Source organism: Streptomyces sp. SDr-06 (genome assembly GCF_003324565.1).
Classification (GTDB): domain Bacteria; phylum Actinomycetota; class Actinomycetes; order Streptomycetales; family Streptomycetaceae; genus Streptomyces.
The window spans coordinates 336,169-391,227 of the sequence record NZ_QOLA01000005.1 but is presented as its reverse complement, the minus strand read 5'-3'; the positions used below and the strand labels follow the sequence as shown (position 1 = coordinate 391,227).

The 55,059-nt window shown below is 70.0% G+C and carries 57 protein-coding genes and 4 tRNA genes (2 of these 61 cut by a window edge); 35 read left to right on the top strand and 26 right to left on the bottom strand.

What is annotated here, in order from left to right:
- The 8 genes from nuoK to DT019_RS14840 form a co-directional block, all read left to right on the top strand.
- Positions 1-265: the 3' portion of an NADH-quinone oxidoreductase subunit NuoK gene (gene nuoK / locus DT019_RS14875; protein WP_114037234.1), read on the top strand. The gene continues 110 nt to the left of window position 1, outside the view; 265 of the gene's 375 nt are visible here — the last part of the coding sequence; the start codon falls outside the window, past its left edge; it ends in the stop codon at positions 263-265.
- Entirely contained in the window at positions 262-2,301 is a 2,040-nt protein-coding gene (locus tag DT019_RS14870; protein WP_114037233.1) for an NADH-quinone oxidoreductase subunit L, read from the top strand. Before nuoK ends, DT019_RS14870 begins: the two co-directional genes overlap by 4 nt.
- Before the next feature lie 27 nt (positions 2,302-2,328).
- Positions 2,329-3,879, top strand: coding sequence for a NuoM family protein (locus tag DT019_RS14865; RefSeq protein ID WP_114037281.1), 1,551 nt, complete (start codon positions 2,329-2,331; stop codon positions 3,877-3,879).
- Positions 3,876-5,408, top strand: a complete 1,533-nt coding sequence (locus DT019_RS14860) for an NADH-quinone oxidoreductase subunit N (protein WP_114037232.1) — start codon at positions 3,876-3,878, stop codon at positions 5,406-5,408. Before DT019_RS14865 ends, DT019_RS14860 begins: the two co-directional genes overlap by 4 nt.
- A 191-nt stretch (positions 5,409-5,599) precedes the next feature.
- A complete protein-coding gene (locus tag DT019_RS14855) occupies positions 5,600-6,055 on the top strand; it encodes an MscL family protein (protein WP_114037231.1) in 456 nt (151 codons plus the stop codon).
- A 148-nt stretch (positions 6,056-6,203) separates the two neighbouring features.
- Complete coding sequence (htpX, locus tag DT019_RS14850; protein ID WP_114037230.1) at positions 6,204-7,067, top strand: zinc metalloprotease HtpX; 864 nt, start codon at positions 6,204-6,206, stop codon at positions 7,065-7,067.
- Positions 7,064-7,456, top strand: a complete 393-nt coding sequence (locus tag DT019_RS14845; RefSeq protein ID WP_114037229.1) for a YccF domain-containing protein — start codon at positions 7,064-7,066, stop codon at positions 7,454-7,456. Before htpX ends, DT019_RS14845 begins: the two co-directional genes overlap by 4 nt.
- Before the next feature lie 164 nt (positions 7,457-7,620).
- On the top strand, positions 7,621-7,890 hold the full coding sequence (locus DT019_RS14840) for a GlsB/YeaQ/YmgE family stress response membrane protein (RefSeq protein WP_114037228.1): 270 nt from the start codon (positions 7,621-7,623) through the stop codon (positions 7,888-7,890).
- Here DT019_RS14840 and DT019_RS14835 read toward each other — a convergent pair whose 3' ends face one another.
- The 3 genes from DT019_RS14835 to DT019_RS14825 all read right to left on the bottom strand — a co-directional run bounded on the left by DT019_RS14835 (position 7,891) and on the right by DT019_RS14825 (position 9,672).
- Positions 7,891-8,577 carry an alpha-ketoglutarate-dependent dioxygenase AlkB family protein gene (locus tag DT019_RS14835; protein ID WP_114037227.1) on the bottom strand — a complete coding sequence of 229 codons (687 nt, stop codon included), beginning with the start codon at positions 8,575-8,577 and terminating at the stop codon, positions 7,891-7,893.
- A complete protein-coding gene (locus tag DT019_RS14830) occupies positions 8,574-9,083 on the bottom strand; it encodes a methylated-DNA--[protein]-cysteine S-methyltransferase (RefSeq protein ID WP_114037226.1) in 510 nt (169 codons plus the stop codon). The genes DT019_RS14835 and DT019_RS14830 overlap by 4 nt, the downstream gene beginning before the upstream one ends.
- A gap of 100 nt (positions 9,084-9,183) precedes the next feature.
- Complete coding sequence (locus DT019_RS14825; protein ID WP_100578076.1) at positions 9,184-9,672, bottom strand: YajQ family cyclic di-GMP-binding protein; 489 nt, start codon at positions 9,670-9,672, stop codon at positions 9,184-9,186.
- A gap of 227 nt (positions 9,673-9,899) precedes the next feature.
- Between DT019_RS14825 and DT019_RS14820 the strand changes: the two genes are divergently transcribed.
- Positions 9,900-9,981, top strand: a tRNA-Tyr gene (locus DT019_RS14820).
- A 134-nt stretch (positions 9,982-10,115) separates the two neighbouring features.
- Here DT019_RS14820 and DT019_RS14815 read toward each other — a convergent pair.
- Positions 10,116-10,772, bottom strand: coding sequence for an SDR family oxidoreductase (locus DT019_RS14815; RefSeq protein ID WP_114037225.1), 657 nt, complete (start codon positions 10,770-10,772; stop codon positions 10,116-10,118).
- A gap of 53 nt (positions 10,773-10,825) precedes the next feature.
- Positions 10,826-12,097, bottom strand: coding sequence for an amidohydrolase family protein (locus DT019_RS14810; RefSeq protein WP_114037224.1), 1,272 nt, complete (start codon positions 12,095-12,097; stop codon positions 10,826-10,828).
- Between the two features lie 231 nt (positions 12,098-12,328).
- On the opposite strand from DT019_RS14810, the gene DT019_RS14805 reads away from it, so the two are divergent.
- The 8 genes from DT019_RS14805 to DT019_RS14770 all read left to right on the top strand — a co-directional run bounded on the left by DT019_RS14805 (position 12,329) and on the right by DT019_RS14770 (position 17,825).
- Positions 12,329-12,401, top strand: a tRNA-Thr gene (locus tag DT019_RS14805).
- Between the two features lie 44 nt (positions 12,402-12,445).
- Positions 12,446-12,518: transfer RNA gene (locus tag DT019_RS14800), tRNA-Met, on the top strand.
- Positions 12,519-12,606: 88 nt separating this feature from the next.
- Entirely contained in the window at positions 12,607-12,771 is a 165-nt protein-coding gene (rpmG, locus tag DT019_RS14795; RefSeq protein ID WP_003956487.1) for a 50S ribosomal protein L33, read from the top strand.
- Between the two features lie 169 nt (positions 12,772-12,940).
- Positions 12,941-13,393: a MaoC family dehydratase N-terminal domain-containing protein gene (locus DT019_RS14790; protein WP_114037223.1), complete on the top strand. Its 453-nt coding sequence runs from the start codon at positions 12,941-12,943 to the stop codon at positions 13,391-13,393.
- A gap of 5 nt (positions 13,394-13,398) precedes the next feature.
- On the top strand, positions 13,399-13,833 hold the full coding sequence (locus DT019_RS14785) for a MaoC family dehydratase (protein ID WP_114037280.1): 435 nt from the start codon (positions 13,399-13,401) through the stop codon (positions 13,831-13,833).
- Positions 13,834-13,916: 83 nt separating this feature from the next.
- Positions 13,917-14,474: a TetR/AcrR family transcriptional regulator gene (locus DT019_RS14780; protein WP_114037222.1), complete on the top strand. Its 558-nt coding sequence runs from the start codon at positions 13,917-13,919 to the stop codon at positions 14,472-14,474.
- 71 nt (positions 14,475-14,545) lie between these two features.
- Positions 14,546-15,988: a DHA2 family efflux MFS transporter permease subunit gene (locus DT019_RS14775; RefSeq protein WP_114037221.1), complete on the top strand. Its 1,443-nt coding sequence runs from the start codon at positions 14,546-14,548 to the stop codon at positions 15,986-15,988.
- Between the two features lie 781 nt (positions 15,989-16,769).
- A complete protein-coding gene (locus DT019_RS14770; protein WP_189389529.1) occupies positions 16,770-17,825 on the top strand; it encodes a UDP-N-acetylmuramate dehydrogenase in 1,056 nt (351 codons plus the stop codon).
- A gap of 94 nt (positions 17,826-17,919) precedes the next feature.
- Here the strand turns inward: DT019_RS14770 and DT019_RS14765 are convergent, their stop codons facing one another.
- On the bottom strand, positions 17,920-18,552 hold the full coding sequence (locus DT019_RS14765) for an NAD(P)-dependent oxidoreductase (protein WP_114037220.1): 633 nt from the start codon (positions 18,550-18,552) through the stop codon (positions 17,920-17,922).
- Between the two features lie 88 nt (positions 18,553-18,640).
- On the opposite strand from DT019_RS14765, the gene DT019_RS14760 reads away from it, so the two are divergent.
- The gene (locus tag DT019_RS14760; protein WP_114037219.1) at positions 18,641-19,237 is read left to right on the top strand and encodes a TetR/AcrR family transcriptional regulator; all 597 of its coding nucleotides are present in this window, start codon (positions 18,641-18,643) and stop codon (positions 19,235-19,237) included.
- 319 nt (positions 19,238-19,556) lie between these two features.
- Here DT019_RS14760 and DT019_RS14755 read toward each other — a convergent pair whose 3' ends face one another.
- Together DT019_RS14755 and DT019_RS14750 are read right to left on the bottom strand one after the other, a co-directional pair.
- A complete protein-coding gene (locus DT019_RS14755; protein ID WP_114037218.1) occupies positions 19,557-20,579 on the bottom strand; it encodes an adenosine deaminase in 1,023 nt (340 codons plus the stop codon).
- Between the two features lie 118 nt (positions 20,580-20,697).
- Positions 20,698-21,936: a pyridoxal phosphate-dependent aminotransferase gene (locus DT019_RS14750; RefSeq protein ID WP_114037278.1), complete on the bottom strand. Its 1,239-nt coding sequence runs from the start codon at positions 21,934-21,936 to the stop codon at positions 20,698-20,700.
- Between the two features lie 235 nt (positions 21,937-22,171).
- Between DT019_RS14750 and DT019_RS14745 the strand changes: the two genes are divergently transcribed.
- The 10 genes from DT019_RS14745 (at position 22,172) to DT019_RS14695 (ending at position 35,654) form a co-directional block, all read left to right on the top strand.
- Positions 22,172-22,244: transfer RNA gene (locus DT019_RS14745), tRNA-Trp, on the top strand.
- Positions 22,245-22,350: 106 nt separating this feature from the next.
- Positions 22,351-22,647 carry a preprotein translocase subunit SecE gene (gene secE / locus DT019_RS14740; RefSeq protein ID WP_053731183.1) on the top strand — a complete coding sequence of 99 codons (297 nt, stop codon included), beginning with the start codon at positions 22,351-22,353 and terminating at the stop codon, positions 22,645-22,647.
- Positions 22,648-22,721: 74 nt separating this feature from the next.
- A complete protein-coding gene (gene nusG / locus DT019_RS14735) occupies positions 22,722-23,633 on the top strand; it encodes a transcription termination/antitermination protein NusG (RefSeq protein WP_114037217.1) in 912 nt (303 codons plus the stop codon).
- Between the two features lie 182 nt (positions 23,634-23,815).
- Entirely contained in the window at positions 23,816-24,250 is a 435-nt protein-coding gene (gene rplK, locus DT019_RS14730) for a 50S ribosomal protein L11 (RefSeq protein ID WP_053731185.1), read from the top strand.
- Positions 24,251-24,364: 114 nt separating this feature from the next.
- Positions 24,365-25,087 carry a 50S ribosomal protein L1 gene (gene rplA / locus DT019_RS14725; RefSeq protein WP_189389527.1) on the top strand — a complete coding sequence of 241 codons (723 nt, stop codon included), beginning with the start codon at positions 24,365-24,367 and terminating at the stop codon, positions 25,085-25,087.
- Positions 25,088-25,251: 164 nt separating this feature from the next.
- Positions 25,252-26,196, top strand: a complete 945-nt coding sequence (locus DT019_RS14720; protein WP_189389525.1) for a hypothetical protein — start codon at positions 25,252-25,254, stop codon at positions 26,194-26,196.
- A gap of 340 nt (positions 26,197-26,536) precedes the next feature.
- Positions 26,537-27,067: a 50S ribosomal protein L10 gene (rplJ, locus tag DT019_RS14715; RefSeq protein ID WP_114037214.1), complete on the top strand. Its 531-nt coding sequence runs from the start codon at positions 26,537-26,539 to the stop codon at positions 27,065-27,067.
- Positions 27,068-27,180: 113 nt separating this feature from the next.
- Complete coding sequence (rplL, locus tag DT019_RS14710) at positions 27,181-27,564, top strand: 50S ribosomal protein L7/L12 (RefSeq protein WP_114037213.1); 384 nt, start codon at positions 27,181-27,183, stop codon at positions 27,562-27,564.
- Between the two features lie 609 nt (positions 27,565-28,173).
- Positions 28,174-31,659 (top strand): DNA-directed RNA polymerase subunit beta, encoded by a 3,486-nt coding sequence (rpoB, locus tag DT019_RS14700; protein ID WP_114037212.1) that lies wholly within the window; start codon positions 28,174-28,176, stop codon positions 31,657-31,659.
- Positions 31,660-31,754: 95 nt separating this feature from the next.
- Positions 31,755-35,654, top strand: coding sequence for a DNA-directed RNA polymerase subunit beta' (locus tag DT019_RS14695; protein ID WP_114037211.1), 3,900 nt, complete (start codon positions 31,755-31,757; stop codon positions 35,652-35,654).
- Between the two features lie 61 nt (positions 35,655-35,715).
- Here the strand turns inward: DT019_RS14695 and DT019_RS14690 are convergent, their stop codons facing one another.
- From DT019_RS14690 to DT019_RS14640, 11 genes are all read right to left on the bottom strand, one after another.
- Complete coding sequence (locus DT019_RS14690) at positions 35,716-35,979, bottom strand: hypothetical protein (RefSeq protein ID WP_114037277.1); 264 nt, start codon at positions 35,977-35,979, stop codon at positions 35,716-35,718.
- Positions 35,966-36,208: a hypothetical protein gene (locus tag DT019_RS14685; protein WP_114037210.1), complete on the bottom strand. Its 243-nt coding sequence runs from the start codon at positions 36,206-36,208 to the stop codon at positions 35,966-35,968. The genes DT019_RS14690 and DT019_RS14685 overlap by 14 nt, the downstream gene beginning before the upstream one ends.
- Positions 36,209-36,279: 71 nt before the next feature.
- Positions 36,280-37,206, bottom strand: a complete 927-nt coding sequence (locus DT019_RS14680; protein WP_114037209.1) for a peptidoglycan-binding protein — start codon at positions 37,204-37,206, stop codon at positions 36,280-36,282.
- Positions 37,207-37,282: 76 nt separating this feature from the next.
- A complete protein-coding gene (locus DT019_RS14675; protein ID WP_114037208.1) occupies positions 37,283-38,734 on the bottom strand; it encodes a phage tail protein in 1,452 nt (483 codons plus the stop codon).
- A gap of 48 nt (positions 38,735-38,782) precedes the next feature.
- Positions 38,783-39,496, bottom strand: a complete 714-nt coding sequence (locus DT019_RS14670; RefSeq protein WP_114037207.1) for a hypothetical protein — start codon at positions 39,494-39,496, stop codon at positions 38,783-38,785.
- A complete protein-coding gene (locus DT019_RS14665) occupies positions 39,496-40,614 on the bottom strand; it encodes a hypothetical protein (protein ID WP_114037276.1) in 1,119 nt (372 codons plus the stop codon). Before DT019_RS14665 ends, DT019_RS14670 begins: the two co-directional genes overlap by 1 nt.
- 8 nt (positions 40,615-40,622) lie before the next feature.
- Positions 40,623-41,735: a hypothetical protein gene (locus DT019_RS14660; RefSeq protein WP_114037206.1), complete on the bottom strand. Its 1,113-nt coding sequence runs from the start codon at positions 41,733-41,735 to the stop codon at positions 40,623-40,625.
- 42 nt (positions 41,736-41,777) lie between these two features.
- Entirely contained in the window at positions 41,778-42,833 is a 1,056-nt protein-coding gene (locus tag DT019_RS14655) for a phage distal tail protein (protein ID WP_114037205.1), read from the bottom strand.
- A 25-nt stretch (positions 42,834-42,858) separates the two neighbouring features.
- A complete protein-coding gene (locus DT019_RS14650; protein ID WP_114037204.1) occupies positions 42,859-44,019 on the bottom strand; it encodes a hypothetical protein in 1,161 nt (386 codons plus the stop codon).
- A 39-nt stretch (positions 44,020-44,058) separates the two neighbouring features.
- On the bottom strand, positions 44,059-45,123 hold the full coding sequence (locus DT019_RS14645; protein ID WP_114037203.1) for a phage tail protein: 1,065 nt from the start codon (positions 45,121-45,123) through the stop codon (positions 44,059-44,061).
- Positions 45,124-45,177: 54 nt separating this feature from the next.
- Positions 45,178-45,843, bottom strand: coding sequence for a hypothetical protein (locus DT019_RS14640; RefSeq protein ID WP_114037202.1), 666 nt, complete (start codon positions 45,841-45,843; stop codon positions 45,178-45,180).
- A 113-nt stretch (positions 45,844-45,956) separates the two neighbouring features.
- On the opposite strand from DT019_RS14640, the gene DT019_RS41055 reads away from it, so the two are divergent.
- On the top strand, positions 45,957-46,385 hold the full coding sequence (locus DT019_RS41055; RefSeq protein ID WP_411292709.1) for a DUF3592 domain-containing protein: 429 nt from the start codon (positions 45,957-45,959) through the stop codon (positions 46,383-46,385).
- A gap of 22 nt (positions 46,386-46,407) precedes the next feature.
- On the opposite strand, the gene DT019_RS14630 is transcribed toward DT019_RS41055, so the two are convergent.
- The 4 genes from DT019_RS14630 to DT019_RS14615 all read right to left on the bottom strand — a co-directional run bounded on the left by DT019_RS14630 (position 46,408) and on the right by DT019_RS14615 (position 48,474).
- Complete coding sequence (locus tag DT019_RS14630; RefSeq protein WP_114037200.1) at positions 46,408-46,752, bottom strand: hypothetical protein; 345 nt, start codon at positions 46,750-46,752, stop codon at positions 46,408-46,410.
- A gap of 65 nt (positions 46,753-46,817) precedes the next feature.
- On the bottom strand, positions 46,818-47,108 hold the full coding sequence (locus DT019_RS14625) for a hypothetical protein (protein ID WP_114037199.1): 291 nt from the start codon (positions 47,106-47,108) through the stop codon (positions 46,818-46,820).
- Between the two features lie 282 nt (positions 47,109-47,390).
- Entirely contained in the window at positions 47,391-47,966 is a 576-nt protein-coding gene (locus DT019_RS14620) for a phage tail protein (RefSeq protein ID WP_114037198.1), read from the bottom strand.
- 100 nt (positions 47,967-48,066) lie between these two features.
- Positions 48,067-48,474: a hypothetical protein gene (locus tag DT019_RS14615; protein ID WP_114037197.1), complete on the bottom strand. Its 408-nt coding sequence runs from the start codon at positions 48,472-48,474 to the stop codon at positions 48,067-48,069.
- A gap of 498 nt (positions 48,475-48,972) precedes the next feature.
- On the opposite strand from DT019_RS14615, the gene DT019_RS14610 reads away from it, so the two are divergent.
- Entirely contained in the window at positions 48,973-49,269 is a 297-nt protein-coding gene (locus tag DT019_RS14610; RefSeq protein ID WP_223279494.1) for a hypothetical protein, read from the top strand.
- A gap of 73 nt (positions 49,270-49,342) precedes the next feature.
- Here the strand turns inward: DT019_RS14610 and DT019_RS14605 are convergent, their stop codons facing one another.
- Genes DT019_RS14605 through DT019_RS14595 form a run of 3 tightly spaced genes read right to left on the bottom strand, consistent with a single transcriptional unit; the run spans position 49,343 to position 50,819 of the window.
- Complete coding sequence (locus DT019_RS14605) at positions 49,343-49,585, bottom strand: hypothetical protein (protein ID WP_147267311.1); 243 nt, start codon at positions 49,583-49,585, stop codon at positions 49,343-49,345.
- The gene (locus DT019_RS14600) at positions 49,582-50,295 is read right to left on the bottom strand and encodes a hypothetical protein (protein ID WP_189389523.1); all 714 of its coding nucleotides are present in this window, start codon (positions 50,293-50,295) and stop codon (positions 49,582-49,584) included. The genes DT019_RS14605 and DT019_RS14600 overlap by 4 nt, the downstream gene beginning before the upstream one ends.
- A gap of 17 nt (positions 50,296-50,312) precedes the next feature.
- Entirely contained in the window at positions 50,313-50,819 is a 507-nt protein-coding gene (locus DT019_RS14595; RefSeq protein WP_114037194.1) for a WhiB family transcriptional regulator, read from the bottom strand.
- A gap of 273 nt (positions 50,820-51,092) precedes the next feature.
- Here DT019_RS14595 and DT019_RS14590 point away from each other — a divergent pair, with 273 nt between their 5' ends.
- The 5 genes from DT019_RS14590 to tuf form a co-directional block, all read left to right on the top strand.
- Positions 51,093-51,560 (top strand): helix-turn-helix domain-containing protein, encoded by a 468-nt coding sequence (locus DT019_RS14590; RefSeq protein WP_114037193.1) that lies wholly within the window; start codon positions 51,093-51,095, stop codon positions 51,558-51,560.
- Positions 51,561-51,868: 308 nt separating this feature from the next.
- The gene (gene rpsL, locus DT019_RS14585) at positions 51,869-52,240 is read left to right on the top strand and encodes a 30S ribosomal protein S12 (protein ID WP_003948652.1); all 372 of its coding nucleotides are present in this window, start codon (positions 51,869-51,871) and stop codon (positions 52,238-52,240) included.
- Between the two features lie 2 nt (positions 52,241-52,242).
- Positions 52,243-52,713, top strand: coding sequence for a 30S ribosomal protein S7 (rpsG, locus tag DT019_RS14580; RefSeq protein ID WP_053731192.1), 471 nt, complete (start codon positions 52,243-52,245; stop codon positions 52,711-52,713).
- Between the two features lie 39 nt (positions 52,714-52,752).
- The gene (gene fusA, locus DT019_RS14575) at positions 52,753-54,879 is read left to right on the top strand and encodes an elongation factor G (RefSeq protein ID WP_114037192.1); all 2,127 of its coding nucleotides are present in this window, start codon (positions 52,753-52,755) and stop codon (positions 54,877-54,879) included.
- A gap of 159 nt (positions 54,880-55,038) precedes the next feature.
- Positions 55,039-55,059: the start of an elongation factor Tu gene (tuf, locus tag DT019_RS14570; protein WP_053731194.1), read on the top strand. Its footprint extends 1,173 nt past the window's final position; the window shows 21 of its 1,194 coding nt (coding positions 1-21); the start codon lies at positions 55,039-55,041; its stop codon lies beyond the right edge, outside the window.

The following is a 55,059-nucleotide window of genomic DNA, read 5'->3' as shown; positions in this document are numbered from 1 at the left end:
GCTCAACGCCGTCAACCTCAACCTCGTCGCCTTCGACGTCTGGCTGCGCGACACCCTCCACGCGGGCCAGGCGCTCACCCTGTTCACGATCGCCATCGCCGCCGCCGAGATCGGCATCGGCCTGGCCATCGTGCTCGCCGTGTACCGCAACCGCGGCACCGCGGACATCGACCGGCTCCGCGACACCGCCGAGGATCCGGGCCCCGACCCGGCCGACCCCGAAGACCCCGCAGCCCCGGCACAGAAGGCTGAGGCCGCCGCGTGACCACCACGACCCTCGCCGTCCTCGTCCCCCTCCTCCCGTTCCTGGGCGCCGCGGCCGGACTGCTGCTCGGCCGCCGGGCCCCCGGCTTCGTCCGCCCGCTCGCGGTCCTGCCGACGTTCGCCGCGCTCGTCCTCGCCGTCGTCGTGGCCGTCGACCAGGGCGGCGGCAAGGCCATCGACGCGGCCACCCGCCTCACCCCGACCGGCTCCGTCCCGATCGAACTCGCCCTCCACCTGGACGGGTTCGCGGTCCTCGTCGCCGTCCTGGTCGGCCTGGTCGCCACCTGCGTCCAGCTCTACTCGACGGGCTATCTGCGCGACGACCCGCGCTACACCTCCTACGCCGCGCTCGTCTCCCTCTTCACCTCCGCGATGCTGCTCGTCGTCTACTCCGGCGACCTGATGGTGCTCCTGGTCGGCTGGGAGATCATGGGCATCTGCTCGTACTTCCTGGTCGGCCACTACTGGGAGACCCCCGAGGCGCGTGCCGCCTCCCTGAAGGCCTTCCTGGTCACCAAGCTCGGCGACGTCCCCTTCCTGATCGGTCTGTTCGCGCTCGCCACCGACGCCGGTACGTTCCGGATCACCGGCGTCGTGCAGGCCGCCCTGACCGGCGGCATCGGCCACCCCACCCTCATCGCGCTGCTGCTGATCGCCGGCGTGGCCGGCAAGTCCGCGCAGTTCCCGCTGCACACCTGGCTGCCCGATGCGATGGCCGGCCCGACCCCGGTCTCCGCGCTGATCCACGCCGCGACGATGGTCGCCGCCGGTATCTACTTCGTGGCCCGGCTGCTGCCCGTCTTCGCCGCGTCGGCGGCCGCGATGACCGTGCTCGCCGTGATGGCCGCGCTCACCATGGTCGGCTCGGCGCTCGCCGCGCTCGCCCAGGACGACATCAAGCGCGTGCTCGCCTACTCGACCATCGGACAGCTCGGCTACATGTCGGGCGCGCTGGCCGTCGGCGACCGCGGGGCCGCCGTCTTCCACCTCCTGTCGCACGGCGCCTTCAAGGCGCTCCTCTTCCTCGGCGCCGGCGTGATCATCCACGCCGCCGGCACCAACTCGCTGACCGCCATGTCCCGCATGGGCGGCCTGGCCGGTGGGGCCTCCGCCGCTCGAACGAAGTCGAGAGCTGGGGGGCGCATTCCCGACGCGTACTGGACGATGACCGTCGCCCTGCTCGCGCTCGCCGCGATCCCTCCCTTCGCCGGTTTCTTCTCCAAGGAGGCCGTCCTGTCCGCCGCCGAGCGCACGGCGCTGGGCGAGAGCCACCTCGCCCCGTCCGGCGCAGGCTGGACCGTGCTGATCGCCGGACTCCTCACCGCCCTTCTCACCGCCGCGTACGCCATGCGCCTGTGGCTGCTCGCCTTCCGCGGCAGGGGAGCCGAGGCCCCGGACCACGGCAAGCAGCCCGCCGTCATGAACGCCGTCCTGTGGGTGCTCGCCATCCCCTCGATCGGCTTCGGCCTGACCACCGGCTATCTCGCCGACTGGTTCGACGGACACGCGCTGACCCCCGCCGTCACCACCTCCGTCCTGTCCACGGGCGTCGCCCTGGTGGGCGGTCTTGTCACCTACGCGGCCTGGCGCCACACCTCGGCGCTGGCCGCCCGCACCCCGCTGGGCGCCGTCGCCGCGCACCCCGAGGCGGACGGCGGCCTGGTCGAGCAGGAGGCCATCGCCAGCCACACCCAGGCCTACGGCGACATCGCCTCCGCCCCCGACCCGGCCGACCCCGGCCGCCTCCTGCTCGGCCCGCTGCACCGCCACGCGGCCACCGGATTCCACCTGGACGCCGTCTACCACGCCCTGTTCGTCCGGCCCGTCCTGGCCGCGGCCGGCCTGGTCCGGTTCCTGGACCGCGAGGTCGTCGAGACCTACGTCCGCGGGGCGAGCGCGCTGCCGCGCTGGTTCGGCTGGGCCGTGCGGCGCGCGCAGAACGGCAACGTGCAGAGCTACCTCAGCGCGCTGCTGGCCGGCTCACTCGTCCTGGCGGCCGCCGTGGTCGTCCTTGCCAACGTCACCGCGGGGTCCTGAGCCGTGATCGATATCAGCGAGTCCGTGATGCAGTTCCTTCTGGCGTTCATCGTCGTCGTCCCTCTCATCGGCGCCGTGGCGGCTCTGCTGCCCGCCCCGCCCGGGCTGAGGGGCAGGAGCCCCGAGCAGGCCGTGCTGCGCCACGGCGTGACCGTGACCGGCGTGATCCTGCTCGCCGCGATCGTCCTCGCGCTCGGCTTCGACCACGGCCACCCGTCGACGATGCAGGCCACGACGGACATCCAGTGGATCCCCGCGCTCAACGTCCACCTCCACCTGGGCGTCGACGGCATCTCGCTCCCCCTCCTCGTCCTGACCGCGCTGCTGACCTTCCTCTGCGCGCTGTACTCCTACTTCAAGCTGCCCGCGGGCCCGTCCCCGAAGGCGTTCGTCGCGCTCCTGCTCGTCCTGGAGTCCGGCACCCTCGCCACCTTCGCCGTCCTCGATCTCGTGCTGTTCTTCCTCGCGTTCGAGATGGTCCTCATCCCGATGTACTTCCTGATCGCCCGCTGGGGCGGGGACCAAAGGCAGGCGGCCGCCTGGAAGTTCATCCTCTACACACTGCTCGGCTCGGTCGTCATGCTGCTCGGCCTGCTCCTGATCGGACTCAAGGCGGGCACGTTCGACATGGTGGCACTCGCCACTGACAACGGCCGTGGGCTGACCACGTCCGTGCAGGTCATCGCCGTTCTGGCGATCGGCATCGGGCTCGCGGTCAAGACCCCGATGTTCCCCCTGCACAGCTGGCTCCCGGACGCCCACACCGCCGCCCCGACCGTCGGCTCGGTGCTCCTGGCCGGCGTCCTGCTGAAGATGGGCACGTACGGATTCGTCCGCATCGTGCTGCCGATCGCGCCGCACGGCATGCACACCTTCGCGCCCTACCTGGCCGCCTTCGCCGTCGCCGGGATCATCTACGGGTCGCTGGCCTGCCTCGCGCTCGCCAAGCAGGGCAACAAGGGCGACCTCAAGCGGCTCATCGCGTACTCCTCCGTCGGCCACATGGGCTTCGTGCTGCTCGGCATCGCCTCGATGACCCCCACCGGCGTGAACGGCGCGCTGTTCGCCAACATCGCCCACGGCCTCATCACCGGCCTGCTGTTCTTCCTGGTCGGCGCCCTCAAGGACCGCTACGGCACCGCCGACCTCGACACCCTGGCCGGGGCCACCGGAGCCGCCCTCTACGGCCGGGCCCCGCGCCTCGGCGGGCTGCTCGCCTTCGCCGCCGTCGCCTCGCTCGGACTGCCCGGACTCGCCGGGTTCTGGGGCGAGATGCTCGCGATGTTCGGCGCCTTCGACCCGGCCGCGGGGCTCAGCCGCCCCGCGTACCTCACCTTCGTGGCCATCGCAGCCCTCGGCACCCTGCTCACCGCCGCGTACCTGCTGGTCGTGGTGCGCCGGGTCTGCATGGGCGGCAAGCCGGCCGAGGGCCCCGTGCTCGCCGACGTCCAGGGGTACGAACTCGCCGCCTGGAGCCCGCTCGTCGCGCTCACCGTCCTCGCCGGGCTCTGGCCCGCGGTCCTCCTCGGCCTGACCGACCCGGCCGTCCAGAAGCTCCTCGCAGGAGGCAAGTCGTGACCCCCGACGTCACCACCGCGGCGGCCGGCACCGCAAGCCTGGTCCAGTCCGTCGACTGGGTCGCGATCGCCCCGCCCCTGATCGCCGCGGCGGTCGCCCTGGTCGTGCTGCTCGCCGACCTGTTCCTGCCCCCGGCCCGCAAGCGGGTGCTCGGTTGGGTCACGATCGCGGGCCTGGTCGCGGCGCTCGCCTCCCTGGCGCCGCTGCGCACCGGCAGCCGCTCCACGTTCTGCCTCACCGCCAACCCGGACGCGTGCAGCTACACCGTCGACCAGTTCGCCTTCGTCATCCAGGCCCTGGTGCTCGGCGGCGCCCTGCTGACCGCCCTGCTCTCGGTGCGGGACACCGAGGAGAAGCTGCCCGCGGGCGAGTTCTGGTTCCTGCTCCTCTCCTCGGCGGCCGGTGCGGCCCTGCTGCCCGCCGCCCGCGACCTGGCCACCCTCGTCGTCGCCCTGGAAGTCGCCTCGCTGCCCGCCTTCGCCCTGGTGGGCCTCAGGCGCGGCGACCGGCTGTCCTCCGAGGCGGCCCTGAAATTCTTCCTGTCGTCGGTCACCGCGACCGCCGTGATGCTGCTCGGCGTCAGCTTCGTGTACGCGGCGACGGGCACCCTGCACCTCACGGAGATCGCCACCAGACTGGCCACCGTTCCGGGCCAGTTGGACACCGTCGCCAAGACCGGCGTCGCCCTGACGCTGGTGGGCTTCGCCTTCAAGACGGCCGCCGCACCCTTCCACTTCTGGGTGCCCGACACCTATGTGGGCGCGCCGCTGCCCGTAGCCGCCTACCTCTCCGTGGTCGGCAAGGCGGTCGGCTTCTCCGGACTCATCCTGGTGACCGTCGTGGCCTTCCCCGCTTACGCCGACGTGTGGGGCCCCGCGCTCGCCGTCCTGGCTGCGCTGACCATGACCGTCGGCAACGCGGCCGCGCTGCGCCAGTCCGCCACCCGGGCGTACAGCGCCGTGCGGCTGCTCGCCTGGTCCTCGGTGGGCCAGGCCGGCTACCTCCTGGTGCCGATCGCGGCCGCCGCCTACTCCGGCGACAGCCAGGTCGGCGCCACCGTCGCGTACGCCCTGATGTACGCCGTGGTGAACCTGGGCGCGTTCGCGGTCGCCGCCCTGGTGGCCCGCAGCCGGCCGCTGAACCGCCTCGCCGACTACCGGGCCCTGTACGCCGAGCGTCCGTTCGCCGCGCTCGCCCTCGCCTTCTTCCTGCTGTGCCTGGCCGGACTGCCGCCCGGCATCATCGGCCTGTTCGCCAAGGTCACCGTCTTCTCGGCGGCGGTCGACGCGGGGCTCGGCTGGCTCGCGGTCGTCATGGCGCTCAACGTGGTCGTCGCCCTCTACTACTACCTGCGCTGGACCGCGCTCCTGTTCCGCTCGCCGGAGGCCGCCGATGCCCCCGCCGGAGCGGAGCGGCCCCGGGTCCCCGCCCCGCTCACCGTCGCCATCGCGCTCACCGCGGTCATCGGCGTCGTCCTGTCGGGCGTGCCCCAACTGGTCCTGCACTTCGCTTCGGTGACCCTCTTCTGAGGAAGCGCCCTCTTCCACGGACGCGCCGCGGGCGTGCCCCCCTCGCGGCGGGCCGGGCGTTTTGGCGCGCCCGGTCCGCGGGCACGGTTTGGTCCGAAAGGCCCTGACAGGGCACTGTCGTACGCGCACACCAAGGTGGGCACGGACGTACGACACACCAGACACGGTCATGGCGAACAAGGAGCAGAGCGGTGCTGAGCGGGTTCAAGGACTTCATCCTGCGCGGGAACATAGTCACGATGGCGGTCGGTCTGGCCGTCGGATCCGCGTTCACCGCGGTGGTCACGGGCTTCAGTACCGCGTTCATCACCCCGCTGATCGGCGTGGCCACCCGCTCCACCGGCGACTTCAGCACGGCGACCTTCACCGCCCAGGGCGTGACCTTCCCGTACGGCAAGTTCATCAGCGCGGCCATCGCCTTCGCGATCACGGCGGCGGTGCTCTACTTCCTCGTCGTCGTGCCCATGATGAAGGTCCAGGCCCGGTTCGACCGGGACAAGCCCGTGGACATCAAGGCCGCCCTGCGCGACTGCCCCCGCTGCTACGCCCAGATCCCCGGCATCGCGACGCGCTGCTCGCACTGCACCAGCGAGATCGAGCCCGACCCGAAGGCCCTGGAGATGGCCGGGCTGCCCGCCCCGCGCTGACCGCTTCCCGTACGGCCTAACGCGCCCTCCAGCGCGCACAAGGGAACTAGCGTCCCCCGCCTGGCGTTGACCAGTACGGGAGAGTCCACTGGAACGTGGAAGGACGACCAGCGAAGGGCTCCCCGCCGCACCACTTGGAGGGCGTACCGTGCACCGCCGGCACAACGGGCTGAGGACAGCTGTCCTCCTCGGAGGACTGTCCGCGCTCATCATCGTCTTCGGCAGCTTCTTCGGCCGCGGAGGGCTGATCATCGCGCTGCTGGTGGCGCTGGGCACCAATGCCTACGCGTACTGGAACAGCGACAAGCTGGCGCTTCGGGCCATGCGGGCCCGCCCGGTCAGCGAGTTCGAGGCCCCGGCGCTGTACCGGATGGTCCGCGAGCTCTCGACGCAGGCGCGCCAGCCCATGCCCCGGCTGTACATCTCGCCCACGCAGGCGCCCAACGCCTTCGCGACGGGCCGCAACCCGCGCAACGCGGCCGTGTGCTGCACGGACGGGATCCTGCAGATCCTCGACGAGCGGGAGCTGAGGGGCGTGATCGGCCACGAGCTGAGCCACGTCTACAACCGCGACATCCTGATCTCGTCGGTCGCCGGCGCCCTCGCCTCGGTGATCATGTTCCTGGTCAACTTCGCCTTCCTGATCCCGATCGGCCGCTCCGACGACGACGACGGCCCGGGCATCGTGGGCATGCTGCTGATCATGATCCTGGGGCCGCTCGCGGCCTCGGTCATCCAGTTGGCGATCAGCCGCTCCCGCGAGTACGAGGCCGACGCGTCCGGCGCCCAGCTCACCGGCGACCCGCTGGCCCTGGCGAGCGCGCTGCGCAAGCTCGAGGCGGGCACCCAGCAGCTGCCGCTGCCGCCGGAGCCCCGCATCGAGACCGCGAGCCACATGATGATCGCGAACCCCTTCCGGCCCGGTCAGGGAGTGTCCAAACTGTTCTCGACCCACCCGCCGATGGCGGAACGCATCGCCCGACTCGAACAGATGGCAGGTCGCCGCCCGTGAAGACAATCCTGAACGTCATCTGGCTGATCCTGTGCGGCTTCTGGATGTTCCTCGGCTACCTGCTCGCGGGCCTGCTGCTCTGCGTGACCATCATCGGAATCCCGTTCGGCCTGGCCGCGTTCCGCATCGGTGTGTACGCCCTCTGGCCGTTCGGCTACACCGTGGTCGACCGCACGGGCGCGGGCGCGCCCTCCTGCGTGGGCAACGTCCTGTGGCTGGTGCTGGCCGGCTGGTGGCTGGCGCTCGGCCACATCTTCACCGGCATAGCCCTGTGCGTCACGATCATCGGCATTCCGTTGGGCATCGCCAACTTCAAGCTGATCCCGGTGTCGTTGCTGCCTCTGGGCAAGGAGATCGTCCCCACCGACCAGCCGTTCGCCGCCAGGTGAGCCGCGCGGCGCGGGCCTGACTGTGGCCTGCGCCGCACCCTGACCGCCGGGTGCAACCGTGCGGGTGCCCGGGGCGTCTTCCCGGACGAACCGAATGGTTGCGGGGTTACGCAACACGGCAGATACCCCGCACGGCGTGCACGGACGAAAGGCAGGTTCCCGGCATGGGCATCGTCAGCTGGATCATTCTCGGCCTGCTGGCCGGGGCGATAGCCAAGATCCTGCTCCCCGGCCGCGATCCGGGCGGTCTGATCGGCACCACCCTCATCGGGGTTGCGGGAGCGTTCGTCGGCGGCTGGATATCGGCCCGCTGGCTGGACCGTCCGATCTCCAACCACTTCTACGACGGCGCCACTTGGGCGGCGGCGATCGGCGGCTCGCTCGTCCTGCTGATTATCTACCGCATCCTGTTCGGCAATTCGCGCAGCCGCTGATCAGAGGCGAGGCGGGGGCTGAGCGAGCCCGGTCTCGCGCAGGGTGATGTTGAGCCGCCCGCCGTTGAGGCCGGTGGCCGGATCGCCCGTCCCGGGCAGCACCTTGGGCACACCGTGGTACGCGAACCGGGCCGGCCCGCCGAAGACGAACAGGTCGCCGGAGACCAGCTCCACATCGGTGTAGGGGCGCCCGCGGTGCTCGCTGTTGCCGAACCGGAAGACGCAGCTGTCGCCGATGCTGAGCGAGACCACGGGTGCGCCGGACCGCTCGTCCTTGTCCTGGTGCAGGCCCATCCTGGCCGCGCCGTCGTAGAAGTTGATGAGGGCGGTGTCCGGCCGGTAGCCCTCGGCGGCGGCCACATCGCCGTACGCCGCCGCGACCGCGGAGCGCCCCAACTCGCCCAGCCAATCGGGGAACGGGGCCACGGCGAGCCCGTTCACGTCCGACGCGGTGCGGGTGTACCGGTAGGGCTGCCAGTGCCATCCGACGCACACGGTCTGCACGGACATGACACCGCCGTTGGGCAGCGTGGTGTGCCGGATCGGCACGGGCCCGCGCGCCCACTCCCGGCAGGCGGCCACCAGCTCGCGCTGCCGGTCGAGCGGGAGCCAGCCGGGCACGTGGACGGCGCCCGGCGCGATCTGCGCCCGCGCGGGCCGGGGCAGCCGGAACAGCCCCTCGTTCACGACGCGAGGGCCCCCTCAAGACCGAGCAGCGCCTGCTTGCGCTCAAGACCGCCGGCGTACCCCTTGAGGGAGCCGTCGGAGCCGATCACCCGATGGCAGGGCCGCACCACGAGCAGCGGGTTCCGCCCGATCGCGGTGCCCACCGCCCGCACGTGCACCGAGGTGGCCCCGATCCGCCGGGCGATCTCCCCGTACGAGGTCGTGGTCCCGTAGGCGATGGTGTCCAGCTCGGCCCAGACCCGGCGCTGGAAGGCGGTGCCGGGCGCGTCGGCGGCGTACTCGACGTCGAAACGGGTCAGCTCGCCCGCGAAGTACGCCCGCAGCTGCGCGGCGATCGCCGCGAAGGCCTCGGGCGCCCGCCGCCACCCGTCCAGGACGGCGGCGCCGCCCTTCTGCCCCGGCACGGAGAGCGAGACCAGCGCGGTCCCGCCCGGCGCGGTGGCGGATTCCTCACCCACGAGCAACAGCTCGCCCAGCGGGCTGTCGAGGGTCGCGTAGACGGTCATCGCACTTTCCTTCCCTTGCGTACGACTCCGAGTCTGCGACCCCCGGCCACGGGATGCTGGCGGAAAACGGACACCGCGTCCGGGGTCGGGGCGGGCGGGGTCAGCGGTAGTTCACGAACTGGATGGCGAAGTCGAAGTCCTTGCCCTTGAGCAGGGCCTGGACGGCCTGGAGGTCGTCGCGGCTCTTGGAGGAGACGCGGAGCTCGTCGCCCTGGACCTGCGCCTTGACGCCCTTGGGGCCCTCGTCGCGGATGACCTTCGCGACCTTCTTGGCGTTCTCCTGGGAGATGCCCTCCTCGATGGAGGCGAAGATCTTGTACTCCTTGCCGGACAGCTGCGGCTCGCCCGCGTCCAGCGACTTCAGCGAGATGCCGCGCTTGATCAGCTTGGTCTCGAAGATGTCGAGGATCGCCTTGACCCGCTCCTCGCCGTTCGCCTGCATCAGGATCTTCTCGCCGGACCACGAGATCGAGGCGTCCGTGCCCTTGAAGTCGTAACGCTGCGAGATCTCCTTCGCGGCCTGGTTGAGGGCGTTGTCGACCTCCTGCCGCTCGACCTTCGAGACGATGTCGAAACTGGAGTCGGCCATGTCCTGTGGCTCCTTGGATCGGGTGCGTGTCTGGGTGCGCACCCGCCCTGCGGCCGAGCGCGCGGCGACCCGGCCCCACTGCCGAACCACCGCCCCAAAGCCTAGTCACCCCAGGCCCGGCACAGCGCTGATCAATGGGGTGGCGAAGCACCCCTGGGCATCGGGTATCGTTTACGTCGTTGCCACGGAGCACCGCCGCAAGCGGGAATCCAACGGCGACATCCCATGGCGGTGTGCCCGAGTGGCCAATGGGAACGGACTGTAAATCCGTCGGCTCTGCCTACCCAGGTTCGAATCCTGGCGCCGCCACACTGGGTGAGACCCCCGGTCTTCTGCGACACGCAGAAGACCGGGGGTTTCTTCGTTGCGCGCCTGCCGCGCGCGGCGGTGGACCCGGGTGAGCTGTCTCACGCCGGGTCGGCCGCCGTACGGATGGCGGAGGCTCAGTTGCCCGCCACGCCCTTCACCGCCACCGCGAGCGGTGAGGAGCCGGTGATCAGTTCCAGGGTCAGGCCCGCCGTCGCGGGGGTGTCGAGGAGTTCGGCCAGGGTGGCAGCCACGTCGTCGCGGGGGATGGCGCCGTGGCCGGTCGAGGCGGCCAGGGAGACCAGGCCGCGGCCCGCGTCGTTGGTCAGCGAGCCGGGGCGCAGGACCGTCCAGTCCAGGGTGGTGCGGGAGCGGATGGCGTCGTCGGCGGCGCCCTTCGCCCGCAGGTAGGCGTCGAACACGCCGTCGCCCCGGTGTTCCGCGTTCGAGCCCATCGACGACACGATCACGTAGCGGCGCACGCCCGCGCGTTCGGCCGCGTCGGCGAGCAGGACGGCCGCGGCCCGGTCCACCGTCTCCTTGCGGGCGGCGTCGCTGCCCGGGCCCGCGCCCGCCGCGAACACCACCGCGTCCGCGCCCTTGAGCACCTCGGCGACGTCGGCCACCGTCGCGGACTCCAGGTCGAGGACCACCGGCTCCGCGCCCGCGTCCCGCAGGTCGGCCGCCTGTTCCGGTTTGCGGATGATGCCGGCGACCTCGTCGCCGCGCGCCGCCAGCAGCCGTTCGAGCCGCAGCGCGATCTGACCATGACCTCCAGCGATGACAATGCGCATGCTCACGACGGTACGCGGAGATGCCCCCGCCCGCTGGCCAAGTGGTCACCTCGTCACCCGGTCTCGCCGCGTCCGGGGTCGGGTCGGCCCTGGCGGGGCAGGTCCAGGGCGACCGCCGCCGCCGAGTCGCAGTACTCGCGCACCGCGCTCGTGCGGGCCACCACCCTGCCCCGGTGGATGACGATGCGGCTGTAGGCGAGCGAGAGGACACCCGCGATGCGCTCGCCCCGTACGGCGAGCAGTTCGGCCGGGAAGCCCGCCTCGACGCGCACCTCGGGCAGCCCCATCGTCTCGCGGGCCACCGAGCTGACCGCCGCGTACGCGTCCTCAGGGCGCAGACAGGCCTGGGAGGCGAGGAGGTAGGCGGCCTCCAGGGGGTCGCCCCGGCCGACCGGGTTGGAGACGTCGCGCAACGCGCCGCTCCCGGCGGCCAGTCGGACCCCGGCCGCCTTCAACAGGCGTACTGGAGCGGCGCCTTGACGATCCGTCATGCCGCAGCCGCCCTGGGGGAGGCAGGTCACCGCGACGCCCGCGGAGGCGAGTTGGTCGGCGGCGCGGGCCGCGGTGTCGCGCGGCAGGCGGGAGAGGCCGCCGCAGGGGCCGATCACGACGCCGGGGCGCAGCCCGCCGGACATGGCCGCGAGCCGGGCAAGTCGTGCCGGGTCGGAGCCGTCGGTGTGCAGGTCGACCGGGCAGCCGTGCTCGGCGGCGAGTTCCAGGACGGCTTCCGCGTAGCCGGCCGGGTCGGCGTCGAGATCGGGGCAGCCACCGACCACGGAGGCGCCCATCTTCACCGCGTCGCGCAGCATGGCGAGCCCGTCCGCGCCGGCCACCCCGGTGAGCAGCCGGGGCACGGCGACCACCGCGAGCTCGGTGAGGCCGCGCAGCGAGCGGCGGGTCTGGAGCACCGCCTCCAGCGGGTCGAGGCCGCTCACCTCGTCGATGCGCACGTGCGAGCGCAGCGCCGTGGCGCCGTGTCCGAGCTGGAGCAGGGCGGCCTCGGTGGCCCGGCGCTGGACCTCCTCGACGGCGTACGAGACCGGCCCCTCCGCGCTGAAGGCGGTCAGGGCGGTGTCGCTGTGGGCGTGCGGCTCGGCGGGGGCGGGCAGCAGCAGGAAGCCGTTCAGGTCGACGCGGGAGGAGCCGTTGGCGGTGAGGCTGCCCGCGGTGCCGACCGCCTCGATGCGCCCGCCGCCGAGCCGCACGTCCACGGTGCGGCCGTCGGCGAGCCGGGCGCCGGACAGCAGCAGGGAGGAGCCGGGGGCGGGGTCGGGGCCCTCGCCGGTGCCGGGGGAGTGGGCCGGCTGCTGGTGGCTGTCGGACATCGCGCTCCTGATCGGGCTCGGGTGATCGGGCTCGGGCGGGCATGATCACGCAGCGTGAGGCGAGCCTAGGGGCGCCCAACCCGCGCATCGAGGAGGAGCGAAATAGTCGTACCGGTGTGGCCCTGAGTGGCCTACGAGACCGGTGGGGCGGGGCCCCGGGAGGCCGCCCGCTGAGCGGCGCGAAACGGATTTGGGCGATCGGCGAGGGACCGTGTAATGTCTTCCTCGCTCGCCCCAATAGCTCAGTCGGTAGAGCGTCTCCATGGTAAGGAGAAGGTCTACGGTTCGATTCCGTATTGGGGCTCTGGTGCGGAAGCCCTCACCTTCGGGTGAGGGACTCCGTGTCAAAGCGGTGTAGCTCAGTCGGTAGAGCAAGCGGCTCATAATCGCTGTGTCACCGGTTCAAGTCCGGTCACCGCTACACACAGTAGCCGATTGTGGGGTCGGTCCTTCGATCGGCTACTCTTTTTTGCGTTCATCCGTCAATCCGTCCGTCAAGGAGCACTCACGTGGCTGCCACCGACGTCCGCCCGAAGATCACGCTGGCCTGCGTGGAGTGCAAGGAGCGGAACTACATCACCAAGAAGAACCGGCGTAACAACCCGGACCGTCTTGAGATGAAGAAGCACTGCCCGCGCTGCAACTCGCACACCGCGCACCGCGAGACCCGCTAACCACGGCGTCTGGCACTCAGGCTCGTTCGAGAGGCCGTTCCCCACACCGGGGAGCGGCCTCTCGGCGTTGTGTGCCCCCGACCGGTGGCCCGCCGTACGACGACTAGATTCGTACGCGAACCGACGAAGCCAGCACCCTCATTCCTCATTCGCAGGAGGTAGCCAGCCGATGGCGCTCGACCAGTCCTTCGTGGGGCGGACCTATCCGCCCACCGCCCCGTACGAGGTCGGCCGCGAGAAGATCCGCGAGTTCGCCGTGGCGATCGGGGACGAGAACCCCGCGTACACCGACCCGGAGGCCGCCAAGGCGCTGGGGCACACCGATGTGATCGCGCCGCCGACTTTTGTGTTCGCCATCACGTTCAGCGCGGCGGGCCAGGTCATCGAGGACCCGCAGCTGGGTCTGGACTACAGCAGGGTGGTGCACGGCGACCAGAAGTTCGCGTACAGCCGCCCGGTGCGTCCGGGCGACCGGCTGACCGTCACCTCGACCATCGAGGCGATCAAGTCCATGGCGGGCAACGACATCCTGGACATCCGGGGCGAGGTCCACGACGAGGCCGGCGACCACGTCGTGACCGCCTGGACCAAGCTGGTGTCCCGAGCGGCCGAGGGGGCGTGACGCAGATGACAGCGAAGATCCGTTACGAGGACGTCGAGCCCGGCACCGAACTGCCGGCCCAGTCGTTCCCCGTGAGCCGCGCCACGCTGGTCCAGTACGCGGGTGCCTCCGGCGACTTCAACCCGATCCACTGGAACGAGAAGTTCGCGAAGGAGGTCGGGCTGCCCGACGTCATCGCGCACGGCATGTTCACGATGGCGGCGGCGGTACGCGTGGTGACCGACTGGGTCGGCGACCCGGCCGCGGTGACCGAGTACGGCGTCCGCTTCACCAAGCCGGTCGTCGTCCCCAACGACGAGACCGGCGCGCTGATCGAGGTCAGTGCCAAGGTGGCGGCGAAGCTGGACGACGAGGCGCGCACGGTACGCGTCGATCTGACGGCGATGAGCGCGGGCCAGAAGGTGCTCGGGATGTCCCGAGCGGTCGTACGCCTGGCGTGAGCCACGGGGCGCGGCCTCCCCCGAGGAGGCCGCGCCCGCCGAGCGATTGACGAACTTAGTAATCGACCACTAACTTTATATCCATGGTCAGGATGAGCGCAGAGGAGCGGCGCGAGAGCGTCATTCGCGCGGCGATGGTGGAATTCGCCCGCGGCGGCTATCACGGCACGTCCACCGAGGCGATCGCCAAGCGGGTGGGCGTCTCGCAGCCGTACCTCTTCCGCCTCTTCCCGAACAAGCAGGCCATCTTCCTCGCGGCGTCCGACCGGTGCATCGAGGAGACGGCCGCGGTGTTCCGGGCCGCGTCCGAGGGTCTTGAGGGCGAGGAGGCGCTGTGCGCGATGGGCGAGGCCTACCAGACCCTGATCGCAGAGGACCGCGACAAGCTGCTCCTGCAGATGCAGATTTACGTGGCCGCGGCCTCCGCGGAGGCGGCCGGGGACCACGAGTTCAGCAGGGCGGTGCGGGCGGGCTGGACGGAGTTGTACGACACCGTCCATCTGGCGCTGGGCGCCGATCCGGCCGGGACGACGACGTTCCTGGCGTACGGGATGCTCATCAACACCCTGGTGGCGCTGGGGTTTCCGCCCGAGGACAGGGTGTGGAAGGGCTTCTCCGCCAAGCGTCCCGGTACGGCGTAAACCGATCCCGAGGGGTGCGCCCCTCTCATGCTCGCGGAAGTTAGTCATCAATTACTAACCTAGGGGAAGCGATGTCGGAGAAGACGGAGAAGGAATCCGGGCCACGGCGCGGGGGCGCGGGCTGGGCGCTGGTGATCACCAGCGTGGCGGGGTTCATGGCGGCCCTCGACAACCTCGTCGTGACCACCGCGCTGCCCTCGATCCGCAAGGATCTCGGGGGAGCGCTGGACGACCTCGAATGGACGGTGAGCGCGTACACCCTCACCTTCGCGGTCCTGCTGATGTTCGGGGCGGCACTGGGTGACCGCTTCGGCCGCCGCAGGCTCTTCATTACCGGGCTGACGATCTTCACCGCGGCCTCGGCGGGCGCGGCGCTGGCGCCGGGGATCAACGCGCTGATCGCGGCCCGCGCGATACAGGGGGTCGGCGCCGCGATCATGATGCCGCTCACGCTCACGCTGCTGACCGCGGCCGTGCCCGCCGCCAAGCGCGGGACGATGTACGGCATCTGGGGCGCGGTGAACGGCCTCGCGGTGGCCTCGGGCCCGCTGATCGGCGGCAGCCTGACCGAGCACGTGTCCTGGCAGTGGATCTTCTGGCTGAACGTTCCGCTCGGCCTGCTCACCCTTCCCCTGGCCCGGCTGCGCCTGAACGAGTCGTACGGCACGGGCGCCCCGCTCGACCTCGTGGGCACGCTGCTGGCGAGCGGCGGGCTCTTCGGGATCGTGTACGGGTTGATCCGGGGCAACCCGGACGGCTGGACCAGCACGACCGTGCTCACGGGTCTGATCGCCGGGGGCGTCCTCCTGGCGGGCTTCGTGGCGCACGGCATGCGCGGCGCCAACCCCATGCTGCCGATGCGGCTGTTCCGGAGCAGGGCGTTCTCCGCGATCAACGCGGCGAGCCTGCTGATGTTCGTGGGGATGTTCGGCTCGATCTTCCTGCTCAGCCAGTTCCTGCAGAACGTGATCGGCTACTCGCCCACCGAGGCGGGCCTGCGGATGCTCCCGTGGACCGGCATGCCCATGATCGCCGCGCCGCTCGCGGGGTTCCTGTCCGACCGGATCGGCGGACGGCCGGTCGTGGCGACGGGCCTCGCGCTCCAGGCGGTGGGCCTCGGGTGGTTCGCCGTGATCCTCTCGCCGCACGTGTCGTACGGGGCGCAGCTTCCGGCGCTGATCGTGAGCGGCATCGGGATGGGCCTGTACTTCGCACCGGCCGCGAACCTGGTGATGTCCAGCGTGCGCCCCTCGGAGCAGGGCATCGCCTCCGGCGCGAACAACGCGCTGCGGGAGGTGGGCGGGGCGCTCGGCATCGCGGTGCTGGCCTCGGTCTTCTCCGCGCGGGGCGGGTACGGGTCGGCGCAGGCCTTCGTGGACGGCCTCGCCCCCGCGCTCTGGGTCGGCGCGGCCGCGGTCGCGGCGGCCGCGGCCTCCGCCCTGCTCCTCCCCCGCCGCGCTCCGTCCGCGCGGGCTGGGGTGGCGCGGGAGGGGGTGCGGGAGCTGGTGGGCTGAGGTCGTGCGGGTGGCGCGCTGGAGGGGGTTCTGCCCCCAGCTGCCCCCGGGGCGGGGTTCGCCTGCGGCGGGCGGAGTTTCCCCACCCGCCCGCCCGTTCCGCTCGCTTGCAAAGCGTGGGGGACTGGTGGGTGGTGGCGGTTTGTTGGCGGCTTGACCGCCGGTGGGTGGGGCGCCCGCCTGCGGCGGGCTGGTGCTTTCCCACCCGCCCGCCCGTTCTGCCCGCTTGCAAAGTGATGGGGAGTTGGCGGCTTGGCGCCGCCGGGGGAATGCCATGGGGGTGAGCAATCCGTGTCGGGAGGGCTGGGCGGGTTGTCCGGATGGGCGCGTGTCCGCCCGAACGAAGGCCGTGGCGGCGCGCTGTCTGCACCAGGCCCCAAGGAGGCACGGATGTCGGCCCGGGCAGGGTCGGGGCGATGTGGTGTCTGGACGACAACCAAAGGGTCGCGGGCGGGCGCTGTTCGGTCGGGTGGGGACGTGGCGGGGTGCCCCCGCAAGGAGGAGCGCTGGTTCTGGGTGGCTTTGCGGTGGGCGGAACGGCGCGACGTATGAGGAGGTACCCCGTCGCGTTCACGCCCCCACTCCCCGGCGGAGCGATACGTACCGCCGAAGCCGCGGTCCCGGCCCACCGCACCCGGCCGCACTGCCGACCGCAGGGCGGCGCCCCCTCCCCGGCGGTGCGGCGCCGCCGGACCGCCCGGACCGCCCGGACCCCAAGCCGCAGGACCGCCGACCGCAGGGCGGCGACCCCGCCACCCGGGGCCCCCGTACGCTGGACCCCGTGCAGGAACTCCACGACGCCCCCCTCGCCCCCCTGACCACCCTCCGCCTCGGCGGCCCGGCGGACCGGCTGGTCACGGCCACCTCCGACGCCGAGGTCATCGCCGCCGTACAGGAGGCCGACGACACCGGCACCCCCCTCCTCGTCATCGGCGGCGGCAGCAACCTGCTCATCGGCGACAAGGGCTTCGCGGGCACCGCCCTGCGCATCGCCACCCGCGGCTTCGACCTCGACGGCACCCGCCTCGAACTCGCCGCCGGCGAAGTGTGGAGCGACGCCGTCGCCAGGAGCGTCGAGGCCGGGCTCGCCGGCATCGAGTGCCTCGCCGGAATCCCCGGCTCCGCGGGCGCCACCCCGATCCAGAACGTCGGGGCGTACGGCCAGGAAGTGTCCAGCACCATCACCCACGTCGTCGCCTACGACCGGCTCGACCGCGCCACCGTCACCCTCACCAACGCCGAGTGCGACTTCTCGTACCGCCACAGCCGCTTCAAGCAGCACCCCGACCGCTACGTCGTGCTGCGCGTCGTCTTCGAGCTCGAGGACGCGGGGGGTCTCTCCGCGCCGGTCAAGTACGCCGAGACCGCCCGCACCCTCGGTGTGGAGCCCGGCGACCGCGTCCCCGCCGCCACCGCCCGCGAGACCGTGCTCAAGCTCCGCGCGGGCAAGGGCATGGTGCTCGACCCGGAGGACCACGACACCTGGTCGGCGGGCTCGTTCTTCACCAACCCGATCCTGACCAACGAGGCGTACGCGGCCTTCCTTGCCCGCGCCCAGGAGCGCCTCGGCGCGGAGGTGACGCCCCCCGCGTGGCCCGTGGGCGCCGACCGCACCAAGACCTCGGCCGCCTGGCTGATCGACAAGGCGGGCTTCACCAAGGGGTACGGCACCGGCCCGGCCCGCATCTCCACGAAGCACACCCTCGCGCTGACGAACCGCGGCGGCGCCACGACGGAGGACCTGCTGGCGCTGGCCCGCGAGGTGGTCGCGGGAGTCGAGCGGGCCTTCGGGGTGACGCTGGTCAACGAGCCGGTGGCCGTCGGCGTGGAGATCTGAGCACCGCGACGCACCACGGTCGGCCCGCCGACGGAGGAGCGCCCCGTGTCGCTCCTCCGCGTACCCGCTCCGTAGACCACGCGCCGGGCCCGCTTCAGTAGGCCACCCCCACCCCCTGCTTGACCGTCGCCGGATCGCCCACGCAGGCCAGCATGGCGTGGGCGACGTCCGCGCGGGCGATGGTGCGGCCCGCCTTGGGGTTGCCGCCGATGATGCGCCGGTACGCGCCGGTGAGCGGCTTGTCGGTGAGTTTGGGCGGACGCACGGACGTCCAGTCCGTCGCGCTGGCCGCCAACTCGGCCTCCATGGCGCGCAGATCGACGTACACGTCCTTCAGGATCGCGCTGATCAGGGACCGCATGCCCCGGTCGAGGAGCCCGTCGCCGGGGGCCTCGGGGCCGACCGGCGCCGCGCTCACGACGACGAGGCGCCGGGTCCCCTCGGCCTCCATCGCGGCCAGCACGGAACGGGTGAGCCGCGCGGCGATCCCGGCGTCCGAGCGCTTGCGGGCGCCGAGCCCGGACAGGACCGCGTCCCGCCCCGCGACGGCCTCGCGCAGCGACTCGGGGTCGGTCAGGTCGGCCTGGAAGACGGCCAGGCCCGGGCCGGTGACGGCGAACCTGGCCGGGTCCCGCACCACCGCGGTGACCCCGTGGCCGTCGGCCAGCGCCTGCTTGACGATTTCCTGCCCGATGCCCCCGGTGGCACCGAAAACGGCGAGCCTCATCGCGTCACCCTCCTAGGGTGGGTAAGTATTCACTCACCCCTAGAGTGGGTAAGCACTCACCCACTAGTCAAGCCCCGTTGGAGCCCCCATGCAGTCGCCGCCGGCCCGCGTCCGCATCGTCGACGCCGCGCACGAGCTCATGCGCACCATCGGCCTCGCCCGTGCCACGACGAAGGAGATCGCGAAGGCGGCGGGGTGCTCGGAGGCGGCGCTGTACAAGCACTTCGCGAGCAAGGAGGACCTGTTCGTGACCGTCCTGAAGGAGCGGCTGCCGAAGCTGGGGCCGCTCCTTGAACGGCTCGCGGCGGAGCCGGGAGGTGGCTCGGTGGAGGAGAACCTGACCGAGATCGCCCGCCAGGCGGCGCTGTTCTACGCCGAGAGCTTCCCGATCGCGGCCTCGCTGTACGCGGATCCCCAGCTCAAGCGGCGCCATGACGAGGCTCTGCGCGAGCTCGGGTCGGGGCCGCACATGCCGCTGAAGTGGGTCGACGCGTATCTCCGTGCGGAGCAGCGGGCGGGGCGGGTGGGGGCGGACGCGGATACGTATGCGGCTGCGTCGCTGCTGCTGGGGGCGTGTGCGCAGCGGGCGTTCGCGTACGACATGACTGAGGCGGGGGGGCCTCCGCAGCCCCTGGACGCGTTTGCCCGGGGGGCGGCGCGGACGCTGCTGCGGGGGTTGGGGTAGGGGCGGTGCCTCCGGGCGCGGTTCGTTGCCCGCGGGCCGTACGTGGCTCGTCGCGCAGTTCCCCGCGTCCCCCTGCGGGGCTGGGCTGGGGGGTGCTTCCGCATGTGGTTCGTTGTCCGCAGGCCGTACGTGGCTCGTCGCGCAGTTCCCCGCGCCCCTTGGCGGCGTCGGGTCGGAGCCGGGTCGAGCGCTCACCGGCACCGGTTGGGTGGCATAGGTCGGGAGCCGCACCCGCCGGGCACCGGTATCAGCCTGGCGGCATCGGTCGGAGCCGGGGCGAGCGTTCACCGGCACCGTTCAGGAGCCGCCCCCGGGCGGCTCAGCCACCGGTCAGCCACGCGTCCACTCCCGTGAGGAGTTGCTTCTGGGTGGCCGGAGGCGCGGCCGAGGCGCGGATGGACTGGCGGGCCAGTTCGGCGAGGGCGGGGTCGTCGAAGGCGTGGTGGTGGCGGGCGATCTCGTACTGGTCGGCCAGGCGGGAGCCGAAGAGGAGGGGGTCGTCGGCGCCCAGCGCCATGGGTACTCCCGCGTCGTACAGCACCCGCAGCGGAACGTCCTCGGGCTTCTCGTAGACGCCGAGTGCGACGTTGGACGCCGGGCAGACCTCACAGGTGACGCCCTTGTCGGCCAGGCGGCGCAGGAGCCGGGGGTCCTCGGCCGCGCGCACCCCGTGGCCCACCCGCCGCGCGTGCAGGTCGTCGAGGCAGTCGCGCACGGAGGCCGGGCCGGCGAGCTCGCCGCCGTGCGGGGCCGCGAGCAGGCCGCCCTCGCGGGCGATCGCGAAGGCGCGGTCGAAGTCCCGTGCCATGCCCCGGCGTTCGTCGTTGGAGAGCCCGAAGCCGACCACGCCGCGATCGGCGTAGCGCACCGCGAGCCGGGCCAGGGTGCGGGCGTCCAGGGGGTGCTTCATGCGGTTCGCCGCGACCACCACGCGCATGCCGAGCCCGGTCTCGCGCGACGCGGAGTCGACCGCGTCCAGGATGATCTCCAGGGCCGGGATGAGACCGCCCAGCAGCGGGGCGTACGAGGTGGGGTCGACCTGGATCTCCAGCCAGCCGGAGCCGTCCCGGACGTCCTCCTCGGCGGCCTCGCGCACCAGGCGCTGGATGTCCTCGGGGGCGCGCAGACAGGACCGTGCCGCGTCGTAGAGCCGCTGGAAGCGGAACCAGCCGCGCTCGTCGGTGGCCCGGAGCTTGGGCGGCTCGGCGCCGGTCAGCGCCTCGGGCAGCCGTACGCCGTACTTGTCGGCGAGCTCAAGCAGGGTCGCGGGCCGCATGGACCCGGTGAAGTGCAGATGCAGATGGGCCTTCGGCAGGTTTCGTACGTCGCGAACGTGCTCCATCCAGGGATCTTGCCGCACCGGACCGGAATCCGGCAGCCCCTTTCCCCGATCGGGAGCGACCCCGAACGCAGAAGCGGGCCCCGAGGGGCCCGCTTTTGAAGACGTACCGGCCCGATGCCTAGTCCCGCGCCTCGGCCAGCAGCTTCTGGATGCGCGAGACGCCCTCGACGAGGTCCTCGTCGCCCAGCGCGTAGGAGAGGCGCAGGTAGCCCGGCGTGCCGAAGGCCTCGCCCGGGACGACCGCGACCTCGGTCTCGTCCAGGATCAGGTCGGCGAGCTCGGCGGAGGTCCGCGGGCGCTTGCCGCGGATCTCCTTGCCCAGCAGGCCCTTGACCGAGGGGTAGGCGTAGAACGCGCCCTCGGGGGTGGGGCAGACCACGCCGTCGATCTCGCTCAGCATGCGCACCATGGTCTGGCGCCGCCGGTCGAAGGCCTCGCGCATCTTCGCGACCGCGTCCAGGTTGCCCGAGACGGCAGCGAGGGCGGCGACCTGAGCCACGTTGCTCACGTTGGACGTCGCGTGCGACTGGAGGTTGGTCGCGGCCTTCACGACGTCCTTCGGGCCGATGATCCACCCGACCCGCCAGCCGGTCATCGCGAAGGTCTTGGCGACACCGTTGACCACGATGCACTTGTCGCGCAGCTCGGGCACGATCGCGGGCAGCGAGGTGAACGCGGCGCTGCCGTACACCAGGTGCTCGTAGATCTCGTCGGTCATGACCCACAGGCCGTGCTCGACGGCCCAGCGCCCGATCGCCTCGGCGTCGGCCTCGCTGTAGACGGCGCCGGTCGGGTTGGACGGGGAGACGAACAGGACGACCTTCGTACGCTCCGTGCGCGCCGCCTCCAGCTGCTCCACCGACACCCGGTACCCGGTCGTCTCATCGGCCACGACCTCCACCGGCACGCCGCCCGCGAGCCGGATCGACTCCGGGTAGGTGGTCCAGTACGGGGCCGGGACGATGACCTCGTCGCCCGGGTCGAGGATCGCGGCGAAGGCCTCGTAGATCGCCTGCTTGCCGCCGTTGGTCACCAGGACCTGGGAGGCGTCGACCTCGTATCCGGAGTCGCGCAGCGTCTTCGCGGCGATCGCGGCCTTCAGCTCGGGCAGGCCCCCCGCCGGCGTGTAGCGGTGGTACTTCGGGTTGCGGCAGGCCTCGACCGCGGCCTCGACGATGTAGTCGGGCGTCGGGAAGTCGGGCTCGCCCGCGCCGAAGCCGATGACCGGACGCCCGGCGGCCTTGAGGGCCTTGGCCTTGGCGTCGACGGCGAGGGTCGCGGACTCGGAGATGGCGCCGATGCGCGCGGAGACCCGGCGCTCGGTGGAGGAGGAAGGCGGGGGAGTTGCAGCGCTCATGCCGGCCATGGTCCCAGACCTCCGCCGAGGGGAGCACCCGCGTTTCACGGACCGGTCAGCATGTGGACAGGCGTTTGAGCAGGCTCTGGCAAGGAACGCGGGGAAGCGGTGCCGGGGCGGTCGGGAGTTGTTCAGGAGCATCGTGTTCGACGCCGGGCCGCTGACCACGTACACTCACTGGCTGTTGGCCCTCACCGACCACATCGTTCGATGCGGTAGGTTGGGGGAACCACAAAGGGTCGTAGCTCAATTGGTAGAGCACTGGTCTCCAAAACCAGCGGTTGGGGGTTCAAGTCCCTCCGGCCCTGCTACACACACCTTCGCCAGGATGTGTGCGCATGTACGTACTTCAATGCACCGCCGTGCGGCTCCACCGGGCGCGGCACGGCCATGACCCGGAATCAGGTGAGAAGCGTGACGGACGCCGTGGGCTCCATCGACATGCCTGATGCCCAGGACGAGGCAGCGGAGTCCAAGGATTCGAAGAAGAAGGCCCGCAAGGGCGGTAAGCGCGGAAAGAAGGGCCCTCTGGGCCGTCTCGCGCTCTTCTACCGGCAGGTCGTCGCCGAACTCCGTAAAGTTGTCTGGCCGACACGCAGCCAGCTGACGACGTACACCTCCGTCGTGATCGTGTTCGTTGTCATCATGATTGGCATCGTGACGTTGATTGACTCCGGCTTCTCGCAGGTAGTCAAGTACGTCTTCGGCTGATCAGCGAAGGGCGCCCCTCATCGGCGCCCCTTTCGCATGTTCCACCCCTCTGTAGCCAGGAAGAAGCAGCCACCGTGTCTGACCCGAACCTGAACGACGCCATCGAGTCGGTCGAGTCCGTCGAGGACGAGCTCGAGATCATCGAGGCGGCCGACGAGGACGAGGCCGAGGCTGCCGACGCCGCTGCGGGCGAAGCGGCCGAAGAGGCTGCCCTGCACGTCGAGTCCGAAGACGCCGCCGAGGCCGAGTCCTCCGACGAGGACGAGTCCGAAGAGCTCACCGCGTCCACCGAGGACGACGCGTCCACCGAGGACGACGCGTCCGCCGAGTCCACCGAGGAAGAGGAGCCGGCGGAGCCCGCCGCCCCCGTCGACCCGGTCGAGGCCCTGCGCCAGGAGCTCCGCTTCCTGCCCGGCGAGTGGTACGTCATCCACACGTACGCCGGTTACGAGAAGCGTGTGAAGGCCAACCTCGAGCAGCGTGCCGTCTCGCTGAACGTCGAGGAGTTCATCTACCAGGCCGAGGTCCCCGAAGAGGAGATCGTCCAGATCAAGAACGGCGAGCGCAAGAACGTCCGGCAGAACAAGCTGCCCGGTTACGTTCTCGTCCGCATGGATCTGACGAACGAGTCCTGGGGCGTCGTCCGCAACACCCCCGGTGTCACCGGCTTCGTGGGCAACGCCTACGACCCGTACCCGCTGACGCTGGACGAGATCGTCAAGATGCTCGCCCCGGAGGCCGAGGAGAAGGCCGCCCGCGAGGCCGCCGAGGCCGAGGGCAAGCCGGCTCCGCAGCGCAAGGTCGAGGTCCAGGTCCTGGACTTCGAGGTGGGCGACTCGGTCACCGTCACCGACGGCCCGTTCGCGACGCTGCAGGCGACCATCAACGAGATCAACGCCGACTCGAAGAAGGTCAAGGGCCTCGTCGAGATCTTCGGCCGCGAGACCCCGGTCGAGCTCAGCTTCGACCAGATCCAGAAGAACTAGCGGCCCCGGCCGCCGACGCTTTCTGGAACCAGCACTTCCGAGCAGGTCAGAGAGGCTCTCGCAGCCCCTCTGACCTGCTCGGTTTTTAGCCGCGCAGCTATACCCGTTATCGTTGTGCGGTATGCCTCCATCCGGTTGATCGGATGCAGGCGGTTCACTCTCACTAGGACCCGGAGAGAGCAATGCCTCCCAAGAAGAAGAAGGTCACGGGGCTTATCAAGCTCCAGATCAACGCCGGTGCGGCGAACCCGGCCCCGCCGGTCGGCCCCGCGCTCGGCCAGCACGGCGTCAACATCATGGAGTTCTGCAAGGCCTACAACGCGGCGACCGAGTCGCAGCGTGGCTGGGTGATCCCGGTGGAGATCACGGTCTACGAAGACCGTTCCTTCACCTTCATCACCAAGACTCCGCCGGCCGCGAAGATGATCCTCAAGGCCGCTGGTGTCGAGAAGGGCTCCGGCGAGCCGCACAAGACCAAGGTCGCGAAGATCACCGAGGCCCAGGTCCGCGAGATCGCCACGACGAAGCTCGCCGACCTGAACGCCAACGACCTGGACGCCGCGTCGAAGATCATCGCCGGCACCGCCCGTTCCATGGGCATCACGGTCGAGGGCTGATCTCAGCTCACCCCGTTTGACCCCCAGTGGTAGGGCCATGCGCTGGCCCACACCACGACTCCATGCCTGCCACGCGGCGTCAGCCGCATGGTGCTACTTCACACAGGAGCAGAAGTGAAGCGCAGCAAGACTCTCCGCGCTGCGGACGCCAAGATCGACGCGGACAAGCTGTACGCGCCGCTCGAGGCGGTCCGTCTCGCCAAGGAGACCTCCACGACCAAGTTCGACGGCACCGTCGAGGTCGCCTTCCGCCTGGGTGTCGACCCGCGCAAGGCCGACCAGATGGTCCGTGGCACCGTGAACCTCCCGCACGGCACCGGTAAGACCGCCCGGGTCCTGGTCTTCGCGACCGGCGACCGTGCCGAGGCCGCGCTTGCCGCGGGCGCCGACATCGTCGGCTCCGACGAGCTCATCGACGAGGTTTCGAAGGGCCGTCTGGACTTCGACGCCGTCGTCGCCACCCCGGACCTCATGGGCAAGGTCGGCCGCCTCGGCCGCGTGCTCGGTCCCCGTGGCCTGATGCCGAACCCGAAGACCGGCACGGTCACCCCCGACGTCGCCAAGGCGGTCGAGGAGATCAAGGGCGGCAAGATCGAGTTCCGCGTCGACAAGCACTCGAACCTGCACTTCATCATCGGCAAGGTGTCCTTCGACGACGCCAAGCTGGTGGAGAACTACGGTGCGGCTCTGGAGGAGATCCTCCGTCTGAAGCCGTCCGCCGCCAAGGGCCGGTACATCAAGAAGGCGACCATCACCACCACGATGGGCCCCGGTATCGCGCTCGACTCGAACCGCACCCGCAACCTCCTCGTCGAGGAGGACCCGGCCGCCGTCTGATCCTCCGGATCGGCAGCGGTCGCGGGTTCGCGCACTGAGCTGTACTGAGACCGGCCCCCGCACCTCGTCAGAGGCGCGGGGGCCGGTTTTTTGCCTGTGTGCTGTCAGTGGAGCGCGTTACGGTGGGGAAGACTTCGCAGTTCGATCAATGGGGTGGGGACAAGATGAGCAGGTCCGTCGAGCGTGCCGGGACATCCATCGCGGCGATAGCGGTCCTGGTGGCGGCGACCGCCGGATGCCAGAGCGGTGGGGGCTCCAAGGAGGCCGCCGAAGCGCCGAGGAAGGCCACCCAGCAGTCGAGCCCCCAGGACACCCGCACGTGGCTCCAGGCGGCCTACAAGAAGACCTCCGCGGCCAAGTCGGCGAGGGTCACCCTGAAGATGTCGATGCCGGCCGGCGCGGGCTCGGGAGCCGGCGGTGACATGGAGATGAGCGGCGTCCAGTCGTGGGACCCGGTGGCGATGGACATGACCATGAGCGGCTCGGCCTTCGCCCAGGCCGGCAAGAACGCGCCGGACAAGATCCGCATGGTCCAGCTGGACAACGTCATGTACATGGACATGGGCGCCGCGGTGTCCCAGCACATGGACGGCAAGCACTGGATGAAGATGGACCTCGGCGCCCTGGCCTCGGCCGCCGGCGCGGGCGGGGGCGCCTCGCAGTCGCTGACCGGCGGCGCCGAGAAGCAGGACCCCGCCCAGCAGCTCGCCATCCTGACGGACTCGCCGAACGTCAAGCACCTCGGCACCGAGCAGATCGACGGGGCCCCGGCGGAGCACTACAAGGGCACCCTGACGGTGGAGGAGATGGCCGCGAGCAACAAGGCGCTCGACGGCATGTCCGCCCAGGACCGCCAGAAGCTCCTCGACACCGCGAAGCAGTCCGGCATCAAGGGCTACGACACCGAGCTCTGGGTCAACAAGGACGGCTACCCGGTGCAGATGAACCTCGGCATCACCACGCCGCAGGGCAAGATCGCCATGAACGCGCACTACTCGGACTACGGCGCCAAGGTGGCGGTGAAGGCCCCGTCGGCGGCCGAGACGTTCGACATGGCCGACATGATGAAGGGCGCGGGTGCGGCCGCGGGCACGGGCGAGAACGCCTGACGGGCCGCCTGCCGCAGGGGCCGGAGGCCCTCGCGGCGCCCGGCCCCGGCTCCCGTACCCGCACGCCGTATGAGCGGATTTGCTCGACCCGGGCGCCGTGACGTACGCTTCCCCAGAAGCCAAAGACCGCTGGTCGTTGCCGTACCCTCATCCGAGGGGGCGGTGGCCGAAGGATCCGCTGAATGCGGACGACCCGCGCAGGTGACCGTGGAAAGTTCCCGGATGTTCCTCTTCTGAGTGCAGCTGGTTGAGCTACGCCCCGTGCGCCTGCGCCGGGGCGTTTCGTATTGTTCAGCCCCTTCTGAGCGGTCCTCATCACCCGGAAGGAGGCCGACGCTCTATGGCAAGGCCCGACAAGGCTGCCGCGGTAGCCGAGCTCGCGGACCAGTTCCGCAGCTCGAACGCCGCCGTGCTGACCGAGTACCGGGGTCTCACCGTGGCGCAGCTCAAGATGCTGCGTCGTTCGCTCGGTGAGAACGCCCAGTACGCCGTGGTGAAGAACACGCTGACCAAGATTGCGGCCAACGAGGCCGGGATCACCTCGCTCGACGACCAGTTCAACGGTCCGACGGCGGTTGCCTTCATCACCGGTGACCCGGTGGAGTCGGCGAAGGGTCTTCGTGACTTCGCCAAGGAGAACCCGAACCTGATCATCAAGGGCGGTGTCCTTGATGGCAAGGCGCTGTCCGCCGATGAGATCAAGAAGCTTGCGGACCTCGAGTCCCGCGAGGTTCTGCTCAGCAAGCTGGCCGGCGCGTTCAAGGGCAAGCAGTCCCAGACTGCCTCGCTCCTCCAGGCGCTGCCGTCGAAGTTCGTCCGCACCGCGGAAGCGCTTCGCGTCAAGCTCGCCGAGCAGGGCGGTGCCGAGTAACTCGGCTCGCGCATTGATCGCGGCCCACTAGGGGCGCGGTCGCAGCGGGCCGAACGTACGCCCGCCTACATGTACATCCGGCACCCGCCGAATTAGTGGAAGGATCGCCCATCATGGCGAAGCTCAGCCAGGAAGACCTGCTCGCCCAGTTCGAGGAGATGACCCTCATCGAGCTCTCCGAGTTCGTGAAGGCCTTCGAGGAGAAGTTCGACGTCACCGCCGCCGCGGCCGTCGCCGTTGCCGGCCCCGCCGCCGGTGGCCCGGCCGCCGAGGCCGTCGAGGAGCAGGACGAGTTCGACGTCATCCTCGAGGGTGCCGGCGAGAAGAAGATCCAGGTCATCAAGGTCGTGCGCGAGCTGACCTCCCTGGGTCTGAAGGAGGCCAAGGACCTCGTCGACGGCACCCCGAAGCCGGTCCTCGAGAAGGTCGCCAAGGAGGCCGCTGACAAGGCTGCCGAGTCCCTCAAGGCCGCCGGCGCCTCCGTCACGGTCAAGTAACACCTCGCGGGTCCCTGACCCGCACCGTCCCGCAGGCGCGCCCGCGCGCCGCCGGACACCGCCAAGGGCGATCACCCATCCGGGTGGTCGCCCTTCGGCGTACCCGTGACGCCTGCCTTGCACGCGGCTCGTCGGGGAGTATGGTGATCTTCGCCGTCTGCTCGGCGAGGACGCAGGCGTACGCCCCGCAACGGCTCCCGCGGCGATCTCCGGGGAGCGGAGGGGTCTTGACGAACCGCACGCAGCGCGCAATTCTCAGGACGCGTCGTCACAACGATCCGGATCCGAGGCATGGATCGACGGCGAAGAGGGCAGTACTAATCTGCGTCTGCGCGGCGCACGGCTGACCGAGGTACCGAGGTACTTGAGAAGAGCAATGCGGGTCTCGAAAAATCCGCCCTGGACATCAGTGTGCCGAGTGGCTACACTGTCCCTTTGCGCTGCCTGTTAGCTGTCCCCTGCCCGTCACCAGGGGCATGCCCTCGCTTGAGCACCTCGGATTGAACCGCCCTGACCTGGCTTTTCCGGCCGAATCAGAAACGTCTCTCTCTGTGCCCACGTGGGACCGGTACGCGCGTAGTGAGTCCGAGCCCTCGGAAGGACCCCCTCTTGGCCGCCTCGCGCAACGCCTCGACCGCCAATACGAACAACGGCGCCAGCACCGCCCCGCTGCGCATCTCCTTTGCAAAGATCAAGGAGCCCCTCGAGGTTCCGAACCTTCTTGCGCTGCAGACCGAGAGCTTTGACTGGCTGCTCGGCAATGCCGCTTGGAAGTCTCGGGTCGAGGCCGCTCTCGAGAGTGGACAGGACGTCCCCACGAAGTCCGGTCTGGAGGAGATCTTCGAAGAGATCTCCCCGATCGAGGACTTCTCCGGGTCGATGTCGCTGACCTTCCGCGACCACCGCTTCGAGCCGCCGAAGAACTCGATCGACGAGTGCAAGGAGCGCGACTTCACGTTCGCGGCCCCGCTCTTCGTCACCGCCGAGTTCACCAACAACGAGACCGGCGAGATCAAGTCCCAGACGGTCTTCATGGGCGACTTCCCGCTCATGACCAACAAGGGCACCTTCGTCATCAACGGCACCGAGCGTGTCGTCGTGTCGCAGCTGGTCCGCTCGCCGGGTGTCTACTTCGACTCCAACATCGACAAGACGTCCGACAAGGACATCTTCACGGCCAAGATCATCCCGTCCCGGGGTGCCTGGCTCGAGATGGAGATCGACAAGCGCGACATGGTCGGTGTCCGCATCGACCGCAAGCGCAAGCAGTCCGTCACCGTTCTCCTGAAGGCTCTCGGTTGGACCACCGAGCAGATCCTCGAGGAGTTCGGTGAGTACGAGTCGATGCGCGCCACCCTGGAGAAGGACCACACCCAGGGCCAGGACGACGCGCTGCTCGACATCTACCGCAAGCTGCGTCCGGGCGAGCCGCCGACGCGCGAGGCCGCTCAGACGCTGCTCGAGAACCTCTACTTCAACCCGAAGCGCTACGACCTCGCGAAGGTCGGCCGCTACAAGGTGAACAAGAAGCTCGGCGCGGACGAGCCGCTGGACGCCGGCGTGCTCACCACCGACGACGTCATCGCGACCATCAAGTACCTGGTCAAGCTGCACGCCGGTGAGACCGAGACGGTCGGCGAGTCGGGTCGGAACATCGTCGTCGAGACCGACGACATCGACCACTTCGGCAACCGTCGTCTGCGCAACGTCGGCGAGCTCATCCAGAACCAGGTCCGTACGGGTCTGGCTCGTATGGAGCGCGTCGTGCGTGAGCGCATGACCACCCAGGACGTCGAGGCGATCACGCCGCAGACCCTGATCAACATCCGGCCGGTCGTCGCCTCTATCAAGGAGTTCTTCGGCACCAGCCAGCTGTCGCAGTTCATGGACCAGAACAACCCGCTGTCGGGTCTCACCCACAAGCGCCGTCTGTCGGCGCTCGGCCCGGGTGGTCTCTCGCGTGAGCGGGCCGGCTTCGAGGTCCGTGACGTGCACCCGTCGCACTACGGCCGCATGTGCCCGATCGAGACGCCCGAAGGCCCGAACATCGGTCTGATCGGTTCGCTCGCCTCGTACGGCCGGGTCAACGCGTTCGGCTTCATCGAGACGCCGTACCGCAAGGTCGTCGACGGCCAGGTCACCGACGAGGTCGACTACGTCACCGCCGACGAGGAGGACCGCTTCGTCATCGCGCAGGCCAACGCCGCGCTCAACGACGAGATGCGGTTCACCGAGCCGCGCGTGCTGGTCCGCCGCCGTGGTGGCGAGGTCGACTACGTGCCCGGCACCGAGGTCGACTACATGGACGTCTCGCCGCGCCAGATGGTGTCGGTCGCGACCGCCATGATCCCGTTCCTCGAGCACGACGACGCCAACCGTGCCCTCATGGGCGCGAACATGATGCGTCAGGCCGTGCCGCTGATCACGTCCGAGGCGCCGCTCGTCGGCACCGGCATGGAGTACCGCTGCGCGGTCGACGCCGGTGACGTCATCAAGGCGGAGAAGGCGGGTGTCGTCCAGGAGGTCTCCGCGGACTACATCACCGTCGCCAACGACGACGGCACGTACACCACGTACCGGATCGCCAAGTTCTCCCGCTCCAACCAGGGCACCTCGGTCAACCAGAAGGTTGTCGTCGACGAGGGCGCCCGCGTGATCGAGGGCCAGGTCCTGGCCGACGGTCCCGCCACCCAGCAGGGTGAGATGGCGCTGGGCAAGAACCTGCTCGTGGCGTTCATGCCGTGGGAGGGTCACAACTACGAGGACGCGATCATCCTGTCGCAGCGCCTCGTGCAGGACGACGTCCTCTCCTCGATCCACATCGAGGAGCACGAGGTCGACGCCCGTGACACCAAGCTCGGCCCGGAGGAGATCACCCGGGACATCCCGAACGTCTCCGAGGAGGTCCTCGCCGACCTCGACGAGCGCGGCATCATCCGTATCGGTGCCGAGGTCGTCGCCGGCGACATCCTCGTCGGCAAGGTCACGCCCAAGGGTGAGACCGAGCTGACGCCGGAGGAGCGCCTGCTCCGCGCGATCTTCGGTGAGAAGGCCCGCGAGGTCCGTGACACCTCCCTGAAGGTGCCGCACGGCGAGACCGGCAAGGTCATCGGCGTCCGCGTCTTCGACCGTGAAGAGGGCGACGAGCTGCCGCCGGGTGTGAACCAGCTGGTTCGCGTCTACGTGGCGCAGAAGCGCAAGATCACGGACGGTGACAAGCTCGCCGGCCGTCACGGCAACAAGGGTGTCATCTCCAAGATCCTGCCCATCGAGGACATGCCGTTCCTCGAGGACGGGACCCCGGTCGACATCATCCTCAACCCGCTCGGTGTCCCGTCCCGAATGAACCCGGGACAGGTCCTGGAGATCCACCTCGGCTGGCTCGCCAGCCGCGGCTGGGACGTCTCCGGTCTGGCCGACGACTGGGCCAAGCGTCTGCAGGCCATCGGCGCCGACCAGGTCGCCGCCGGTACCAACGTCGCGACCCCGGTCTTCGACGGCGCCCGCGAGGACGAGATCTCCGGTCTCTTCGAGGCCACGATCCCCAACCGCGACGGCGACCGCCTGGTCCGCCCGTCCGGCAAGGCGCAGCTCTTCGACGGCCGCTCCGGTGAGCCGTTCCCGGACCCGATCTCGGTCGGGTACATGTACATCCTGAAGCTGCACCACCTGGTCGACGACAAGCTGCACGCCCGCTCGACCGGTCCGTACTCGATGATCACCCAGCAGCCGCTGGGTGGTAAGGCCCAGTTCGGTGGCCAGCGCTTCGGTGAGATGGAGGTGTGGGCGCTGGAGGCATACGGCGCCGCGTACGCCCTCCAGGAGCTGCTGACCATCAAGTCCGACGACGTGACCGGCCGTGTGAAGGTCTACGAGGCCATCGTCAAGGGCGAGAACATTCCTGAGCCCGGCATTCCCGAGTCCTTCAAGGTGCTCATCAAGGAAATGCAGTCGCTCTGCCTCAACGTGGAGGTGCTGTCCTCGGACGGCATGTCCATCGAGATGCGCGACACGGACGAGGACGTCTTCCGCGCTGCGGAGGAGCTCGGTATCGACCTGTCCCGGCGCGAGCCGAGCAGCGTCGAAGAGGTCTGACGGGTCTGTAGGGGGCTCGACAAGAGCCCCCTACGTCCCCGGACCCCCCTCAGACCATCTTGAAGAATCGACCCCGAAAGAGGGATTGACGACAAGTGCTCGACGTCAACTTCTTCGACGAGCTGCGGATCGGCCTCGCCACCGCTGACGACATCCGTCAGTGGTCCCACGGTGAGGTCAAGAAGCCGGAGACCATCAACTACCGCACCCTCAAGCCCGAAAAGGACGGACTCTTCTGCGAGAAGATCTTCGGTCCGACCCGGGACTGGGAGTGCTACTGCGGCAAGTACAAGCGCGTCCGCTTCAAGGGCATCATCTGTGAGCGCTGTGGCGTAGAGGTCACGCGTGCCAAGGTGCGCCGCGAGCGGATGGGCCACATCGAGCTTGCCGCTCCCGTGACCCACATCTGGTACTTCAAGGGCGTTCCGTCGCGTCTTGGCTACCTGCTCGACCTCGCGCCGAAGGACCTCGAGAAGGTCATCTACTTCGCCGCGTACATGATCACGTTCGTGGACGAGGAGCGCCGTACGCGCGACCTGCCGTCGCTGGAGGCGCACGTCTCCGTCGAGCGTCAGCAGATCGAGAACCGTCGCGACTCGGACCTCGAAGCCCGCGCCAAGAAGCTCGAGACGGACCTCGCCGAGCTCGAGGCCGAGGGTGCCAAGGCCGATGTGCGCCGCAAGGTGCGCGAGGGTGCCGAGCGCGAGATGAAGCAGCTGCGCGACCGTTCGCAGCGCGAGATCGACCGTCTCGACGAGGTGTGGAGCCGCTTCAAGAACCTCAAGGTCCAGGACCTCGAGGGCGACGAGCTGCTCTACCGCGAGCTGCGTGACCGTTTCGGCACGTACTTCGACGGCTCGATGGGTGCCGCTGCCCTGCAGAAGCGCCTGGAGACCTTCGACCTCGACGAGGAGGCCGAGCGCCTCCGCGAGATCATCCGCACCGGCAAGGGCCAGAAGAAGACCCGTGCGCTCAAGCGCCTCAAGGTCGTCTCCGCGTTCCTGCAGACCAGCAACAGCCCCAAGGGCATGGTGCTGGACTGCGTGCCGGTCATCCCGCCGGACCTGCGTCCGATGGTGCAGCTGGACGGTGGCCGCTTCGCGACCTCCGACCTGAACGACCTGTACCGCCGCGTGATCAACCGCAACAACCGCCTCAAGCGACTCCTCGACCTCGGTGCGCCCGAGATCATCGTGAACAACGAGAAGCGCATGCTTCAGGAGGCCGTCGACGCGCTCTTCGACAACGGCCGTCGTGGTCGCCCGGTCACGGGCCCCGGCAACCGTCCGCTGAAGTCGCTGTCCGACATGCTCAAGGGCAAGCAGGGTCGATTCCGTCAGAACCTGCTCGGCAAGCGTGTGGACTACTCCGCGCGTTCCGTCATCGTCGTCGGTCCGCAGCTGAAGCTGCACCAGTGCGGTCTGCCGAAGGCCATGGCGCTGGAGCTCTTCAAGCCGTTCGTGATGAAGCGCCTGGTCGACCTGAACCACGCGCAGAACATCAAGAGCGCCAAGCGGATGGTCGAGCGCGGCCGCACGGTCGTGTACGACGTCCTCGAAGAGGTCATCGCCGAGCACCCGGTCCTGCTGAACCGTGCGCCCACGCTGCACCGCCTCGGCATCCAGGCCTTCGAGCCCCAGCTGGTCGAGGGCAAGGCCATCCAGATCCACCCGCTCGTCTGCACCGCGTTCAACGCGGACTTCGACGGTGACCAGATGGCCGTCCACCTGCCGCTCTCCGCGGAGGCGCAGGCCGAGGCCCGCATCCTGATGCTGTCCTCGAACAACATCCTGAAGCCGGCCGACGGTCGTCCCGTCACCATGCCGACCCAGGACATGGTGCTCGGCCTCTTCTTCCTCACCACGGACGAAGAGGAGCGCGAGGTGAAGGGCGCCGGGCGTTCCTTCAACTCGACCGCCGAGGCGATCATGGCGTTCGACGCCCGGGAGCTCTCGCTCCAGGCGAAGGTCGACATCCGCTTCCCGATCGGCACCGTCCCGCCGCGTGGCTGGACCCCGCCGCTCGACGAGGACGGCGAGACGACCTGGCAGCAGGGCGACTCGTTCCGGCTGCGTACGTCCCTGGGCCGCGCGCTCTTCAACGAGCTGCTGCCCGAGGACTACCCGTTCGTCGACTACTCGGTGGGCAAGAAGCAGCTCTCCGAGATCGTCAACGACCTCGCCGAGCGCTACCCCAAGGTCATCGTGGCGGCGACGCTCGACAACCTGAAGGCGGCCGGCTTCTACTGGGCGACCCGTTCCGGTGTCACCGTGGCCATCTCCGACGTCGTGGTCCCCGAGGCCAAGAAGGCGATCGTCGCGGGCTACGAGGCGCAGGACGAGAAGGTCCAGAAGCAGTACGAGCGCGGTCTGATCACCAAGGACGAGCGCACGCAGGAGCTCATCGCGATCTGGACCAAGGCGACCAACGAGGTTGCCGAGGCGATGAACGCGAACTTCCCCAAGACGAACCCCATCTTCATGATGGTTGACTCGGGTGCCCGAGGAAACATGATGCAGATGCGTCAGATCGCCGGTATGCGTGGTCTGGTGTCGAACGCGAAGAACGAGACCATCCCGCGTCCGATCAAGGCCTCGTTCCGCGAGGGCCTGACCGTGCTCGAGTACTTCATCTCGACCCACGGTGCCCGTAAGGGTCTCGCCGACACCGCCCTGCGTACCGCCGACTCGGGTTACCTGACCCGTCGTCTGGTGGACGTCTCGCAGGACGTCATCATCCGCGAGGAGGACTGCGGCACCGACCGCGGCCTCAAGCTCAAGATCGCGGAGCGGGGCGCCGACGGCGTGCTGCGCAAGACCGAGGACGTCGAGACCTCCGTCTACGCCCGCATGCTCGCCGAGGACGTCGTCGTCGACGGCAAGGTCATCGCGCCGGCCAACGTGGACCTCGGTGACGTGCTCATCGACGCCCTCGTGGGCGCGGGTGTCGAGGAGGTCAAGACCCGCTCGGTCCTGACCTGTGAGTCCGCGGTCGGCACCTGTGCCTTCTGCTACGGACGCTCGCTCGCCACCGGCAAGCTGGTCGACATCGGTGAGGCGGTCGGCATCATCGCCGCCCAGTCCATCGGTGAGCCCGGTACCCAGCTGACGATGCGTACCTTCCACACCGGTGGTGTGGCCGGTGACGACATCACGCAGGGTCTGCCGCGTGTCGTCGAGCTCTTCGAGGCCCGTACGCCCAAGGGTGTCGCGCCGATCTCGGAGGCCAAGGGCCGCGTCCGGATCGAGGAGACCGAGAAGACCAAGAAGATCGTCGTCACCCCGGACGACGGCAGCGAGGAGACGGCGTTCCCGATCTCCAAGCGTGCCCGTCTGCTGGTCGGCGAGGGCGACGCGGTCGAGGTGGGCCAGAAGCTCACCGTCGGTGCCACCAACCCGCACGACGTGCTGCGGATCCTCGGTCAGCGTGCGGTCCAGGTCCACCTGGTCGGCGAAGTCCAGAAGGTCTACAACTCGCAGGGCGTGTCGATCCACGACAAGCACATCGAGATCATCATCCGGCAGATGCTGCGCCGCGTGACGATCATCGAGTCCGGCGACGCGGAGCTGCTGCCGGGCGAGCTCGTCGAGCGCTCGAAGTTCGAGACCGAGAACCGTCGTGTGGTCACCGAGGGCGGTCACCCCGCCTCCGGCCGTCCGCAGCTGATGGGTATCACCAAGGCCTCGCTGGCGACGGAATCCTGGCTGTCGGCCGCCTCCTTCCAGGAGACGACCCGAGTCCTGACGGATGCGGCGATCAACGCCAAGTCCGACAGCCTCATCGGCCTCAAGGAGAACGTCATCATCGGTAAGCTCATCCCGGCCGGTACGGGTCTGTCCCGCTACCGCAACATCCGGGTCGAGCCGACCGAAGAGGCCAAGGCCGCGATGTACTCGGCCGTCGGCTACGACGACATCGACTACTCGCCGTTCGGCACGGGCTCCGGCCAGGCCGTTCCGCTGGAGGACTACGACTACGGTCCGTACAACCAGTAAGGCGTACGTCCCCCGAGGGGCGCCCACTCCGCTTGCGCGGGGTGGGCGCCCTTCGGGGTTTTCAGCGGGCGGCCAGCTGCCACAGGCCCAGCGCGGTGCCGGTCACCGCGGTGAGTGCGGCGATGCTCGCCACCGGCCAGCGGGCCCGCTCCAGCGCGTCCAACCGGCTCTCGTGGTCGGCGAGTTGGCGGTCGGTCTGGTCGCTGCGCTGGACGAGCAGGGCGAGCGCCCCATCGACCCGGGCGAACCCGGCCTCCAGGGTGCCGCGCAGCCGCTCCAGCTCCAGGGCGACCGCGACCGGGTCACCCGGGTCAGCCTCGGTCATCGGCGGCACCCGTGTGCTGGGGCCCGGTACGCAGCCATCCGGGCAACAGGCTCTGGACGGCGGGCAGCGCCATGACGCGGGACAGCCCGCCGGCCACGGCCAGTGCGCCGGCGACCCAGGGGAGACCCGCGGGGATGCCGGAGGCGTCCACGAGGGCGGGCAGCGCGAGCGCGAGGGCGACGGCGGTCTGCAGGACGGTCCGCAGGGCGTGCTTGGCGGCTTCGGACATGGGTTTCTCTTTTCTGGCGCGGAGATGGGGCCGGCCCCGGGAGCGGTGTACCGCGCCCGGAGCCGGGGCGGTCAGACGGTGTACGGGACCTTGAGGGCGTCCCAGGAGCTGCGGCCCGGTACGCCGTCGGCGTCCACGCCGTCGAAGCCGAGCCGGCGCTGCCACAGGGCGTACGAGGCGCGGTCGGTGGCGCTCCAGCGCGGGCCGGGGCCCTCGCTGTAGGCCGAGCAGCCCTCGGCCACCAGCCGTCGACCCATCGCGGTGATCACCGGCGAGTCCCGGCCCGCGGTGAAGAACTCGGCGCCGGGGAACGGCTGGAAGCGCCGCGGGCCGGTGGCGTTCTGGGCCGCGGTGAACGCGGCGGAGCTGTCGGAGACGGGCTTTCCGGCGAGCCGGGCGGCGATGCGCGCGCGCAGGGACGCCATGGCGAAGCCGCGCGGGTCGCTCTTCCAGTCCGACCACTCCAGATGGCCGATCACGCTCTTCGCGGACCAGCCGTGGGCCCGGCAGAGCGCGGCCGAGACCCGCTCGATCGCGTCGAGCTGGGCGGCCGGCCAAGGGTCCGAGCCGTCGCCGAGGTTGACGCACTCGAAGCCGTAGAAGCGGGCGTTGCCGTCGACCGCGCCCGAGCTGCCCTCGTGCTGCCGGGTGGCCGGGGGCCGGTCCCCGTAGTTCTCGGCGATGACGGCGTCCAGCACGGCCGGGTCGCCGCCCCCGGCGTGGTTGGCGCGGCCGTTGCCGACCAGGTGGACGGTGCCGTCCTTGGCGATGACGCCGTGGCACAGTGGGCCCGGCAGTTCGTCGTAGCCGTCGTAGCACAGGCGTACGGAGGCGTCGGTGCCGCTGCTCACGGTGTGGTGGACGATCACGCCGTTGACCGGGCCCCAGGCGCCCTTGTGGTTGCGGTTGTGCTCGCGCCAGCCGTCGATCTCGACGACACTGACGCCTTCGGCGCGCAGGGCACTCACAAAAGCCTCTGCGGACAGCGGAGTTGACATGCGGTTCCTCTCGGGTGGGGACGGACGAAGGCCCCCCGGGCGGGACCCGGGGGAGCCTTCGGGGTGCGGGGGCCGGTCAGGCGACGGCGGCCCAGAGCGCGTTGGTGTCGGTGACCACGGACTTGGGGGAGAAGCTGGTGGGCAGCGTGGCCTGGCCGGTGGCGGGCAGCCGGCCGTAGCGGGCGAAGGCGTTCGGCATCCGGGCCGAGCCCGCCGGCCGCTCACCGGCGCCCGCCGCCATCGCGAACGCGGGACCCTTGCCCGCCTCGGTGGGGCCGTTGATCAGGAGCGCCACCCAGTAGGTGCCGGCCGGGGCGTCGTAGGCCTTGGTCAGCGGGCACACGGCGGTGGCGCCGTCCTTGATGACGTCCTTGAGGGAGCCGGTGACACCCACGCGGGTGCCGTTCGCGTCGTACAGACCCGCGTACGTCGCCTCGCTGAGAGTGCCGCCGACGTAGCCGGTGCAGTAGAAGGCGACGCTGCTCACGGTGGCCGGGGTGTTGAGGCGGATGCCCATGAGGTAGACGGAGCCCGCCCCGCAGTACTGCGAGCGGTTGCCCGACGTCGTGGCCGGGTCGAAGCCCCAGGCCTTGAAGCCGAGGTCGCCGGGGGCCCAGCTGCCCGGGGTGGCGACCGCGTCGACGTACTCCTTGCGCGCCAGATGGGCCGGGGCGGTGGGCGGGGCCGCCGAGGAGGGCACGGCGGTGAACGTCTTGGCACCGTCGATGCTCTGCGCCCCGCTCAGCAGGACCGCCGAGCCCAGCGGGGCGGCGCCGACCGCGACGGCGTCCAGGACGACCTTGCCGGTGCGGTCGTTGACCGACTGCACCGGAATGCCCTCGGGGCGCACGTAGCGCAGATCTCCGGCGGCCTGGTCCAGTGCGTTGACGTCGGCCGCGCTCAGGACGACCGCGCCCTTCCTGCCGTTGACCGACGACACCGGGTCGACCGTGCCGGGCGGCAGCTGGGTGACGGGCACCCGGCCGGCCGCGTCGAGCGCGGCCACTCCGTTCGCGGCGCCGACCGAGGCAGCGGGCACGGCCTGCACGTCGGTGGGCGTGAGCACGATGTCGGCGGTGCCCTTGCCGTTCACGGACCGCACGGCGCCGGGCGCGCCCGCGGGTCCCGCCGGGCCCTGCGCACCGGCGGGTCCCGGCGGCCCGGGCACGGCCACGTACTCCGGGGCCCGCGGATCGGCGGGCGCGAGGTCGGCCAGGTCGACGACGGTCTGGGCGGCCGGGAGCACGATGCTGTACGTGCGGTTGGCGGACAGGCCGGAGAGCTGCTCGGTCACCGTGTACTGCCACGTGACCGGATTCATGCCCGGCGCGTCGGTGGCCGGCAGGACCGCCTTGATCCGGCCGTCGGTGTCGAGCTGGGCGACGATCGGGCCGCCCAGGATGACATCGCTCGCGGTGTGCGTGAGCAGGGTGGGGGCGCTGAAGGTGACCGTGCCGCTCAGGGCGAGGCCCGCCGGGGTGAGGTAGCGGGCGGTGACGGTCACCGTGGGAATGGTGGAGGGCAACACGGAGGGGCTCCTAGAACTGGGGGTCAGGAGAGGGGGACGGTCGCGGCGTCAGGACTTGACGCCGTACAGCGCGCGGGGCGAACAGCGGACGGTCGCGCCGGGCGCCCCGGCCCGGGCCTGCACCAGGAAGGTGACGGGGCTGTCGTACGCGGCGCCGATCGGCGCGGTGAACTCCAGCGTTCCCGTGGCGCTCGGCCCGACCTGGACGCCGTTGACGAGCAGCCGGACCTCGCCTCCCGGCGTCGCCGCGATCAGGCAGTACAGGTACGGGTGTTGGGCGATGGCGTTGCCGTTGTAGAGGGTGGTCCACTCGGCGGCCGAGGTGGCCTCCCAGCGGCCGGTGTCCTCCGGGGTGGGCAGCGGATACGGGATGTAGGGGCGGGCCAGGCCCTCGCCGCCGGTGTCGTCGGCGAACAGCGCGTTGCCCTTGCGGTCGAAGACCTTCACCGACTGGTTGGGCTGGAGATCGGGGGCGTCGGCGTGCACGGTGAGAGCCTTGGAACCGTCGTCGCGCCGCACGAAGAAGCCCTGCTGCTCCTCGCCGCCGGGCCGGGCCGGTGCGACCTGGCCGATGTAGAGGAGCTCGGCGCCCTTCTGCTCGTCGCGGTTGCGCACCGCGAGCTGCCCGCCGTCGCTGATGACGACGTTGCCGCCGCTGATCCGGTCCATGGCGGGCCGGGTGTTGGCGCTGCCCATCAGGGCGCGGACCTGGCGCTCCAGTCCGCGGATGCGGTCCAGGAGATCGGTGGGGATCGCGGCCATCAGGCGTCCTCCGGTTCCAGATAGAGCTTGGCGGTCTCGCCGCGACCGCGCCCTGGCGGTGTCACGGTCAGGCCGACGACCCGGTGGCGCGGGTCGGTGCCGTCCTGGTGCCAGCCGTCGCGGATGCGCAGCAGCACCGACGAGCCGATGAGGGCGGGGGTAATGCGGCCGTCGACGCGGATGGTGACCTCGGGGATCACCTGCGGGCGCCTGGCCCGGGCCAGTTCGGCCCGGGCCAGGCTGTCCAGGACGGCCTTGTCCGAGACCCCGCTGTGGTCCGAGGAACCTTCGAGCCGGGGCCACCCCGCCTCCAGGTCGTCGGCGGCGATGGCGGGGTCGGCCAGCTGGGGGAGCGAGGCCGCGGCGTTGTTGTTGTTCGCCGTCTCGCCTCGGGCCAGCCACACGTTGGCCTGCACGGTCGAGTCTGTCGGCAGGCTGTAGGTGAGCACCGGCCCCGGCCGGTCCAGGACGATCGGCACCGAGCCGGTACGGATCTTCGGGTGGCCCAGCTGGAGCTTTTTGACCCGGGCGCCGGTCTCGGAGTCGCGGTAGCACTGGACGCGCCACTCGAAGCCGTACTGGAGTGCGGCGAGCGCGTCGATCAGCTCGCCGACCCGGGCGAGGTCGGTGCGGGCATAGGCATGGGTGCCGAGCACGCCCGACAGGTCGTCGTCGAGGACGATCCCGATGTCGCCGCCGGGCTGCTCCTGGACGTGCCGCACCAGCGCGCGGGCGATGTCGAACTGGTCGGTGCCGGGTGCTGGGAAGGCCAGGTCGCCGGAGAGGATGCGGTGGTCGAGGTAGGAGCCGAAGGTGCCCGCCTGGATCTGCACCTCCAGACGGCCGCGCTCGTCGCCGGCCGGTGTGCAGGTCCACAGGATGCCGCCCCACCAGATGTCGGAGCCGCGCTCCAGCCAGACCGCGGTGCGGCCGGGCCGGAGCGCCTCGCGGGCTCGCCGCGCGAGCGCCGGGTCGGGCAGCGGCACGGTGGCGCGCAGCTGCCCCGGCTTGCCGATGAAGTCGTCGAACTCGACCTCGGTGAGCGGCAGCGCGTCGATGACCCGGTCGGTGCGCAGGTCGCAGAACAGGGCGCGGTAGGTGACCTCGCCCGTCGGCATCACCCGGTTCACGGGGCGACCTCGTAGGTGCCCCACACCTCGTACCAGCTGCCGGGCACCGGCGGCATCGGGTCGTCGGCGTCGACCCAGACGCCGGTGGCCTTGCCGCTGGGCTGGATGGTGGACCAGTTACGGGCCACGCCGTTGGGGTGGTAGGCGGTGCTCGTCTCGGCGCCGCCGTAGAAGTAGCCGCCGGGGTCGCCGCCGGTGCGGGCGCGGAAGTTGACGGTCAGGCCGCGCGGACCCGCCGGGCGGACCGGGAGCGTCAGGTACCAGTTGCCGTTCCTGCCGGGGCCTCCCCAGGTGCTGGTCGACCCGATGGCGAGAGCGGCCTGGAAGTGAACGATCGGGCCGTCCTTGATGTACCGGCCCCACAGCGAACCGTTGCCGATCTTCGGGACCGGGGCGCCGGCGGTGGCCTGGCCCCAGGCCGGGGTGTAGTCCTGCCAGCCCGGGCGCGGCTCCGGGTAGGGCCGCCACTCCGTGCCGTTCCAGCGCTCCAGGCTGCCGCCGTTGTCGCGGTACTGGCCGGGGTAGGAGCCGCGGTAGGCGGGGCCGCCCGCGGGGATGATGCCGCCGACGGACGCGGTGGGGCGACGCAGGTCCTTCACGGCGGTGGCCCAGTCGATGCCGCCGCTGCCCGCCGAGGCCCCGGCCGGCACCTTCACCTCGGCGAGCGCGAGGGCCGCCTCCGGCACTTTGGGGGCGACGGGCGAGGCGGCGTAGTCGCCCTGGACGACTTCGAGAACGGCGGCGGTCTTGCCCACGTCGTCGTACACCCGCACCACGACGAGGTCGACGCGCGGCAGGCCCGGGTCGCCGTCCAGGAAGGTGAGGCTCGTGTACTCGGCGATGTAGACGGGGTAGGCGCCCGCGCCGGCCCGGCCCTGGATCACGGCCCGGCCCGGCGCGACGAGCGCGCTCATGCCCGCCGTCTCGCCGAAGACGTACAGACCGGACATGAGGAACTGGCCCTCGGGCGAGCCGGGGATCACGCCGCTCCGGGTGGCGAGCGGGCCGTCGGGGGCCATGGTGCCGATCGGGGCCAGCCGGGTGTCGAGCCGGGACTGACCGCCGTTGCCGTCGGTGCTGTTGAGCAGCCAGGCACTGCCGATGTTCATGCGATCTCCTTGGTGGTGTACGGGAGTTGAGGTGCGGGCGGTCTACCAGTGGGCGTTGCGCCAGGTGACCGTCGCCGACGGCTGGGGCCCGGCGGGGGCGGCCGAGCCCGCCGCGCAGCGGAAGCCGAACGTGCTCTGGCCCGGCTCCAGCTGGAAGAGCTGCTCGGGCGTGGACCAGGCCGAGGCCGTGTGGATGCGCGAGGCGGTGCCGTTGAGCAGCACGGTGCCCGCGCCGGTGTCGACGGTGAGCACGTCGGACGCGGCCAGCGCGATGTCGTACTCCAGGCGCAGACCGTCGGCGAGCCGGGTCAGCGACGGCTTGCGGACCGGGCCGCGGAACTCGATCACCGGGTTGGCCGGGGCGTCGCCGCTGTTGAACGCGGTGATGAGTCCGGTGGACCGGGCCGTGCCCCAGCCGAGCGGCCAGGCGAGACCGGACGCGGGGTCGGGTGTCCGCGGCCCCGCGGCGGGCGCGAGGACCGGTGCGGTACCGGTTCCCGGCCGAGTTTCCTCGTCGGGCTTCGGCGGGGGCTGGTTGGGGTCGGGAACCTGGGCGGGCGGCCGCTCCCAGGTCAGACCCGTCTCGGGCAGCGGAAGCCCGGTGCGCGCGGACAGCACGTCGAGGGAGAAGCGGCGCGGGTCGGCGCAGACCCACTGCACGGCGGCCTTGGCGGCCCCCCGGGTGACGTACATGCGGTCGTGCGGAATGGACCGCTGGCTGATCCGGGCCCGCACGGCCAGCGTCTCGCCGTGCAGCCGTACCGCGAGCCACTGCTCACCGGAGTGCACCGAGGTCGCGGCGCGGAACCGCTGCGCCACGGCGGCCGCCTGTTCCCGCTGGTCGGGCAGCAGCCATACGGACGCGGTGACGGTACGGGGCTGCGACCACTGGGCGCCGGGCCAGGCGCCGTGCTGGTCGGGGCGCAGGACGTCGCCGCTGTCGAGGCCGGGCAGGTCGGACCAGCCGGTGAGACCGCTGTCGGCTATCTCGTAGTCGGTGCCGGGCCCGAAAAGAAGCCCGGCCCACTGGATCTGCCCGTCGCGGGTGATCAGTGAGCCGGGGGGTTCGGTCGTGGTGGTCAACTGTATTGGGGGCATGCGTGGTTGGCCCTCACCTTCTCGGTTACGTCGTGTGCGCCAGGAAGAGCAGTTCCTCGGCGATGCCGTACGAGCCGCGGCCCTCGGGCTCGTGGTAGTGCTCGATGCGGGGCGCCCGGGCGCCGGTCCGCCCGGTGCGGGCCGCTTCGGCGGTGCGGGCGAGCAGCGTGTCGAGCCTGGACAGCGGCAGCACGACCTCGGCCTCGCCCGCCTCGGCGAGGATCACCGGAACGCCTTCGGTACGGGGTGTGACGACCCCGCCCGCGGCGAGCATCGGGATCTTGTCGAGGTCGACGCCGAAGTGCTTGCCGAGGAAGTCGAAGCTCAGCTTGTTGAGGCCGTCGATGACCCAGTTGGCGAAGGCGATGAGCCCGTTGATGGGGCCCTTGATGACGCCGACGGCCATCTGGAAGCCGCTCTCCAGGAAGCCGCCCATGCCGTGCAGGGCCCTCTCCATCGCGGAGTTGACGGAACGGAAGCCGCCGGGAAGGGACTTGGTGATCCAGCCGACGGCGGGCTTCAGGACCTGGGCCAGGCCTTTCCAGAACCCGAGGACGACGGTCAGATAGCCGGTGATGACGGGGGCGACGTAGGTCAGGGCGGTCTCGATGAGGCCCCCGACGTCGGCGAACACCGTCTCCATGATCTGCCGCCCGAGCTCGGAGTCGAGCGCGAACTCGATGAGCTGTTCCGCGAAGGGGGCCAGCAGGGTGACGACCAGGACCCAGGGGTTGGCCTTCATGACCAGGTTCACCGTGGTCATCACCGCACCGGCGATCTTCAGATTGCCGCCGAGGATCGTGGCGACCTTGCCGAGCGCGCCGGACCCCTTGCCCACGATGCCGAGGGACTTGGCGCTGAGGTCGGAGTTCCGCTTCAGGTTCTTGAGTTCGCGGGTGGCGCCCCGGGCGCCGGACTTCACCTTCAGGACGCCGGTGTGGGCCCCGGGTGCCTGCCGCCCCAGCGCGCCCACCGCGCGACCGGCGGCATCGGCTCCGGTCGCGAACTGCTTGAGGATCTTCCCGGTCTGCGCGGCGGAGGCCCTGATCCGGTCGACGGCGCGGGCCGCACCGGTGAGACCGGTCGTGGCGCTTGCGGCGGCCCGGGCGGCCTGGCCCGCCGATCCGCCGAAGCTACGGAAGGCGCCGCTGGAGTTGGCGAGCGGATGCGGCTGGGCCGCGGCCATGGCGGTCCTCCCTTCGGGAACGCGGAGGCGTTGGCCGGCTCATCCGCGCGCCTTGGCGAGGAAGAGCAGGGCACGGGCGGTGTCCTGGGGGTCGGTGTTCTGGGTGGCGTAGTAGTTCTCGATGTGGAACCCGTCGCCGTGGCCGTTGGACCCGACCGGGGCGGCAGCGGCACGGGCCGCGGTACGGCTCAGCAGGCGGTCGAGTCGGGACAGCGGCAGGACCGCCTCCGCCTCGCCCGCCTCGGCCACGATCGCGGGCACGCCTCCGCTGCGCGGAGCGACGATGCCGCCCTCCGCGAGCATCGGGATGCGCGGGATGTTCACGCCGAAGGTCTTGCCGCCGACGAGCGGGACCCAGCCGGGGATCGAGACGTGGATGCCGTTGAGGGCGCCGATGGCGGAGTTGATGAGCCCGATGACCATGTTGAGCGGCGACTTCACCGCCGACAGGATCCCGTCGAACACCCCGCCCGCGAACCGGGAGAGCCCGCCCCAGGCGCTCGACAGGGCGTTCTTGACGGTGTCGAACGCGCCGGGGATGAAGCTGGCGATCCACAGCGCGATGGGCAGGATCGCCCCCTTGATCCCGTTCCAGACGCTCGAAATGATCTTCCCGGTGCTCTTCATGAGGGGCCCGATCGCCTTCATGACGGTGTCGACCACCTTGCCGATCACGTCGAAGGCCACCTTCATGATCTTCTGCATCGCCTTCGACTTGGTCGCCATGGCGACGACCTTCTCGATCAGCGGGGCGAAGAGTTCGAGCAGCATCCCGATGACGTTGCCCTTCATGGCCTTGTTGAGCCCCTTGAACCCCCCGTCGGCCTTCTTGAGGCCGCCCTGGAGCTTCCCCATGGAGACCCCGCCGGTCCCGGCGTCCTTGCCGACCTTCCCGACGGACTTCGCCGCCTGGTCGGCGGCGGTCTTCATCCCCTTGAGCTCCTTGGCGGACTGCTGAGCGGCCCCCTTGATCCGCCCCACCCCGGCCTGGGCCGCCCCGGCCTGCCTGCCGAGCGCCCCGGCGGAGCGGCCGGCGCCGTCTATTCCTGTTTTGAATCCCTTTAGGGAGCTGGAGGCTCGGGTTAGGGATTGGACTAGTGACATGTCTTATTCCGATCGGCTCTCTCGCGATGTCCGGAGGGCTGGAGCGGGCTTTAATCAGTGCCCGACCAGCTCGCTTTCAAGAGTTGCGATCTGCCGTCCCAGGCTCTGAACGGTCTGGCCGATCGCTCGCGTGTCTTGTTGGACTCTTTCCCGGGCCCGCTTGGTGGCGTCTTCTGCCGCCTTCGCCTCGTCCCGCATTCGTTGGGCCCGTTGTATTTCAGGCCGCGCGTTGTAGTACGCGGTACGGAACGCTGCGACATCCTCCCTCGCTTTCCTCACCTTTTCGGTGTCGCGAGGGTCAAGTCGGGCCGCAGCCACGCTGCTTTGCGCGTTCTCTCCGGACTTGTTGAGCTTTCCGTGGATCTTGGTTGCCCGCTTGTCCGCAGCTTCCTGCTTCTGTTTATCATCCCTGGCATGGGGCCAGGTCCATTTCTGCTTCCCGGCGAAGACGATCCCCTTCTCGTCCACCTTCAGCAGCGCGCCGTCAATCTTCACAGGGGTGAAGCCGAGGGCTAGGGCGCCCAGCCCAACCTTCACCCCCTCAACGCTTGAACTCAGTGCACTGATGGTGTTGGCCCAGCCGTTCACCGTCAGGCCGAGGCCGTTGACCGCGAAGCTGACGTCATTGATCTTCTTGTTGTATGTGCTGTGCTCCTTCTCGGTGTCCTCAAATTTCTTGACGAAATAGTCGGGTACCAGAGGTCCTGGATCGATGGCCATTCTTCACCTCATCGGTTCGACGTCGATGAACTTCTTGATCTTTTTGTCGTCCGTGTGGTACTTTGCCTTGATTTTGCGAACTGTGTGATCTTGGAGGGGTTGTGCCCGGATGGATGTATCAGAATTCTCTGTGGCTTATTTATGCGTTCCTCATGCTCCTGCCGACCGCTATATACGTCATTCCGTTCGGGGTGCGTCCGTTGCTCACGGAGCGTCGACTCCGCAAATCGGGCGTGACGGTTCCAGCCGTATGTACGGGTGCCTCCTATGATGAGGGGCGCGTGGCAGAATTCTTTAAATTTACGACACTCGACGGAAACCGGACTTCGTACCGGAGTCCTTTGGCGGACGGGCGCATGTCATACGACGGCGAAGAGGTGCGGATCATTTACGACCCCAGGGCGCCGCACAGCAGGGCGCGCACGGAAATGGAGCTCTTCGGTGGCAGGTCCCAGGCTCGTGGAGATCTGAGAAATGGGTTCTTGTTGCTGCTCGCCATAAACGTCATGGTTTTGCCGTTTGGTGTGTTGTACCTCATTTGACCGGGTGCGCCGTGCCGGGTGATCAGGAGAAAAACCGCGCAAGCTGCTCGGGATCGGGCAGCTCGGATTCACGCGGCTCATCGCCGTGTTGGGGCTGGACGGCCGAGCTCTCGGGCGGGCCCGGCCGCGGCACCGCCTCCGGATATTCCAAAGGCTCCGCGTCCTCGCCCGAATTGATCGTCGCCGTCATCCAGTTGGCCACCGCCAAGTGGTCCACCGTCGCCGCCAGAAGGTGGGTGGACGCGTCCCACTCCACCGCCTCGCCGTGCAGGTCGCGGTTGACCGCGCTGTCGCGCGGCAGGTGCTTGACCAAGACGGCGAGGCGGCGGGAGGACACCGCGCCGCGGTGCCAGTCCAGCAAATCCACGCCGTAGTGGCGCAGCAGATCGGCCTCAAGAGCCTCGGCGTGTTCTTCGACGAACGCGTCGAGGCTCAGTCTTCCCCCAGGCCGAGCCCGGTCTCCTTGCCGTACGCCTCCAGGATCGCCGCGATGTCCTGCATCGTGATGTCGTGCTCCAGGAACCGCTTGAACTGCGCCTCGCCCAGGAGCAGTCCGAGCAGCCCGTCGACGTCGCTGTCGTCGAGGGCGCGCAGGGCACGCGCCGTGCGGTGGCCGATCTCGGTGGGGAGTTCGAAGGTGTCGCCGTCCAACTGGAAGGACCAGGCGGCCCCGTGGGCCTCAAGCCGCTGGGCGCGGGCCGCGTTGACATCGAATCCGGTCATGGTGCTGCTCCTCAGGGTGGGAGTGGGGGCGCCGCCCCGGGCAGGGGAGGGCGGGGCGGCGCCGATTCAGGTGGTACGAGAGGGGGCGGGGCCGACGCTCGCGAGCCGACTTCCGCCCCCGAAGGGGGACAGGGAGGACCAAGCCCCTTCCGTCCCCGGCGGGACAGGGGGACGGATGCCTTCCGCCCCGGTGGGGCAGTGGGGACGGGCCTTCCGCCCCCGGTGGAACAAAGGGGGGGCCGCTCCCAAGGCGGGCGTGGGCCAACTCCCGCTCCGTACGCGCTACTTCGTCGCGTACGCCTTGTCCTTCATCAGCCACGTCGCCAGCGGCGCGTCCGCCTTCGCGGCCATCGCGGTGAAGGTGACGCCCAGCTTGACCGCGCCCTTGCGGTTGAGGTCGACGTCGTCAGAGACGGTCACCAGGCCGCGCGGCACCACGAAGCGGTAGCGCACCTCGGTGCCGTCGCTGAACTCGACGCCCAGCGCGCGCTCGTCCTCGCCCTGGTCGCTGTGGATCTCGTACTTGTAGAGGCCCGAGTTCGGGGCGGTCTCCACGACCTCGCCGCCGCCGAAGAAGAACGGCAGGGTGTCCTCGTTGAGCTGGAGCATGCCGAACTTCAGGGTGAGCTCGCGCTCGGTGTAGATCGTGCGGGCCGGGGTCAGGGACTGCCAGGTGTCGATGTTGGCGGTCTTGCCCTTGCGGCCGAACTTCACGCCGTCGGTGCTGGTGTAGCCCAGGTCGTGCCAGGCGGGGCCCCACTCGGTCGTGGTGTCGGCGGGGGCGTCGGTGCCGACCTTGGCGAGGAAGATGCGGCCGGTGCCGGCCACGCGGATCTCGCTCGGGTTCATTCCGGACATGCGGTTCTCCTTGTTGGTGCGGGACGTCGTTCGGGACGTTCGTTCGGGGCATGCGAAAGGCCCCGCCGGATTCGGCGAGGACCTGGTGGAGGAAGGGTGGTCAGGACGGGCGGAGCGACAGGCGCACCGTCGTGAGGTAGCGGTTGCCGGTCGGCCGGTTGTAGTCCGGCAGCCAGCGCACCGCTTCGGTCTCGACGACGTCGGTGACGACGGCCGTTCCGTACGTGGTGCCGCGCAGCTGGAGGAGTGCCGCGCGGACCGACAGCGACACGGTGTGCGCCGTCGTCTTGGTCGGTCCGTAAACCTCCAGCTCGACGAGCGGCTGGTCGAGATGGAGGTCGTCGACCCAGGCGCCGCCGGTCCGGGAGACCAGCACCGCCTGCTGCGTACCGTCGAAGGGGACGGGCGGGCGGTTGTCGACCGTCACCCCGGCCAGCTCGGGCCGGTACTTGAGGCGGTCGACGATCAGGCGTTCCACATCGGGGAACGCGAGCAGGGCCTCGTTCAACCGGGCCTCCTTTCGATGGGAGGGGAGGGGGAGCGGTTCGTCCGGCCGACCGCCGGGGCGGCCGGGGTGCGCGTCGAACGGCCGGTGCGTCCGGTCCGCGGTGGGCAGCGCGGAGGGCGGGAGAGCGGGCTGCCGTGCGGCCCGTACGCACCGGGCGCTCAACGCGAAGCGGCGGACGCCGTGGCCCCGTTGGGGGCACAGCTCCGCCGCTGCACTTATTGTGAACGAGATCGCGCGGGCTCGCAACTTGGTGTTTCTGGCTCGCAATTACGAGGCTCTGGCGCGAAGGCTGTCACAACCCCCGGGCGCCGGGGGTTCAGAGGTGTGGCCCTCAGGGAACACAGTGTCAGTTCCTCGGGTTAGGTTGGTGGTTGTGGCCGCACTCTGGGGCATCTCGTGACAGATCTCAGGCAGGGGCACGGAAGGGCATATGGACCGGCAAAGAGCACCTGGGGGTGGCATGAGCGAGCAGGTCGTGGGGTGCGGAGGGGGCGCGCGGTGAGTGTGTACAGCGAGCGCGTCTCGGACGTCGTGATCGCCAGCGTGGAGGTGGCCGCCGACTCCGCCACCGCCGGATCCTTCACTCCCGAGGTCGCCCGCGCGCTCACCGCCGTCGTCGGCAAGGTGGCGGAGCGGGCCATGGGGGACGCGGAGCTCAACGGATTCGTCACCGGCTGGCAGGAGGCCATGGCCACCCTGGAGGGCGACGCCCCGGCCGACGCGCAGGTCTACCAGGTGCCCGCGTGGGACGTGCGCGGCCAGACCGGCCGCAATGGTTCGCCCCGGGTCCGCTGACGGTCCGCCCGCCGACGTGCATACGAGTGCCCCGCGGCCGTTGTGGCCGCGGGGCACTCGCATGCAGAGGCGATCAGGGGCGGAGTTCGTGGGCCCGGCGCGTCGCGCGCTCCGCGGCGAAGACGTCCGCCAGGTGGAAGAGGTGGCTGCGGCCGCTGCGGCCCGCCGGCGCGATGTGCCCGAGCTGGACCCACTTGCGGATGGTGTCCGGGGCGACCGCGGCCTCCTCGGCCGCCATGGCCGTCGTGACGAGCGCCGCGGCCACCGCGTAACGCGTGGTCGTACGAGGCGTACGGGTCGCACTCGCCGCCGTCACCGGGAGACCCCTCGCGCCGAGCGACCCGGGGCGAGCGGGAGCCGCTCCGTCCCGCGCGCCGAGCGGGACGTGCCCTCGGCCGAGTGGTCCGGCGCCTCCTGAGCCGCCGTCAGCTCGGACAGGTCGCCGTTCGTCGCCTCCGCGAGGCGGTGCCAGGCGGCGCGGGGCCAGGAGTGCCGGTGCGCCACGTCCGTAAGGCAGCCGCACTCCGTATCCGCACAGCGGCAGCCCGGGTTGACACACAGCGCGGTCTCGCGGTGCGGGAAGACGCGCAGGGACACGGAGTCGCAGTGCGGGCAGCGGCCGCCCACGCGGACCGGACTCTCGGTGTCGCCCAGCGCCAGCGAGCAGCGGCGGGCCATCCGCCGGGCCTCGCCGCGTACGTGCTCGGCCAGGACCGGGTGGGCGGCGACCTGGTCGAGGAGCCCGATCAGCCGGGCGAGGCGCTGCTCGACCGTGCCGCGCGGCGGGCGCGGCAGGCGCAGCTTCTCGCGGACCGCTTCCTCCAGCTCCACCACACCGTCGGTGATGTCGCGGATGGTGTCGGAGACGAACAGGCGTATCGGGGCGCCCGGCGCGGTGGGCCGCCCCGAGTGCCCGGTGCCGGGCGGACGGGCGCCCCGGCTGGGCGCGAGCTCTTGGTGCAGTTCGGGGAACTGGCGGAGCAGGACGCCCAGCCAGACGGCGGCCGGGTCGGGACGATTGCTCATGACTGCTGCTCCTGTGCTCATGGCTGCGGCTTCTGCGGACGGTCGGAACGAGAGGGGGAGGGGACCTTGCGGTGCGGGGCGGGACCGGAGGCGGAGGAGGCCTCACGCTCCCGGCCGGGGCCGAAGAGGGCGGGGGCTTCGCGATGCCGGTCGGGGGAGAGGGGGGCCGGGGTCCTGCCGTCCCGATCCCGGCCGGGTGCGGAACTGGCGGGCGTCGCTCCGGGGCGCCCGGCCCCGGAGCGGTCGTCCGGGATCCTGACCGGCCGCCCGTTGCGCCACAGACGTCCGCCGCTGACGCCGTCGAACCAGCTCCGGCGCGGGGCGACGGCCTCCAGGCAGGAGCGGCGTACGGGACAGATGTCGCAGGCGCGCAGGGCGGGCAGGGCGGCCTCCGGATCGCCGGCGAAGACCGCACGGTCGGGCAGGCCGATGCAGGCGGCGTGGGTGCGCCAGTCCCCGGAGTGCCGGGCGGCGGGGTGGGCACCTCTGGACGAGGGGGCGCGGACGAGCACGGGTGCGGGCATGGGTGGGGTCCCTCTCGGGAAGCAGGAGGGGTTGCGGACTCCCTCATGTTGCGGTTGCGCAATCAACCCTAGCGATATTGCGCGCGCGTCCGCAACAAAGCTTCGCTCTCGGTGCCGGGAAGTCGACGGTGAGTGGCCTTGCGTCGCCCTGTTTGCGCTGCGTATACCGCCTCTTTGCCTGACGGGGTGGCTAGTTGCGGACACGCACTTCATGCTGGTCATTGCGCGCGCGAACGGACGGTAGGGTCGGCGTTGTTGCGGAGGGAGCGTGCTATGGGCGAGAAAAGCTCGGATATGGAGCGGTTTGCGGGCTGGGTCGAGGACCTGATGCGCGAGCGCGGATACGACATCGACAGCCCGCGGGGCGGCGGGCGGTCCCGCCTTGCGGAGGACGCGGGCGTCCACCGGGCCGCGGTGACCCGGCTGCTGCAGCGGCAGAGCCTGCCCGACCTGGAGACCATGCGCGCTCTCGCGCGGGTTCTGGGGGTGGGACTCCGGGACATGCTGATCGAGTCGGGCCGGGTGACGGCCGAGGACCTGCCCCTGCCGGACGGCGGCCGGCCGGGCGGCAAGGGTGGCGGCCTCGGCCGCCTCACGCCGGCGGAGGCGGCCGAACTCCTGGGCATCCCGGACAGCCACCGCCGCCAGTTCGTCGAGATGACGGAGATGATCATCGCGGTGAGCGGGGCGCGCTCCGAGGGTGCCCGCCCGCGGCGGCGCGATGTCTCGGCGAGCAGCTGAGCGGTTTCCCCTCGGCGGACCCGCGATCCCGGCGGCCCGACCGAGGGGCTGCTCACCGGCGTGTCAGGGTGGACGGCATTTGTTTTGACCCAAGTCGATGAGGTAGGTACGCTCAGACCTTGTGCCTGGGGTGTGCCTGGGCTCCGCTGCGTGCCTACGTCCGCAGGGCGAGCTCCTAGACCGGCCACCGCAATCTGCGCTTCTCCTGCCCTCGGGCGGGGGTCTGCAGTATTCGACACACCCGACCGCGTGGGTCGGAGGCGTGTTCCAGGTTAGTTTTACTACGGCACACAGAAACCGGAGAAGTAGTGCCTACGATCCAGCAGCTGGTCCGGAAGGGCCGGCAGGACAAGGTCGAGAAGAACAAGACGCCCGCGCTCGAGGGTTCGCCCCAGCGTCGTGGCGTCTGCACGCGTGTGTTCACGACCACCCCGAAGAAGCCGAACTCGGCCCTCCGTAAGGTCGCGCGTGTGCGTCTGACCTCCGGCATCGAGGTCACGGCCTACATCCCGGGTGAGGGTCACAACCTGCAGGAGCACTCCATCGTGCTCGTGCGCGGTGGCCGTGTGAAGGACCTGCCGGGTGTTCGTTACAAGATCATCCGCGGTTCCCTCGACACGCAGGGCGTCAAGAACCGTAAGCAGGCTCGCAGCCGCTACGGCGCCAAGAAGGAGAAGTAAGAATGCCTCGTAAGGGCCCCGCCCCGAAGCGCCCGGTCATCATCGACCCGGTCTACAGCTCTCCTCTTGTCACCTCGCTGATCAACAAGATCCTGCTGGACGGCAAGCGCTCCACCGCCGAGCGCATTGTCTACGGCGCCATGGAGGGTCTCCGCGAGAAGACCGGCAACGACCCGGTCATCACGCTGAAGCGCGCGCTGGAGAACGTCAAGCCGTCCCTCGAGGTCAAGTCCCGCCGTGTCGGTGGCGCGACCTACCAGGTTCCGGTTGAGGTCAAGCCCGGCCGTCAGTCGACCCTCGCACTGCGCTGGCTCGTGGGCTACTCCCGCGCCCGCCGTGAGAAGACCATGACCGAACGCCTCATGAACGAGCTGCTCGACGCCTCCAACGGCCTCGGCGCTGCGGTCAAGAAGCGTGAGGACACCCACAAGATGGCCGAGTCCAACAAGGCCTTCGCGCACTACCGCTGGTAGTCGCTACCCCCATCGAGACCGAGAGAAGACTGAGCCGATATGGCTACCACTTCACTTGACCTGGCCAAGGTCCGCAACATCGGGATCATGGCCCACATCGACGCGGGCAAGACGACCACCACCGAGCGGATCCTGTTCTACACCGGTGTCTCGTACAAGATCGGTGAGGTCCACGACGGCGCTGCCACGATGGACTGGATGGAGCAGGAGCAGGAGCGCGGCATCACCATCACGTCCGCCGCGACGACCTGCCACTGGCCGCTCGAGGACGTCGACCACACCATCAACATCATCGACACCCCGGGCCACGTGGACTTCACGGTCGAGGTGGAGCGTTCGCTCCGCGTCCTCGACGGTGCGGTCACCGTGTTCGACGGTGTCGCCGGTGTGGAGCCGCAGTCCGAGACGGTCTGGCGTCAGGCCGACCGTTACGGCGTTCCGCGTATCTGCTTCGTCAACAAGCTCGACCGCACCGGCGCTGAGTTCCACCGCTGCGTGGACATGATCGTGGACCGCCTCGGCGCGACCCCGATCGTGATGCAGCTGCCGATCGGTTCCGAGGCCAACTTCGAGGGCGTTGTGGACCTGGTCCGCATGAAGGCCCTCGTGTGGTCCGCGGAAGCGACCAAGGGCGAGATGTACGACGTCGTCGACATCCCGGCCACGCACACCGAGGCCGCTGAAGAGTGGCGCGGCAAGCTGGTCGAGACCGTCGCCGAGAACGACGAAGAGATCATGGAGCTCTTCCTCGAGGGCGTCGAGCCCACCGAGGAGCAGCTGTACGCCGCGGTGCGTCGCATCACCATCGCGTCCGGCAAGGGCGGCGACACCACCGTCACCCCCGTGTTCTGTGGCACCGCGTTCAAGAACAAGGGCGTTCAGCCCCTGCTCGACGCCGTCGTCCGCTACCTGCCTTCCCCCCTGGACGTCGAGGCCATCGAGGGCCACGACGTCAAGGACCCGGAGGTCGTGGTCAAGCGCAAGCCGTCCGACGAGGAGCCCCTCTCGGCGCTGGCGTTCAAGATCGCGAGCGACCCGCACCTGGGCAAGCTCACCTTCATCCGGATCTACTCCGGTCGCCTGGAGGCCGGCACCTCGGTGCTGAACTCCGTCAAGGGCAAGAAGGAGCGCATCGGCAAGATCTACCGCATGCACGCGAACAAGCGTGAGGAGATCGAGTCGGTGGGCGCCGGTGACATCGTCGCCGTCATGGGCCTGAAGCAGACCACCACCGGTGAGACGCTGTGCGACGACAAGTCCCCGGTGATCCTGGAGTCCATGGACTTCCCGGCCCCGGTGATCCAGGTCGCCATCGAGCCCAAGTCCAAGGGTGACCAGGAGAAGCTGGGTGTCGCCATCCAGCGTCTCGCGGAGGAGGACCCCTCCTTCCAGGTGCACTCGGACGAGGAGACCGGCCAGACCATCATCGGTGGTATGGGCGAGCTTCACCTCGACGTCCTCGTCGACCGCATGCGTCGCGAGTTCAAGGTCGAGGCGAACGTCGGCAAGCCGCAGGTCGCGTACCGCGAGACGATCCGCAAGATCGTCGAGCGCGTGGACTACACCCACAAGAAGCAGACCGGTGGTACCGGTCAGTTCGCCAAGGTGCAGATCGCGATCGAGCCCATCGAGGGCGGCGAGGCGTCGTACGAGTTCGTGAACAAGGTCACCGGTGGCCGCATCCCCCGGGAGTACATCCCGTCGGTGGACGCGGGTGCGCAGGAGGCCATGCAGTTCGGCATCCTGGCCGGCTACGAGATGACCGGCGTCCGCGTCATTCTTCTGGACGGTGGCTACCACGAGGTCGACTCCTCCGAGCTCGCGTTCAAGATCGCCGGTTCGCAGGCCTTCAAGGAGGCCGCGCGCAAGGCTTCTCCCGTGCTCCTTGAGCCGATGATGGCCGTCGAGGTCGTCACGCCCGAGGACTACATGGGTGAAGTCATCGGTGACATCAACTCCCGCCGTGGCCAGATCCAGGCCATGGAGGAGCGCAGCGGCGCCCGCGTCGTGAAGGGCCTCGTGCCCCTCTCGGAGATGTTCGGCTACGTCGGCGACCTCCGCAGCAAGACCTCGGGTCGCGCAAGCTACTCGATGCAGTTCGACTCCTACGCCGAGGTTCCGCGGAACGTCGCCGAGGAGATCATCGCGAAGGCCAAGGGCGAGTAACTCTTCCGAGTTCACGCTTTAGGCTTGTCACCGGAGCCACTGGGGCATTCGGCGTAAACCATCAGGTTTGCGGTGAATGCCCCGGGCCCCGGCATCCCAGCAAAGATCACCTGGCGCCGATGAAGCAAGGCGTACAGAACCACTCCACAGGAGGACTCAGTGGCGAAGGCGAAGTTCGAG

What these genes read in the sequence shown, in the direction of transcription:
- DT019_RS14865 (WP_114037281.1), top strand. Translation starts at nt 2,329, where the DNA reads ATGCAGTTCCTTCTGGCGTTCATCGTCGTCGTCCCTCTCATCGGCGCC.
- DT019_RS14840 (WP_114037228.1), top strand. Translation starts at nt 7,621, where the DNA reads ATGGGCATCGTCAGCTGGATCATTCTCGGCCTGCTGGCCGGGGCGATA.
- DT019_RS14830 (WP_114037226.1), bottom strand. Translation starts at nt 9,083, where the DNA reads ATGACCGTCTACGCGACCCTCGACAGCCCGCTGGGCGAGCTGTTGCTC.
- DT019_RS14825 (WP_100578076.1), bottom strand. Translation starts at nt 9,672, where the DNA reads ATGGCCGACTCCAGTTTCGACATCGTCTCGAAGGTCGAGCGGCAGGAG.
- DT019_RS14815 (WP_114037225.1), bottom strand. Translation starts at nt 10,772, where the DNA reads ATGCGCATTGTCATCGCTGGAGGTCATGGTCAGATCGCGCTGCGGCTC.
- DT019_RS14810 (WP_114037224.1), bottom strand. Translation starts at nt 12,097, where the DNA reads ATGTCCGACAGCCACCAGCAGCCGGCCCACTCCCCCGGCACCGGCGAG.
- DT019_RS14790 (WP_114037223.1), top strand. Translation starts at nt 12,941, where the DNA reads ATGGCGCTCGACCAGTCCTTCGTGGGGCGGACCTATCCGCCCACCGCC.
- DT019_RS14785 (WP_114037280.1), top strand. Translation starts at nt 13,399, where the DNA reads ATGACAGCGAAGATCCGTTACGAGGACGTCGAGCCCGGCACCGAACTG.
- DT019_RS14780 (WP_114037222.1), top strand. Translation starts at nt 13,917, where the DNA reads ATGGTCAGGATGAGCGCAGAGGAGCGGCGCGAGAGCGTCATTCGCGCG.
- DT019_RS14775 (WP_114037221.1), top strand. Translation starts at nt 14,546, where the DNA reads ATGTCGGAGAAGACGGAGAAGGAATCCGGGCCACGGCGCGGGGGCGCG.
- DT019_RS14765 (WP_114037220.1), bottom strand. Translation starts at nt 18,552, where the DNA reads ATGAGGCTCGCCGTTTTCGGTGCCACCGGGGGCATCGGGCAGGAAATC.
- DT019_RS14760 (WP_114037219.1), top strand. Translation starts at nt 18,641, where the DNA reads ATGCAGTCGCCGCCGGCCCGCGTCCGCATCGTCGACGCCGCGCACGAG.
- DT019_RS14755 (WP_114037218.1), bottom strand. Translation starts at nt 20,579, where the DNA reads ATGGAGCACGTTCGCGACGTACGAAACCTGCCGAAGGCCCATCTGCAT.
- DT019_RS14750 (WP_114037278.1), bottom strand. Translation starts at nt 21,936, where the DNA reads ATGAGCGCTGCAACTCCCCCGCCTTCCTCCTCCACCGAGCGCCGGGTC.
- rplK (WP_053731185.1), top strand. Translation starts at nt 23,816, where the DNA reads ATGCCTCCCAAGAAGAAGAAGGTCACGGGGCTTATCAAGCTCCAGATC.
- DT019_RS14720 (WP_189389525.1), top strand. Translation starts at nt 25,252, where the DNA reads ATGAGCAGGTCCGTCGAGCGTGCCGGGACATCCATCGCGGCGATAGCG.
- rplJ (WP_114037214.1), top strand. Translation starts at nt 26,537, where the DNA reads ATGGCAAGGCCCGACAAGGCTGCCGCGGTAGCCGAGCTCGCGGACCAG.
- rplL (WP_114037213.1), top strand. Translation starts at nt 27,181, where the DNA reads ATGGCGAAGCTCAGCCAGGAAGACCTGCTCGCCCAGTTCGAGGAGATG.
- DT019_RS14690 (WP_114037277.1), bottom strand. Translation starts at nt 35,979, where the DNA reads ATGACCGAGGCTGACCCGGGTGACCCGGTCGCGGTCGCCCTGGAGCTG.
- DT019_RS14685 (WP_114037210.1), bottom strand. Translation starts at nt 36,208, where the DNA reads ATGTCCGAAGCCGCCAAGCACGCCCTGCGGACCGTCCTGCAGACCGCC.
- DT019_RS14680 (WP_114037209.1), bottom strand. Translation starts at nt 37,206, where the DNA reads ATGTCAACTCCGCTGTCCGCAGAGGCTTTTGTGAGTGCCCTGCGCGCC.
- DT019_RS14670 (WP_114037207.1), bottom strand. Translation starts at nt 39,496, where the DNA reads ATGGCCGCGATCCCCACCGATCTCCTGGACCGCATCCGCGGACTGGAG.
- DT019_RS14665 (WP_114037276.1), bottom strand. Translation starts at nt 40,614, where the DNA reads ATGCCGACGGGCGAGGTCACCTACCGCGCCCTGTTCTGCGACCTGCGC.
- DT019_RS14660 (WP_114037206.1), bottom strand. Translation starts at nt 41,735, where the DNA reads ATGAACATCGGCAGTGCCTGGCTGCTCAACAGCACCGACGGCAACGGC.
- DT019_RS14655 (WP_114037205.1), bottom strand. Translation starts at nt 42,833, where the DNA reads ATGCCCCCAATACAGTTGACCACCACGACCGAACCCCCCGGCTCACTG.
- DT019_RS14650 (WP_114037204.1), bottom strand. Translation starts at nt 44,019, where the DNA reads ATGGCCGCGGCCCAGCCGCATCCGCTCGCCAACTCCAGCGGCGCCTTC.
- DT019_RS14645 (WP_114037203.1), bottom strand. Translation starts at nt 45,123, where the DNA reads ATGTCACTAGTCCAATCCCTAACCCGAGCCTCCAGCTCCCTAAAGGGA.
- DT019_RS14640 (WP_114037202.1), bottom strand. Translation starts at nt 45,843, where the DNA reads ATGGCCATCGATCCAGGACCTCTGGTACCCGACTATTTCGTCAAGAAA.
- DT019_RS41055 (WP_411292709.1), top strand. Translation starts at nt 45,957, where the DNA reads ATGTATCAGAATTCTCTGTGGCTTATTTATGCGTTCCTCATGCTCCTG.
- DT019_RS14625 (WP_114037199.1), bottom strand. Translation starts at nt 47,108, where the DNA reads ATGACCGGATTCGATGTCAACGCGGCCCGCGCCCAGCGGCTTGAGGCC.
- DT019_RS14620 (WP_114037198.1), bottom strand. Translation starts at nt 47,966, where the DNA reads ATGTCCGGAATGAACCCGAGCGAGATCCGCGTGGCCGGCACCGGCCGC.
- DT019_RS14600 (WP_189389523.1), bottom strand. Translation starts at nt 50,295, where the DNA reads ATGAGCAATCGTCCCGACCCGGCCGCCGTCTGGCTGGGCGTCCTGCTC.
- DT019_RS14595 (WP_114037194.1), bottom strand. Translation starts at nt 50,819, where the DNA reads ATGCCCGCACCCGTGCTCGTCCGCGCCCCCTCGTCCAGAGGTGCCCAC.
- DT019_RS14590 (WP_114037193.1), top strand. Translation starts at nt 51,093, where the DNA reads ATGGGCGAGAAAAGCTCGGATATGGAGCGGTTTGCGGGCTGGGTCGAG.
- rpsG (WP_053731192.1), top strand. Translation starts at nt 52,243, where the DNA reads ATGCCTCGTAAGGGCCCCGCCCCGAAGCGCCCGGTCATCATCGACCCG.
- fusA (WP_114037192.1), top strand. Translation starts at nt 52,753, where the DNA reads ATGGCTACCACTTCACTTGACCTGGCCAAGGTCCGCAACATCGGGATC.